Below are 57,671 nucleotides of genomic sequence, written 5' to 3'. Positions count from 1 at the left end.
TGTCACACCACCTTCCCATTTGTAAATACATGTTTGTTAATTAAATTTTATCGGGTTTAGGAGGGGCAAACAACTGCGCCAACTCTCAATTATGTGTGTAAATTACGGTTTTTTCTGACATTATGGCTTGCAGATTGGGAATTGACGCACTATTCTGGGAGGATTTGGATATATCGGATGAATTGTATAAGATAGGAACACAATTCATACGGTTTACTGACAACCTCTTTGGATTGTCTGAAATTGAACTATTATTGCTCCTGTTTTCTGATATTTGAGCCGTCTGGTAAAAATTGACACACTTTTGCTTCTATGATACGATGCTTTTACAAGGATCCAAGGGGGGATAGAGTGAACGAGATACTGCGCCTGGACCACGTCCAGTTTGGCGACGCTAACGGTAATATATTGAGTAATTTTAATTTCAGTGTGCAGGAGGGTGAAGTACACGGAATCATTGGTGATTACGGCGTTACGCATTCTACGCTGTGCAGCCTGTGCACAGGGACTCTGGCGCCGGACCGGGGTCAGATCTACTACTGCGATCAGCCCGTAGGCCGCCTGTCCTTCGCGGAATCCAGGCAAAAAGGGCTCTATGCCATTTCGGAAGGAAAGAACCTGCAGAGTCATATGACCGTGCTGGAGAACATCTATCTGATCGCCCGCAGGGAGTTCGGCTGGCAGTACCGGCGCAGGCAGATTGCGGAGCTGGCCCGGCAGTACCTGGATTTCTTTGATGTCTCCATCCCCCTTCAGGAGCACGCGGACAATCTCACGGATCTGCAGAGCTGCATTGTCTCCATGACAGGCGCCATCATCGCCGGGGCGAAGCTGTTCATCCTGGATGAGATCACTTCATCCTTAAATGAGCAGGACGCCATTATTTTCCAAAAAGTCCTGTCCTGTCTGAAGTACAAGGGGCTTTCCGTGGTCTGCATGGTGCACCGCATCGAAGAGCTGGTCCGCTACACGGACAGGGCCACCCTGGTCAAAAACGGCTCCACGGTCCGCTGTATGGAGAAGAATGATTATTCCTATGATAAAATGCTTGCCATGCTTTTGATCTGACAGGAGGTGCACAGGTTGAATAAGAAGATGTATAAAGTCCTGATCGCGGACGATGAAGTCTGGGTAACCGCCCTGGTACGCGGCAGCATCGACTGGACGGATATGAACCTGGAACTGGCCGGGGAGGCGGAAAACGGCGACGAGGCCTATGAGATGATTCTAAGCCTGCGGCCGGATATCGTCATCACCGACATCCGCATGCCGGGACTGAGCGGAATCGAGCTAATGGAGAAGGTCCGGCTGACCGATCTGAAGGTGGAATTCATTATTTTAAGCGGGTTTGACAGCTTTACCTATGCCCAGGCCGCCATGAAGTACAACGCCGTCAGCTTCGTACTGAAGCCTCTGGAGGAAGAGGAGCTTCGGCAGGCGCTGCAAAAGGCTGTGGAACGGCTCAGCAGCGAGCAGATCATCCGGCAGACGGTATCCCAGGCCCGAAGCCAGCAGGAGGAGCTGCGCAGGGAATTCCTTCTCAGGACGGTCCGGGCCGGGGAGGAGGAGAACTTTTCCCTGACCCTGGAGGGGATCAATCAAAAATATGACTGCCATTTCCGGGACGGCCATTTTTTTGTGATGATAATCCATATGGAGCGGATTCCGGAAGCAAATTTGCTGCAGCAGATGCTTGACGCTTCGCTCCGCCTGCCGGAGACCGGAGTATATGACCGCTATGCCCTGCGGGACGGCCGCCGCCTCATTCTTCTTATCAATACTCCCTTCTCGCCCACGGAGGACTATACCCGGCTGGCAAGCGGGCTGTTCCAATGTCTGGACGGTCTGTGCAGGCCTGCCGGTATCCAGATAACGGCTGCCCTGGGACCGGTATCTAACAGCTGGCCGTTGCTCCACCAATCCTACGAGGGGGCTTTCTGCCTTTTGCGCAATCGTTTGACTGACGGGGTGGGACGCCTGTACTTCTTCAGCAAACCGAAATCAGGAAATGAAAATCCGCACATCCGGCTGCCTATCCGAAGGGAACTGCAGCTTACGACGCTTATGGAAACCTTTGAGATTGAGGAGCTGGAACAGAACCTGAATGATATCACCGACCAGATGCTTCAGATCTCCGGGAAAAGCAGCGATCTTTTTTCCGTGCTGGAACAAATCGTCAAGCTTTACTGCCAGACGGCAGCGCAGATGTGCATTGCCTCCCAGATCGGCCTTCTGACCACCCGGGAATATATGGAGCGGATGGAGGAGTGCGATACTATAAAGCAGTTAAAGCAGGCCATGCGGGAGCTGTTTGTTCTTCCCCTTCGAACCTATTATCAGGAACAGGCCCGCAATGAGACAAACATATCAGCCCAGATGAAGCGGTATGTGTCCCGGCACTATCAGGAAAATATCCGTCTGATCGACGTGGCGAACCAGCTCTACCGGACCCCCTCCTATATCGGATACATTTTCAAGCGGGATACGGGGACCAGTTTCTCTGAATACCTGGCCGCATATCGGATCAATATTGCCAAGACCTATCTGACGGACACGCAGCAGACCATTGCCGGGGTGGCCGAGGCCGTAGGTTTTTGCGATATGCGTCATTTCAGCAAGACCTTTCAAAAACTGGTGGGCATGACACCCTCTGCTTACCGCAAGAAATCCGGCAGGTGACGCTATGAAAAAGAAACCCAGCGACCGGACTTATTCCAGAAAAAGAACGGTTCATCTGCATATCAACAGCGTCCTGCTGCTGGCCCTTATGCTGCTCCTGATCGTGGGAAACGCAGCCTTTATTCTGTACGCCGCATTTCGGCCGGCTTCCCTGCCGGCCCTTCCCCTGAAGCTGTTTGCGGTTCTGTCCTGCGGGATCTGCCTGCTGGTGCTGGGCCTTTATATTTTCACCATCTATCTGCCCGCCCGCCGCCTGAACACAGCGCTCCGGCAGATCGCGGAGGGGGATTTTGAACAGCTTCTCTCGGAAGAGGGCATCACGGAGCTGTCGGGCATGGCCGGAGAATTCAATACCTTTCTCCTATCCGTCCGGCAGATCATCAATAATGAGTATAACAGCCAGCTGTTAAAGAAGAGGGCGGAGCTAAACGCGCTCCAGAGCCAGATCAACCCGCATTTCCTCTATAACACCATCGACTCCATCCGGGGACAGGCCCTCATGTGCGGCTCCAAGCCCATTGCCGACACGGCGAAGGCCCTGGCCTCCATCTTCCGCTACTGCATTGATACGCCGGATAACCTAGTCCGGGTACAGGAGGAGCTGCAGCATGTGACCAACTATTTTTCCATCCAGCAGTTCCGGTTCCATAACCGTTTTACCCTGTCCACGGATTTTGAGGAACAGGAGGCGGTTCTGCGCTCCTGCTATCTGCCCAGGCTTACTCTGCAGCCCCTGGTGGAGAATGCCATCGCCCACGGGCTGGAACCCAAAACCGGCCCCGGTATGGTGCGGATCAAACTATGCGCCTCCCAAAGCCGTCTGATCATCACCGTGGAAGACGACGGGGTTGGCATAGAAGCCGCCCAGCTGGAACGGATCAATCACGCGCTGCTGCTGTCGGATAAAAAGCTGCTGGACGTCTCCCCGAAGAAAAGGTCCGGAAACCGCTGCGCCCTCCTGAATGTGAATGAGCGGATCCGCATCACGTTCGGAGAAGCCTACGGCGTGCGGCTGTACAGCACTTACGGCGTGGGGACGCAATGCGAAATCGTGCTTCCGATTATTACGGTAAATCCGGAATATAATTCATAAAACGGTTTGAGACGATTTGGGACATGTCCAGAACGGTTTGGGACATGTCCATTTCAGTTTGGGACATGTCCGGGCCGAAATGGACATGTCCCAGACTGAAATAGACATGTCCCAAACCGTTCTGGACATGTCCCAAATTACGATGTATAATGTGGATAAGTTCCGGGAAGGGAGACCGCGTTGTGGATACGTACCAGACACTGAACGATGTCCTTGTGAATCTGTTTCGGGATATCATGGATTTGGAGCAGAAAGCGATCATCACGGATGAGTTCAAAGACATCAGCAACAATGACATGCATATTATCGATGCCATCGGCGAAGATGGCTGTAAAAGTATGTCCACAGTGGCCAAAGCACTGTCCGTTACGGTGGGCACGCTGACCATCGCGATCAACAGCCTTGTGAAAAAGGGGTATGTGAGCCGGGAGCGCAGCGAGGAGGACCGCAGGGTCGTGCTGCTTTCGCTTTCCGAAAAGGGAAAGAGAGCCTTCCTCCACCATAAGAAATTCCATGACGCCATGATACGGAAGGTTTTGGAAGGCCTCAATGAACAAGAGACGGAAGTGCTGGTAAAGGCGCTTCAGAATTTAAGAGGGTTTTTTTACGGACTCTAGCCAGAGGATCATATATTTTTCCACGATGTCAAACGGCGCGGGTCCGCATTTTAGTAGAAATTCATGAAAATCTTTCAGCTTAAACTGATCTCCCAGGTATTCCTGGGCCTGTTTCCTCAGATCCATAAATTCCAGACATCCCACATAATATTTCAAATAGTTGCCGGGAGCCTCCACGATGGCGTGGTAAATCTCGCTCACCACATCGGGGTTTGAGATGCCATAGTCATTCAGGTAGGCCGCGGCGTCATCCGGGGTCCAGCCGTCATAGTGGATGCCGATATCCAAATGGGCATAGAGATTCAGGGTCACCGACTGGTTCGACTGCAGCAGCTTCGCCAGCGCCCGGTCGATGTCCGCGAACCCATAGGAAATCATTTCCACATAGGTGGCCCAGCCCTCCACATAGCCCGGGAAATTTAACAGGCTGCGGACGCAGTCCGGGGAGGTGGAATTCGTATAGACCGTCTGGTATAAATGTCCCGGATATCCCTCGTGGGCCAAAGTGGTATACAGATCCAGCTGGTCCGGCTTGCTGCCCTGATTGATATAGATCACATTGGAGCTCATATCATCAATGGCCGGCGTCAGGTAAAACGCCGGGCTTAAGTGCTTCTCCAGGGACGGATGCACATACTTAACCGTACAGGATACCGAGGGCGGCGTGGGGAAAAACGGGGTCATTTTATTCTGGAGGTCGGAGAGGATCTCGTTGGGGTCCGTCTGAATGCCGTCATAGCTGTCCAGCTGATCCAGAATATCCGGGTGCTGTCCGATCACGGCCGCCATGGACTGGAAATCCGCCTTCATCTGTTCGTCCAGCATCTCCTGGATCTGCGGGATCGTCCGGGCAGAACCCGTGTCCGAACGGACGATATATTCATAGTATTTCCTGCCGTTTTTAAAATGGCAGAGCCCGTATTCGTTTTTGCTTTTTTTCTCCAGCGTCTCCAGGCCCCCGATGATCGCCTGATATGCGGGGATCACATCCTGCTCCACGATCGCCGCGTTCTGCTCTATGTAAGACTGTTTCATGTCATTATCCAGATCCGGGACAGTCTCCAGCTTTTCCGGGAATATGGTCAGCAGGAAATTGCCGTCTTCGCCGGAAATATATTCCCTGCACTGGGAAATCACGTCCTCCGCGGCATAAGAGGGCATAAACAGCCCTGCCTTAGCCTTTTCTTTTTCAAAATCCATCAGGCTTGCGTAATATTCATCTAACTGGGACAGAAGCATCAGATAGTTATCCACATCCTGCCTGCTTCGGAACTCATACTCCGCGAACAGAACAGGCAGCTGGGCCTGGGTGCCGATCGTGGGGCTTAAAGGCTCCCCGTACAGATACAGATCCGGGCAGGTTAGTTCCGTGGTAAAATAGCTGTCCAGTATATCGTACGTAAGCTGATCCTCCGGGGACAGGTCTTCATAGGAAAAGCTGTGCAGCACAGCCTGATAATTTTCCATACTCATGACTGCGGCCTGCATGGATTCCTTACTGAAATCACCAAGCGTTATTTTCGGGTCCGTAATCCCATAGGCGGCCGGGTCGGCCAGCGTATAGTGCAGATTCAGCGTATTGCTGGAAATCTCATTTACAAACACATCATGCGTATATTCCTGGAAAGACGTATAATTATTTTTAAGGGTATTTTCGGGAGAGGTAGAATGGCAGCCGGCAGCGGGAAGCAGAAGGGCTGCGGTTAGTAGGAGGGCCAGAACCCGTGTAAGATATTTTTTCATACTGTCGCCGTTCACATATGATTTCATAATATTCTATGAGGGAAATACGAAAGTATGCCGGTTCAAATGGAAAGGCGGATTGACTCCTTGACAACCGGATACCGGTGTGCTAGGCTGAACTATATGAATCATGTACGAAAACGCGATGATGAAGAGAGTAAGCCTGCGCGCCTGAATTACAGAGAATTCCCGTGAGCTGAGAGGGAAATTCGGGACCCGGTTGAAGATGGCTTCTGAGCAGCGCACCGAGCAGAGATGATCTGTAAGGCTGCGACAGGTCCGCCTGTTATAGCGGGAAGTATGGGAATGGTTACATTTTTGTACTCGCAGAGGCCTTGTTTCGTGAGAAACGGGTGAATGGAAGTGGTAACACGGGCAGATGCCTGTCTTCTTGAGAGAGAAGGCAGGTTTTTTTATTTTACTTTACAGGGAAAGGCTTCTGTGGAAATAAAACCCCGTAAGACCGCGCAGCGGCGGAAAGGAAGAGGCCGCGTTTTCGAAGAAAGAAAGCAAAAACGACAGGAGGAAATTACATTGGGTAATTCGAAAGAGAAATATTATATTACCACAGCAATCACGTACACATCAGGGAAGCCGCATATCGGCAATACGTACGAGATTATTTTGGCGGACAGCATCGCCCGCTTCAAAAGACAGCAGGGCTACGACGTGTTTTTCCAGACAGGGACCGATGAGCACGGTCAGAAAATTGAGCTAAAAGCGGAGGAGGCCGGCGTAACGCCGAAGGAATTCGTGGACGGCGTGGCCGGGGAGATCCGGCGGATCTGGGATCTGATGAATACCTCCTACGACAAATTCATCCGTACCACGGATGCGGAGCATGAAAAACAGGTGCAGAAGATATTTAAAAAATTATATGACCAGGGAGATATCTACAAGGGCTATTATGAGGGGCTTTACTGCACTCCCTGCGAGGCGTTTTTTACCGAATCCCAGCTGGTGGACGGAAAATGCCCCGACTGCGGCAGACCTGTGCAGCCGGCCAAAGAAGAGGCCTATTTCTTCCGTATGAGCAAATACGCCGACCGGCTGATCCGCCACATAAATGAGCACCCCGAATTCATCCAGCCGGTATCCAGGAAAAATGAAATGATGAACAACTTCCTTCTTCCCGGCCTGCAGGATTTGTGCGTATCCCGGACCTCCTTCAAATGGGGAATTCCCGTGGACTTTGATCCGAAGCATGTGATCTATGTGTGGCTGGACGCGCTGACCAACTACATCACGGGAATCGGCTATGACTGCGACGGCGGCTGTACCGAACAGTTCAAAAAAGACTGGCCCGCGGATCTGCATCTGATCGGCAAAGACATTATCCGTTTCCATACGATCTACTGGCCCATCTTCCTGATGGCGCTGGACCTGCCGCTGCCGAAGCAGATATTCGGCCATCCCTGGCTGCTGCAGGGCGACGGCAAGATGAGTAAATCCAAGGGAAATGTCCTGTATGCGGACGACCTGGCGGATTTCTTCGGCGTAGACGCGGTACGCTACTTCGTCCTCCACGAGATGCCTTTTGAAAATGACGGCGTCATCTCCTGGGAGCTGATGGTAGAGCGCCTGAATTCCGATCTGGCCAACACGCTGGGCAATCTGGTCAACCGGACGATCTCCATGTCAAACAAATACTTTGACGGAATCGTAAAGGACGCCGGAGCCTCCGAGCCGGTGGATGAAGAATTAAAATCCGTCATTCTGGAAGCGTCCAAAAAAGTGGCGGATAAAATGGATGGCCTGCGGGTGGCTGACGCCATCACCGAGATCTTCGCCATATTCAAGCGCTGCAATAAATACATCGATGAAACCGAGCCCTGGATACTGGCAAAGGATGAGGCTAAAAAGGACCGGCTTGCCACCGTACTTTATAATCTGGTGGAAGGCATCTGCATCGGGGCAACCTTGTTAGAGCCCTTCATGCCTGCCGCTTCAGGCAAGATCCTGTCCCAGCTGAACGCGCCGGCCAGAACCTTCGACGATCTGGATACATTCGGAACCTACCCTTCCGGAACCAAAGTCATCGAAAAACCGGAGATCCTCTTCGCCCGTCTGGACTTAAAAGAGGTTATGGAAAAAGTGGAGGCCATGCAGGCGGCGAACGCGGCCCCTCAGGAAGAAAAGCCTGAAGAACCGGGTATCGACATAGAGCCGAAGGAGGAGATCTCCTACGACGATTTCATGAAGATGCAGTTCCAGGTAGGCGAGATTATAGCCTGCGAGGAAGTGCCCAAGTCCAAAAAATTATTATGCTCCCAGGTTCGCATCGGCAGCCAGGTAAAGCAGATCGTGTCCGGAATCAAAGCCTATTATAAACCGGAGGAAATGGTAGGCAAAAAAGTCATGGTCCTCGTAAACCTGAAACCGGCCAAGTTAGCGGGAGTACTCTCCGAAGGCATGATCCTGTGCGCGGAAGACGCGGACGGAAAACTGGCCATAGTAGCCCCGGAAAAACCCATGCCCTCCGGAGCCAAGATCAGTTAAAGTTCTCAGGACTTTGTGACACCAACGATTCACGGCCCTTAAAAAGGAAGGATAGATTCATGATACAGCCAAAATTTGAACGCATATTAGAAGAACTGAAGATGACGCTGAGCGAGGTCAGCGAGGAGCAGGTTGCGGGTATGGTAGAGCGCATTGTGAAGGCGCCCCACATATATTTTGCAGGGGTCGGCCGTTCCGGCAACCTGATCCGGACCTTTGCCATGAGAATGATGCACGCGGGATTAAACGCCTATGTGGTGGGCGATACCGCGACGCCGGGAGCCCAGGCGGGGGATCTGCTGATCGTCGGCAGCGGCTCCGGGGAAACGGAGAGCCTGAAGGCCTATGTGGACAAAGCGAAGCGGCTGGGGCTTAGCGTGATTACGATCACCAGCTTCGCCGACTCCAGCCTGGCCAGGGCGGCGGACCATGTGCTTCAGATACCCGCGCCCACGCCGAAATCGGACAAAGCCAGTAAATTTACATCCTTCCAGCCCATGGCAAACCTGTATGAGCAGTCGTTTTTGATCTGCCTGGACGCCATCAGCATGGAAGTGATGGAAGCGCTGGGCCTTGATTCGGATACCATGTTTAAGCGGCATGCCAATCTGGAGTAGCGCGAGGGAGTTAGACCGTTAGACCGAATGGAAAGGCAGGATTCATGGAAACAACGAAGATATTTGAAAGCCACGCCCACTATGATGATGAGGCGTTTGACGAAGACCGGGAAGAACTGCTGGGAAATATGCAGCAGCAGGGAATCGAATACATTATTAATATCGGAGCCAACATAGACTCTTCCCAAAGGACCGTGGAACTGACGGAAAAATATCCGTTTGTATACGGCGCGGTGGGGGTTCATCCCAGCGACACGGCGGAACTGGACGAACAGAAGATCACTTGGCTGAAAGCCCAGTGCGAAAGGCCGAAAATCGTAGCCGTAGGAGAGATCGGCCTGGACTACTACTGGGATGAGCCTGAGCGGCCGGTGCAGCGCAAGTGGTTTTGCCGCCAGCTGGAACTGGCCCGGGAGGTAAAGCTTCCGGTGGTCATTCACAGCAGGGATGCGGCAAAGGACACGCTGACGATCATGAAGGAAATGCACGCGGAAGAGACCGGCGGCGTGGTTCACTGCTTCTCCTACTCCAAAGAGATGGCGGAAGAGTATCTGAAGATGGGCTTCTACATCGGGGTTGGCGGAGTGGTTACCTTTAACAACGCAAAAAAATTAAAAGAGGCGGTGGAATTCCTGCCTATGGATAAGATCCTGCTGGAGACCGACAGTCCGTACCTTTCCCCGGCGCCCAACCGGGGAAAGAGGAATTCCTCCCTGAACCTGCCGTACATAGCCCGGCAGATCGCTCAGCTCAAAGGAATCTCTTACGAACAGGTAGTAGAGATCACGAACCGGAACGCCCGAAACTTATTCTTCCGGAACTAAGGTACAAAAGGGGACATGTCCAAATCGGTTTGGGACATGTCCAGACTGAAATGGACATGTCCCAAACTGGAATGGACATGTCCCAAACTGATTTGGACATGTCCCCTTTTGCACCTTTGCATTTTATAGAAGTGAAGGAGGCTTTATGGCCACACTAGGAAATCCCAGGAATACCATTGAGATTCTGAATAAATATAAGTTTGTGTTCCAAAAGAAATTCGGACAGAACTTTCTGATCGATACGCATGTGCTGGAGAAGATCATCCGGGCCGCGGATATCACGAAGGATGACTTCGTGCTGGAGATCGGCCCGGGTATCGGAACTATGACTCAGTACCTGGCGGAGAACGCCCGGAAGGTTATGGCTGTGGAGATCGACCGGAATCTGATTCCGATTCTGGAGGATACGCTGGCCGGTTATGATAATGTGACGGTGGTAAATGAAGACGTCCTGAAACTGGATTTGCCGGAATTGGTTCAAAAGGAAAATGCGGGGAAGCCCGTCAAGGTGGTGGCGAATCTGCCCTATTACATTACGACCCCGATCATCATGGGCATTTTCGAGAGCCACATGCCGCTGCACAGCCTGACGATTATGGTGCAAAAAGAGGTGGCGGACCGGATGCAGGCGGGACCGGGTTCCAAGGACTACGGGGCACTGTCGCTGGCGGTGCAGTATTATGCCAAGCCTTATATCGCGGCCAATGTTCCTCCGAACTGCTTTATGCCAAGGCCCAATGTGGGTTCCGCGGTGATCCGGCTGACGAAGCACGAGCAGCCTCCGGTGGAGGCGGCGGATGAGAAGCTGCTGTTTGGCATGATCCGGGCTTCTTTTAACCAGAGGCGGAAAACGCTGGCCAATGGGTTGAATAATTCGCAGGAGCTTGGTTACTCCAAGGAGCAGATTGAAGCGGCAATCAAAAAAGCGGGCTTCCCGCCAGCGGTACGGGGAGAAGCCCTGACGCTTAAACAATTCGCTCAGTTATCAAATATTCTGAAAGAAATGGCTATCGGTTAAAATCGATGGTCATTTTTCCATTTTCAAAGGTAAAAAACCGATGGCCCATGGAGGACTGGGGCAGCCGGCCTGCGGGCAGGATCGTACGGGTCCGGTGAACCGACAGCAGCAGCCCGACAATACACAGGTTTAGTACCATCCACCGTCCGCCATAGGAGAAAAATGGCAGCGCAAGCGGGGCCATATAGAAAATGCCCAGATTAACGGTCAGATACAGCAGGATTTCAAAAGTTAAAGTGAAGCTGCAGGCCAGCGATACCAGAAAGCCCAGCGCGTTTGTCTGGCGTACACTTAAACGGAACAGATAGATCAGGAAAGCAGCCAGCAAAGCGATCAGAAGGACAGCAGGCACCCAGCCAAAGTGGAGGATGACATAGGAAAGCAGATAGTCGGTACTGATTTCCGGCAGGTTTTTTGCGATTTCTGTGTTGGACAGACCTCCCACCAAACTGGCCTGGCCCAGCAGACTGCGGAGCTTCATAATCATGTAACCTTCATTGTCCGCGTAGGCCGACGGGTGCAGCAACACCTGGATACGGCGGAGACGGTAGCCTCCGCTGTTGAACAGCAGCAGAACCAGCGGAGGAATCACGCTGATCCCCCAGGTACACAGGAGAGCCCATCCGTGCTTTACGCGAAACCAATTCTTACAGATGGCGACGCTCATCAACAGCAGGCAGCCGCCGAGTACCAGCATAAAGGTGGAGGCGCTTGGGATAGCGAGGCATAGGAGGCCCGGAAGCAGTAAAAATAATAAATTCTTCAATAGCCCCCTATAGCCGCAGCCCCGGGTGCTGTAGACAAGCCCTGCGTACAGGGGGATGAACAGCAGCATATAAGGCAGGAGTGTGACACATCTGCCGTTATACTTGGGTGCAAAATCGGTACAGATAAATAAACCTGCCCAATAAACGGTCCAGATAATATAGGGATGTTTGGCCAGCAGAGTAAAATCCAGGCGGCAGATCAGCGTCATGGCCGCTATTCCGATCAATATACCCGTGAGATGCCGGGAAAGGGGAGTGAACTGTTGGCCGGCGCCGCCCGAACGGATCACGAACTGGATCAGCAGGCCTGCCAGGCAGAACGCGATCACACCGAAATACAATACCCAATTCATGCGCGGACGGTGGATCCGGTCTAATTTTACTCCGATGTCCACCGGGTCCCCCATCTCTTCGATGGCGGTATCCGTGGCTTCCGGATCGGAAATACCGGCTTCCAGCAGAAAACTGCGCTCTTCCTCCAGATGAACCCGGATTTCCTCGGTTACATAAGAACGGATCTTGCCGCAGCGGATCTGGTCCTGGACTGTGGCTACATACGCGTCGATTTTGTTAAAGGATTCCATAGCTGACACCTCCCAGGACCTGATTGACCGCCGAAGTGTACAGTTTCCACTCCGCTTTCTTGTCTGACAGATAGCGGAGTCCTTTCTTCGTAATCGTATAATATTTCCGTTTTTTGGGAGCCTGGGTGTTTTCGTAGGAGGATAACAGGCATTTGTCTTCCAGGGAATGCAGCAATGGATAGAGCGTCCCGGCTTTGAAATCAAAAGTATGGTCCGAACGCCTGCGCAGTTCCTCAATCATTTCGTATCCGTACATATCTTTTTCTTCCAGCAGTTTCAAAATCAGCATACCGGTACTGCCGGCCAGCAGTGACTTGTCGATGTTCATCTAATGCGCCTCCTTTTAAAGACTGTATATGAAATATGTATCGATGATCTATATAAAATATATATCGATGGTCTATATATGTCAAGCAATTTTTCCCTCCCGTTCCAAAATTTTGCATATTTCTTTTGCATTTATGAGCTGTAAAAGGAATTCATTGTCATGGATTTGCATATTTCTGAATAGAATAGTTATAGAAACCAAGTACAAAAAGGAGAGACCGATTTGTCTGATTATAAGAGGCTGGTTGCATACATATATGCCTATGAAAAAGAGCAGAAGGGAAATAACGTGGGTTTTGCCAAGATAGAGGCCCGGAACGGAGAGTGCAGAATCGGCATTCATCTGAGAGGGATCTATACCGGGACGCAGACCCCGCTGAAGGCTTTTGCGTTTATCCGCCGGGGCAGCGGCATCTACGGAATTTTATTGGGAGAAATGCGGATAGTAAACGGCGTCGGGGACTTTAAGACGGTAACGGAAGCGGAGAATCTGATGGATACCGGAATCAACCTGGATGATATCGGAGGGCTCTATATCTGGTCGGAGGGAACGAAAAATTACGCGACGGAATGGGATGACCGGCCGATCCAACCGGCGCAGTTCTATCTATACAGTGAGCTGGAAAAAAGGGAGGCGTCTGCCCAACGGGAGGATGCCGATATTCTGTTAAAAGCCGCCCAGGCGGACCTGCCTTTGGAAGATGAGATGGACATATTGGCGACGGCGGAGTTTGAGCATAGCGGAGAACTATTCTCCGAGGAAGCGCTGCTTGAGGAGGAACAAATCCAGGGCCAGACAGGGGCGGAACATTCCCCGGAAGCGCTTCAAAGCGAAGCGGAAACAGTTTATCCCGACGTTTATTCCGACGCATATGAGATGGAAGAGTATGAAGAAAATATCTATGCGGAAGAAGAGCAAAAATATAAGACGGATACGCGGGTGGGAGATCAGGAAGAGAACTGCATGGACGATCGTGGGGGCCTGGCGGACGTTCAGGGAGCCCTGCCTGCGAACACGGAGATAGATATAGCGGGACAATGGTATCCGCCTGCAGATGACCAAGATGAAAATATAGGACCGTCAGCGCCCTGGGACCAGGAGGATGAACGGCTGCAGTGGAACGCACCGGAACATGCGGAACATCGGTTCCGGATGCCGGATCAGATGCAAGATCAGACGCAAGATCAGATGCCGGATTATATCCCTGAGTCCGAAGCGGACATACCGGACCGGATGCCTGACGATACGATCTCCGGCAGGGAAGAACCCTATATTCCGTTTGAGCAAAGAGGAGCAAGAGAAGCGCTTGGAGGACTGCCGGATGAGGCGGCCGCCGCATATCCAAATGGCGGTGAGACAAGGATGGACGAGAGCAGGCTAAAAGTAAATGGGACAGCGCCTCGATTCAATACGGAGACGCTAAACCCCGGAGCAGGGATACCAAGTTCTGGAGCAGGGATGCCGAATGCTGAATCAGGAATACCATACGCAGGAGTGGAAACACCAAGCCCTATAGCGGACATACAGAGTCCTGAAGCAGGAATGCCGAGTTCTAATCGGGAAATACCGAGTTTTGAAGCAGGAATGCCAAGCGCAGGAATGGAAAAGCCAAGCGCAGGAATAGAAATGCCGGGCCCAGGAGCTGAAATACCAAGCTCCGGCACAAATATTCCGACTGCCACTCCGGAAAGGCCGGCGGCAGCTCCGATGCTCACCTCCGCCCCATCGCCTTCCGAAGCCTCCCCGGATACGACGGAATCCGCCTCGGCGTCATACGAGACCCCAACAGCGGATACGGAACCTCCCCGCCCCGGCTGCGATATATCCGACCGCTATATCCAGCCCTCGCAAAAGTGGGAGAATCTAAAGAGCGCCTTCCCCGTCATAGTACCCTTCGAAGACAAAGAGACGATCGAGTGCATTCGCATAGAGCCAAAAGATCTGGTACAGCTGCCCAAAGAGGAATGGATTCTTGGCAACAACAGTTTTCTGCTGCACGGATATTACTATTACCGCTACCTGCTGCTGGGCAAAATGAAGAAAGACGGCGAGACGTTCTATGTGCTTGGGATTCCGGGTATCTACGATAACAGAGAAAAGATGATGGCGGTGATGTTCGGTTTCCCGAATTTCAAACCAGCAAAAAAAATAGAATCCAAAATAGGCCAATTTGGATTCTGGTACAAACGGGTGAGGCTGACCGATTAGTCCAGCCCCCGAATTTCAACGATACCGATCTTTTCCGCGCAGATACCGCGCCACCTTAGCAGCGTTTCCCGTGAGGGCGCGTGAAATCCTTCCTGAATCACGGAGTCGGAATCCTTATAGGGCTGCAGAAAATAAGCCCGGGAACCATCTAACCAGTCGCGGATGGAATACATATCCTCGTCGCTATGCAGTTCCTCCGCCACCGTAGTGCGGAATTCATAGGAAATCGGAGAATCTTTCAATAACCGGACGGATTCTTCGATTTTTTTTATGTCCAGTCCGGGTACCCCTGCAACCCTTGCATAGTTTTCCCGGGAGGACTTAATATCCATAGCGACACAATCCAGCAATTGTTCCTCCAGAAGATTTCGCAGGACCTCTGGCCTGGAGCCATTTGTATCCAGCTTAATCTTGTATCCCAGATCCCTGATGGTATGGATCAGATCCGGTAGCTCCTCCTGAAGAGTCGGCTCCCCCCCGGTGATACAGACCCCGTCCAGGATTCCCCGGCGTTTTTTCAGAAAACCGAAGACATCGATCAGCGGAATAACCGGTTCCGAAGCCGGATTCAGAACCAGACCGGCGTTATGGCAGAAAGGGCAGCGGAAGTTACAGCTTCCCAGAAAAAGCGTGGCAGCCACGTGGCCGGGATAATCCAATAAAGTTGTCTTGTTGAGTCCATGTATTTGCATATCAGCACCTGCCTGTGTTAAGATTAAAATTAATAATATTTCATACAAACGATATAAAAATCAAATTTTAATCATCATAACACAGAACTAAGAAAATAGGAAACGGGAACTAAAAAATGCTAACAACGGATGAAAAATATATGAAAGAGGCGCTGCGCCAGGCCAAAAAAGCTTATGACCTGGGCGAGGTCCCTATCGGCTGCGTGATTGTCTGCGAAGGAAAGGTGATCGGCAGGGGCTATAACCGGAGAAACACCGATAAAAATACGCTGAATCACGCGGAGATAACCGCAATCAGGAAAGCCAGTAAAAAATTAGGGGACTGGCGTCTGGAAGGCTGCACCATCTATATTACGCTGGAACCGTGTCAGATGTGTTCGGGAGCTATCGTGCAATCCCGAATGGACCGGGCGGTGATCGGATGTATGAATCCCAAAGCCGGGTGCGCGGGATCGATCCTGAATATATTACAGATGAAAGAATTCAATCATCAGGTAGAAATCACCTACGGAGTACTGGAAGAAGAGTGCAGCGGGCTGTTAAAGAGCTTTTTCAAGGAACTGCGTAAACGGGTGAAGCTTGAAAAGAAACAGCGAAAAGAGAAAGCCGAAGAGGGACCGGAAGCGTCTTCACCCGGCCGGACATGTTTCTAGATATCTCTTTGCGCTCCCCTCGGGCTGCCTTACGCCGGCGTCCCGGCCGTATTCCCCGGACTCGTTTATGAGGAGTGCTTCGTATTCCTCCTGCGGCATCGGCTTGTAATATACATAGCCCTGGATCAGATCGCAGCGGATGCCCCGCAAAAATTCCACCTGCTCCCAGGTCTCGATTCCCTCAGCCACCGTGGTGATGCCGAGCTGCCGGACCATGTGGATGATCCCGGCCACCAGCTGCCTGTCTTTTTCTAACGTGCCGGTGTCCTGGAAAAAGACCGCGTCCAGCTTCAGCACGTCGATGTCCAGGTTCTTCACTGTGCTGAGGGAAGAATATCCCTTTCCAAAATCATCTATGGAACAGATGAAACCGGCGTCCTTTAACTGCTTCACGGTCCGGTTCATCACATGCCAGTCGTCAAAGAGGATCGTCTCCGTGAACTCGATTTCCAGCAGCCCCCGGGGTATCCGGTAACGGTCCCGGATCTCACGGTAGGTCTTTACAAAGTCGCTGCTGTAAAACTGCAGGCAGGATACGTTCACCGACACGGGGAGCGCGGGCTTCCCCTCGTCCAGCATACGGCGCAGCCATATACAGACAGATTCGAATACATACCGGTCCAGCAGGGGAATGGAGTGGTTTTTTTCAAATACGGGAATAAACTGGCCCGGCTGAATCATCTGCCCGTCCGGCTTGCGCCAGCGTACCAGAGCCTCCGAGCAGGTGATCCGGTCCGACTCAGGACTGACCTTTGGCTGGTAATACACGATAAATTCATGCTTGCGCAGGGCGGCTTCCATGTCGTGCTCGATGGCCTTTTCCGCCCGCAATTGAAGGCGGATCCCCTCGTCATAGAAGCAGTATCCCTCGCGCGTTCCCGCCTTAACGCTCTTGCGTGCATAGTTGGCCCTGTCTATCAGACTATCGATGGTAAGCGGTTCGGTCACATCCTCCGCGCAGCAGATGCCGCAGCGGACTACCAGCGCATGCTTATCCCGGGAACTGAGCATAAACTCTGTGATTTTCCGGTCCACATCCGCCTGGCGCTCGTACAGTTCCTCTTTTGTATGATAACTTCGAAGCGCCACGAAGTTATCCGCATTGACGCGGCCAAAGGCCTCGTCCTCCGCCATATCTTCGGACAGAACGGACGCATATTGCGCCAAGATCTTGTCGCCCCAGGAATATCCAAACACGTCGTTGATATAGTTAAAGTCTGCAAAATCCATGTAAAATACCGCATACTGCCTGCCGCGTCGCTGCTCCAGCAGCTTTTGGGCAACGTCTTTGAAGCGGTCGAGCGTATAGGCGTGAGTGAGGCTGTCCCGCCCGGCCTTGTCGTTCAGGTCCCGGTTGAGACCCTCCAGATGGAGGACCCGTTTGAAATTCAGCATGAAAAGAAGCAGCCACACCAGGACGATCCCCGCGATCAAAACGCCCGTTACCACCAATAATCGGTGCAGCTCTCCGTGCATGTACGCCTCCGCCGTAAACACGGTTTCGTTGGAGGCGTCAAAATACGTCTCGCTGGAGGCCAGCAGGGCGTGTTCAAAAGACGGGTCCAGGCGATACGCACGGATATCCGCTTTCAGATCCTCCCATTGTTCCTGTAACGTGTACAGGCATTCCAGATAATCCTCGTCTTCTACAAGATCCAGGCCAAATTCACCTTCGCCGGACTCCAAATTGGAGAGGATGCTGTCCAGATATTCGATCAGTTCGTCATTGGGCGTCCCGCTTAATTCCAGTTTGACAAGGCGCTGCGTGGTGCCCCGGACAAGACCCAGATAGTTGATGAGCTGGCCGTATGACTGGGCGCTGTATACAGATTGAAAAACCAAACCGGATAAGATGGCGATGCCCAAAAGGAATCCCAATATGGTGTAAAGACCATACAATCTCTTTTTTGTTCGTGTGCGCATAGCTTTCTCCTTGCAGCAGGACATGAAGCGCCCCTCCATCTGTCCGGGCGGAGGCGCTTTCTTGTATTTTTAAACAAATACATATCTTGGGACCTAAACAGTATAATGTATTATTACTATAACACCGCGGCTGCGACAAATCAATCATTACAGCAGTAATTCCCGGGCTTTTACAAAACGAATGTGATGTTAGGATTGTTGCAAAGTAGGGAGATCTGGTGTATGATAATATGGGTGAGGGTCCAAGAATTTTGCGTTCGGATAAAGGAAAGACAATCAAAAACGGATCATGCCACTGTGCCAGGTGAACAACAACCTTATAATAAAGAAATTCGCGGGTGGAAAAATAGATATGAAATCGAAAAACGAAAAGCAAGCTGGAAAAACTACGGAAGCATTAGCCTTCGCCCATGTGCGCAGGGCTTTTGTCTGCTGCCTGATTTTAGGCATGTTGATTTTTGTGTTTCAAAATGCGTTCCTTGCTTATAAAAATATGAAACAGATAGCCTGGACGATCCAGCAGAGCGCCTCCGCACAGGTGTCTGAAAAGGTGAACGAGTCGCTCAAGCTGCTGAAATCCCTGGCGTCGCTTCCGATTTTTTACGATCCCGGCGTTGACTGGGAGGAAAAAGTTGAAAAACTGGATAAAATCAACGAATATTATGGATATATGTTTATTTGTTATGTGGATAAGGATATCGTTGTGTATACCCTGGGCGAAGAACCGGCCAGTCTGGCCAGCCGGGAGCATATGCAGAAGGTATACGCCTCCAAGCAGCCCTATGTAACGGACAGCTTTGTGGCCGGAGCCGACGGCAAGACATTGAACTATACCGTCATTGTTCCGCTGATGAAAGACGGAGTCATGACCGGCAGCCTGTTTGCCACAATTGTTTTGGACGATACCTCGGCCCTTTTAAAAGAGATTACCTCTACCACGACGGCGGATGCGGTGCTGGTCGGTTCGAAGGGACAGGTGATGTGCTCCACCAACGACACGGCGTATGGCGCTTCGATTCTGGATATCCTGGGCGGCTATACGCTCTACGGGGCGACCGACGACCAGGTCGAGGAGCAGATGCTGAACCGGAAGGCCGGCTCATTTCTGAGCAGAGCCGGCGCCGAACTTATGTACACGGATTACGGACCTGTAGAAAATGCCAACTGGGATGTGGTGGTCACCGTCGCGTTCTGGCCGGAGTTTCTCTCCATGCTGCCCTCCGCGGTCTTTGTCCTGTTCGGGATGGTCCTGCTGCTGCTGGGCGTATATTATTTTGTATACCGCCACGCCCGGCTCCAGGCCAAGAGCATGGAGCATATGGTCAAATCCGTGCAGGAGATCAAAAAGAAGGTCTATCAAGGCAGCGACCCATCGGAACTGTTCGATTATGAAAATATTATCCAGCTGTCCAGCAGGGGCTTGAACGACGACTTGACAGGAACCTTCACCAGGGTTATCTTCCTGGACAGGGCGGAGGCGATGCTGCGGGAGAAGCGGAAGAAACAGGACGATCAGCTCCTGGCCCTCTGTTTTATCGACCTGGATGATTTGAAGACGCTGAACGATCAGAACGGCCACCTGGCCGGCGATATGGTTCTGCAAAAGATCGGCGCCCTCCTGCGGGAATACGGCGCGAAGTATGACGGGCTTGTGGGACGGTACGGCGGTGATGAATTCATTCTGATCCTGCGGGACATCGACAGCCGCCAGGAGCTGGACGCCGTCTTAAAAGAGCTGGTCGGCAGACTGTCGTTTGACGTGTGCTGCGAGGATAAGAATATTGCGACCCACTGCAGTATCGGTGCCAGCATATGGCATCAGGAGCTTACGCTGGGTATGCTGATCTCAAATGCGGATAAAGCGCTTTATGATGTGAAATGCCATGGTAAGGCAAATTATTCCATTTTTATGTATGGTGAGCGCGATGAAATTTAGAAAAAGTCAGGTTCTGATATTTGGCGTTCTTGTGTTGGCGTTGGCGGGAGCGATGTTTGCGTTGGATACCTCTGTAAAATATGCGCTGCGCCAGGAGCGCGTGGCGGCGGCCCGGACGGTGGAGGTTGGTTTCCGCAGAGGCCTTGCCGAGACTTTTGGAAATTTGAATGACGCGGCAAAGCTGTCCTACACCATTGATCCGGATGATGCCGATAACTTGGAGCTGTTTCAGAAAAGCGTGAGAAAACTCATGGAAGACAACGAGCATGTTGCCTATGCCGCCTATTTTAAGGAAGATACGCTGAACTACATCTATCCGGAGGACCGCTTCGGCGCCTTGGCCGGAAAGAATATGGCGGATTTTGCCTACAGCGTCACTCTGGCAAAGTTTGCAAAAGTGCCCGTGGTGGAAGGACCGTCCAGCCTGTTTGGTGAAGAGATGGACGTGTTCTTATTTCTGCAGCCCATCTATCTGGGCGCGGACTATATCGGCGAGATCGTAGTCGCCATGGACAGCGGCTATGTACTCTCCGCGCTTGGGTTGAAGGAGCTGGAGGACGGAAATTACGACTATGAGCTCTGGCGGCTGGATTTTCTTGGGCAGACGAAGACGGTCATCTCGACTTCGGACCCCTCGGTTGACTATTCGGACGCTGTGAAGCATGAATTCAGCCTGCCTGCCACGTGGAATATCAGTATCATGCCCAAAGGAGGCTGGATCACGCAGGCGGAGCATGCTCTCATCGACGCTGCTTTCTTTACTCTCGGACTTGTTCTGTTTCTTTTAGGAATGCTGCTGTGCAGCACGATCCGTTTGCGGGGGAGGCTGCAAGTCGAAAAATATACGAATGCGGACAGCGGACTCGCAACCATGGAAGGCTTTTTCTACTTTGTGAATAAGCGTTTAACGAAAGAGCCGGATTCCAAACTTTGCGTTCTGGAACTGCAGTTAGGGAATTTCCGCAGATTTACAAAAAATATGGAGCGTGAGGAACTTGTAATGTTTTTGATGCGGTTCCGGCAAAGCGTTCTGGACTGTTTTCCGGAGGACACGGTCGCAACCCGGCTAAGCGATGACAGTTTCCTGCTCGCGATATTTACGGACGGCCAGGATCCCGGCCGTATGATCTCGGAGTTCGTCTTACAGCTGCATTGGAAAAGAAGGCTGGACGATCAAAAGATTTTCATTACTCCGCGTTATTGCACAGTTACATATCCGAAAGACGGCAGTGACGCAAGGTCTCTTGTAGAAGCGGCCGCGAAGGAATTCGGGAAGATATAAGGAAAAGATAGGATACGTTATTTCCACAATGCGCTTCCGTCATAGGCCCCCATGGCGGCCTCATAGTAGCCCAGCCGCTTGCACTCCCCGGTCACCAGGCGATAGATATTCTGAAATGCCTCCGCGGTCTTTTCGGCGAAGGCGGTGTGATTGCCCGCAGAGAGCAACTCAATGGCTTCTACGCATTGCTCATGAATTTCACAGTTTACAGCCGTTTTAGCCGTATTAAGCAAGGAAGGAATGCTGCGGCCGATCCGCAGATTCTTTTGCAGGAGTGTGTAAACACCGTTCAATGCGTCGATTCCGGTATGCTCGATAATAAAATCCAGAAGAACTGCGGGGGTACGCCCGTATAGGTACTCTTCATTCCAGAGGAGATCGATTCTGCTTTTTACTTCCTGAATATCTTCCCCCGTAATATGCGGCGCGGCGCAGCAGGCCGTCCCATTAATGGTTAAAGCCAGCAATTCCAAGCTGTCCAGATAGCGGCGGACCTGATTCGCGACTAAATGAACGGGAATTTGTATTTTTTTCAGTTCCTCCGGGTCCATATCCACAAAGATGCCGTTCCCGCGGACCGTTTTTACGACGCCCCACTCCTGCATCATTTGAATCGCTTTGATTGTCGTATCCACACAGACGCCATATATTTCCTGCAGCTCTTTGTGCGAGGGCAGCTTATCGCCCCGTTTATACCGCCCAACGGCGATAAGCCCCAAAAGATCCATATACACCGCCGCGTTTCTCACGTCGGAGCCGGATAAAAGTTTTTCCAGTTGTTTTCTTCCAAGAACCACCACCGAGTCGGGAGAAACATGGAATGCAGGATGGTTTCCGGAAGTAAAGCCATATAGTACGGACATGTCGTCAAAATGCGCGCTTTCCGGTGCCCCGCCGCTTTCTATAATCTGCATAAATCCCTGCAGCTGCCCGCTATATCTGGCCCGGCTGGTCGCGTCATCCTGCAATGGCTTTAGGTCGGAAAGCCCCAGGCTGTCTACTACACGAAGAATCAGATCATTCTCATTTCTGGCAACAAAAAATCTCCAGAAACATTTGGATAGTCTCCAAAACTCCCCCGGATTCTCAATTGACATGTTTTTTAAAATCGTGCGCGGTATTTGAAGATCCTCCTGTTTACAGAGAGTAATCCCGTTTTTAATCACGGGATAGCACAACAGCACGCCCGTTTGAAGTACGTCGTCTGTGACCATGGCGTCTATTTTCTCCAGCGCCAGCCTGGTGGTGCGGTGAACGGAATTGTGATTATAGCACACGACGGGACGCTTTCTCTGCTGGGTATCGATCAGGCCTTTTTCCTTCAGCATCTTCAATGCGCGCCGAATTGTCTTATCCGAGGTTCCAAATTCTTCACACAAGTTGCTGCGGGAGGGGAGACTGGAACCTATTGGCAGCAGGCCGCTTTCAATCCTGTTCTTGAGAATTTGGAAAACCCGTTCGTACATCATAATATCATAGCTCAAAATTATCTTCGCCTTTCGTCCCTTGTTTTGATCATTATAAGGCGGGGCTCCTTATTTTGCAACTGTATCGGATGAGGATTGTTGACCGTCCCGAATTTTCTATATTAGCATGTTCATTAAGTTTATATGCTTTCCATCTTATAACGCCGACGGATGGAATATACATGATAAGAGTCCCGGACATGGATATTGATACACAAGGAAATGATCTTACAGATGCGATAGAAATGGCTAGAGATGCGATTGGACTTAAGGGTATTACATTGGAAGATATGGGAAAAATGCTACCTGAGCCTTCGGATTTATCAGAAGTTGAACATGGTGACAGAGATATTGTAACATTGGTGGATGTTGATTTTATGTCATATCGATCAGAACTTGATAACAAAATGGTAAGAAAAAATTTGACAATACCCAGTTGGCTTAACAAAAAGGCAGAAAGGGCAGGGGTGAATTTTTCTAAAGTTTTACAGGAAGCTTTGATAAAGGCGCTTGACGCTTAAAAAACTGCTTCCGCCAACGCAGGTTCTTAGAAATAAACTTAGAAAAAAATAAATGCGGAATTCGTATGAAACGACTTCCGCATTATCTCTGAAAACAGTATCGAAGCGACAGGATTTGAACCTGCGACCTCTGCGTCCCGAACGCAGCGCTCTACCAAGCTGAGCCACGCTTCGATATTAAATTTATATGAAAGGGGATAAACCCCTGAGTCGAAGCGACAGGATTTGAACCTGCGACCTCTACGTCCCTAACGTAGCGCTCTACCAAGCTGAGCCACGCTTCGATACTGAACCCCATCGGGTCAGCATAAGTTATTATACAGATAAGCCCCTGATTTGTCAACACGTTTTTAGAAAATTCTCGTCAAAATTCTCGCCAAAATTCAGCTCAAAATTCATCCCCTAACCGGCAGCCTCCTGCCCCCTCTTCATCATTTTGCGATAAGAACCGGCCGTGACGCCGCATGCTTTTTTAAAACTTTGGGCAAAATAACTCTGCGAAGAAAATCCGGACAGCTGGGCGATCTCGGCGATGCTGTGATCCGTAGACTGTAACAATTCTTTGCTGCAGCGGATCCGTTTGTCGTTCAGATAATTGATCGGAGACAGTCCGTAACAATTTGTAAAGGCGTGAACAAAATAAAATTTGTTCAGGTGAGCGATTTCAGCCAGTGTGTCCAGAGTGATGTCTTCCATATAATTCGAATCGATATACCGCTTGGCGCGGCCGCATTCCCTGGTAGTCTTCTGGGCCGGGACTACTTCAAAGGTAAAGCCTGCGTGGCGGACCACATTTACCAGAAGGACTTCCAGCAGATCCTGGCAGACCAGCTCATAATTTTTCTCTTTCTGTTCCATTTCCGCCACCATGGAGTTAAAATAGAACATAAGGTTCTCCCGGCGGTTCCGGTAATTAAAAACGGTATAATCCGCGTTTTCATTAAAGGAGAAGCACAACCCCTCCACCCCCAGCACCACATATTCCAAGGGGACAGTGCCAAGAGAGACTTCCGTGTGCTCCACATTGGGGTTTATGATCACCAGGTCGTCCTGGGTTACGGAAAATGTCTTGTCTTCAACGATAAATTTGCCGCTGCCGCCCCGTACGTAGAATAGCTCCGTGAAGTAATGGGTATGCTGAATACTGGGCCAGTCCCCTTCATATACGGAAGAACTGACGAACAGAAGCTTTGCCGCTATTTTATCATGATTTGTGTCGGTCAGCTGATATCTGGTATTGCCCATGAGATCCCTCCGTTTACAAAATGTTCATGAATTAGTCAAATAATATTATGATTCTTGCGCTTTATTGATCTACAATTATTTATATTCTGATTATAACAAACAAACGAAAATAAGACAATAAAACGAGAAAAAATGGAAGAAATAGTTATAATATATACAAAATCCCAAATGCTGATTCTCCAATACAGTGTTTTAGCGTGTGAAACTATATAAATATAATCGGATCTTGATTTTGAGGAAAACAGCAAGATATATAAAATTAAGCGCAATATCTGTGTTGAATTCACTGACAATTCAGACTATCCTTTAATTACAGACCTGTGATACACAGGAACGAGGATCTCTAAGCTGATAGACAGCCATAGAGAAAGATTAAGGAGGAAATACTATGAAAGCGAAGAAAGTTCTAAGCCTGGTCCTGGCAGCAGCCATGACACTGAGCCTCGTAGCATGCGGCAACAGTAAGGAAGAAGAGAACAACACTCCGGCGCCTGAAAGCTCCGCACCGGCAGACAATGGTTCTGAAGAAGCAAAAGAGCCCGCAGCAGGAGAACAGACGCTGAAAGTAGCAGCAGTTGAGACCGCTTATGGCGCCCAGATGTGGCAGGATGTATGCGCCGCATTTGAGAAAGCAAACCCTGGCGTGAAAGTGGAACTGACCATTGATAAAAAACTGGAAGACATCATCACCCCCGCCATGAAAGCCGGAGATTACCCGGATGTGATCATGCGTGCGGTAGGCGCGGAATCCGCCCTGACCGAAACCTTCATCAAAGATAACAACGTGGTGGAAATGACAGACGTACTGGCCATGACCGTTCCCGGCGAGGACGTTACGGTAGGCGAAAAGATCCTGCCCGGTTTCGTTGACAACTCCATCACAAACCCCTACGGCGATGGAAAAACCTACCTGATGCCCATGTTCTACGGACCCTGCGGCCTGTTCTACGACGCCGGACTCTTTGAAGCAAAAGGCTGGACCGTACCGACGACCTGGGATGAGATGTGGGAATTAGGCGACAAAGCCAAAGCGGAAGGAATCGCATTGTTTACCTATCCGACAGCCGGATACTTTGACGCATTCTTCTACGCCCTGCTTCGTGAGACGGCAGGAAACGACAAATTCCAGGAAGCGCTGCGCTACGGCGAGGGCGCCTGGGATACCCCGGAAGCACAGCAGACCTTCGATATCATCGCGAAACTTGCTTCCTATACAGAGAAAACCACTCCGGCCAACGCCAACGACAATGATTTCCGTAAGAACCAGCAGTTAGTTCTGGACGACAAAGCACTGTTTATGCCGAACGGCAACTGGGTCATCGGTGAAATGGCAGACGCGCCCCGCGCGGAAGGCTTCAAATGGGGCTTCACGGCTCTTCCCGCAGTAACCGAAGGCGGAGACCGCGCTTCCTATACCTTCTTCGAGCAGATCTGGATGCCCAAGGGCGCTGTGAACCAGGATCTTGGAAAACAGTTTATCGCTTATCTGTACAGCGATGAAGCGGCTGAAATCTTCGCATCCGGCGAGACCCCTGCCGTACAGCCCATCAAAGGCATGGCAGACAAACTGGAAGGCGACAATAAGATCTACTACTCCATCTATGATACCGGCGCAATCGCGGTTATGGACGCGTTCGCAACTACAGATCCGGTAGAGGGAGTTACCGTCCGTACGACCTTCTTCGATCCGATCAACTCTCTGGTAAGCGGTGACAAGACCGAAGAACAGTGGGTGGAACAGGTGAAGAAAGACAGCGATGCACTCCGTGCAGCCCTGAAATAATAACCCTGTAAACAATCGTGGGGCTGCCGTACTAAGAATATTCAAGCCTGCCGGATCAGGAGGCAGAAAAAATCTTAGTGCGGCGGCCCTTATTTATTCGGCAGGAATAAAGTTCCTGCGCGCAGAGCCCAAAGATTAGGAGATGAAGCAATGAATAAACAAAAAGGGAGAGGCAGGTTCATTTTTTTCTGCCTTGCTCCGGCCGTCATCCTGTTTTTTATCTTTATGATAATTCCCACGATCGACGTTTTCCGCATGTCCATGTTCAAATGGGGCGGGTATACGGATGATAAAACCTTTGTAGGATTACAGAACTTTCAGAAGCTTTTCCAAAGTGACAAATTTTATCAGGCATTCCAGAATTCCATACTGCTCATCGTAATCGTGACCATCGTGACCTTCGGGCTGGCCCTTCTCTTCGCGGCGATGCTGACCCGTGAAAAAATCAAAGGCCAGAATTTTTTCAGAGTTATATTTTATATCCCCAACATACTGTCCGTAGTTGTCATCAGCGCCATCTTCTCGGCAATCTACGATCCGAACCAGGGGCTTCTCAATTCGTTTTTGAACCTGTTCCGGGGGCAGAACGGCGTGGATAACCCGATCCTGTGGCTGGGAAGCCAGAAGATCGTCATCTACAGTATCGTAATCGCCATGATATGGCAGGCTATCGGCTACTATATGGTCATGTATATGGCCAGCATGGCGAATATACCGGAAAGCCTCTATGAAGCGGCCAGCATGGAAGGGGCCGGAAGAATCAAGCAGTTCTTTACCATCACCATTCCGCTGATCTGGACCAATATACGGACCACCTTGACGTTCTTCATCATCAGTACGATCAACATGAGCTTCCTGTTCGTCAAAGCTATGACCAACGGCGGGCCGGACGGAGCTTCCAGCGTATTCTTAAGTTATATGTACCAGGAGGCTTATACGAACTCCTCCTACGGATACGGTATGGCCATCGGCGTTATGGTGTTCCTGTTCTCATTCGCGCTGGCGGGCATTCTGAATGCGGTAACCAAGCGTGAAGAGCTTGAATTCTAAGGGAGGTGAATCGGAGTGAAAGAAAATAAAAATGCTTTAAAGAATGGCAGTCCGAAAGCGTATAAAGCTGTGATCTATATCGTGTTAAGCCTTCTGGCCGTCATGATTATCGTACCGGTCGCCTGGGTTTTCATTGCTTCCATCAAACAAAATTCCGAGTTCTACGGAAATCCATGGGCGCTTCCCCAGGGGATTCACCTGGCCAACTTTGCCGACGCCTGGCAGAAGGCCAACATGGGTTCCTATATGTTAAACTCTGTGATCGTCGTGGCTATCGGTATCGCGCTGCTGATCGTGATCGCGCTGCCGGCCGCCTATGTACTGGCCCGGTTTAAGTTTAAAAGCAGCGGCCTGTGGAACGTGCTGTTCATGGCCGGTCTGTTCATTAACGTAAACTACATCGTGGTACCCATTTTCCTGATGTTAAATAACGGGGATAAAGTGCTGCGGCAGTGGACGGGGCATCCGTTTTTCCTGAACAACCTGTTCATACTGGCGCTGGTGTACGCGTCGACGGCCCTGCCGTTTACCATATATCTGCTGTCCGGCTATTTTAAATCGCTGGCCAAGGATTATGAGGAAGCGGCCTATGTGGACGGCGCAGGTTACGCCAGAACGATGATACAGGTGATCATGCCCATGGCCAAACCCAGCGTGGTAACCGTCATTTTGTTCAACTTCCTGGCGTTCTGGAATGAATATATCATTTCCATGACCCTGCTGACGAAACCGGAGCTGAAGACCCTGCCGGTGGGCCTGATGAATCTGATGGCGGCGCAGAAGTCCGCGGTGCAGTACGGACAGCTGTATGCCGGCCTGGTTATCGTTATGGTACCCACCCTGATACTCTATATCTGTGTTCAGAAGAAGCTGACCCAGGGTATGACCCTCGGCGGTTTGAAAGGATAAGGGGGTTGACATTATGAGTGAAACCGCAAAGAAAATCGTAACTGCACTGGTGGTACTGGTTGTATTTATCATCAGCCTTTCCCTGGTGGTGATCGGACAAAAGAACGTGGGCGCAGCCGGACTGGGAGTTATGTTTTTGGGCCTGGCCGGCCTGGTAGCGCTGCTGTGGTTCTACAACCGCAAATATAAATAACCCGGAATTATAAGATCCGGAATGATCAGGAGGACTTTTCATATGGAACATACGAAAGGCCGTGTCACCATACCGACCGACATTGACGTTATCCCGGAAACACTGACGTTGATGGAGCGCTGGGGGGCAGATGCAGTCAGAGACTGTGACGGTACTGACTTTCCCAAAGAGCTTCGGGAAGTGGACGCTAAAATATATTCGACTTATTATACTACACGAAAAGATAACGCATGGGCGATGGCCAATCCGGATGAAATACAGCAGATGTATGTAATGACGCCTTTTTACACAGCCACGGGCAGAAGCCTTAAGATCCATCTGATGAAAGGGCTTTACCCTGATATGCTGACCCCGAACAGCAGGGATGACATCAAACGCTGGTGGGAAGTGACAGACCGGACAACCGGCGAGGTGGTTTCCACAGACAAATGGAGCTACGACGAAAAGGACGGCGACGTGACGGTACAGACAGAGCCGTTCCACGATTATACCGTAAGCTTCCTGGCTTACATCATGTGGGACCCGGTTCACATGTACAACGCGGTTACCAACAGCTGGGAAAATGTGGAACATCAGATTACCTTTGACGTCCGCCAGCCTAAGACCCACGCATATACCATGAAGCGGCTCAGGAAATTTATCGAGGAGCATCCTTATGTCAATGTGCTGCGGTTTACCACGTTTTTCCACCAGTTTACGCTGATTTTCGACGAGCTGGCGCGGGAGAAATACGTGGACTGGTACGGTTACTCCGCATCGGTGAGCCCGTATATCCTGGAACAGTTTGAAAGAGAAGCGGGTTATCCCTTCCGGCCGGAATACATCATCGACCAGGGCTATTATAACAATAACTACCGGATTCCCACGAAGGAATTCCGGGATTTCCAGGCGTTCCAGCGCCGGGAGGTGGCGAAGATCGTGCGGGAGATGGTGGACATCACCCATGAGTGCGGGCGGGAAGCCATGATGTTCCTTGGGGACCACTGGATCGGAACCGAACCGTTTATGGACGAATTCAAAACACTGGGCCTGGACGCTGTGGTGGGGAGTGTCGGAAACGGCGCGACGCTGCGGCTGATCAGCGATATCCAGGGCGTAAAATATACGGAAGGCCGCCTTCTGCCCTATTTCTTCCCGGACACCTTCCACGAGGGGGGCAATCCGGTTAAACTGGCCAAGGAAGGCTGGGTCACCGCCAGGCGGGCGATCCTCAGAAAACCGGTGGACCGGATCGGCTACGGCGGATACCTGAAATTAGCGACCCAGTTCCCCGACTTTGTGGATTACGTGGAATCCGTATGCGACGAATTCCGGGAACTGTATAAAAACATCAAAGGCACGACGCCCTACTGTATCAAAACCGTGGCGGTCTTAAACTGCTGGGGCAGGATGAGGGCCTGGGGCAATCACATGGTTCATCACGCCATTTACCACAAGCAGAACTATTCCTATGCGGGAGTCATAGAAGCGCTGTCGGGCGCGCCCTTTGATGTGCGTTTTATCAGCTTCGAGGATATTAAGGAGGACCCGTCGGTTCTGAAGGATATCGATGTCCTGTTAAATGTGGGAGACGCTGACACCGCTTATACCGGCGGGGAATGGTGGTGCGATCCTGTGATCGTCCAGGCGGTAAAAGAATTCGTCCATCAGGGCGGCGGACTGATCGGCGTCGGAGAGCCTACCGGCCATCAGGCCAACGGCAGGTTCATCCAGCTGGCCAACGTGTTTGGTGTGGAGGAAGAGCGAGGCTTTACGCTTGGGTATGACAAATACAACTGGGAAGAGCACAGCCACTTTATTTTAGAGGACTGCACAGGACCGGTAGATTTCGGAGAGGGCAAGAAAAACATTTTCGCCCTGGAAGGCGCGGCTGTCCTGGTGCAGCGGGATCAGGAAGTCCAGATGGCCGTAAATGATTTTGGCCGGGGAAGGGCCGTGTACTTAAGCGGGCTGCCCTACAGCTTTGAGAACAACCGTCTTTTGTACCGCTCCATTCTGTGGAGCACCCATGATGAGGAGAATCTGTATAAATGGTTCAGCAGTAACTTTAATGTGGAGGTTCACGCTTACGTGGACAGCGGGAAATACTGCGTGGTGAATAATACTTATGAGCCTCAGAGCACTACAATTTATACAGGAGATAAGAACAGCTTCCAGCTGGATCTGGAAGCCAACGAGATTCGGTGGTATGAAATTTAGAGGGGGCCGGAGCAGAGACACCGGAACCGGGGTTCGTGGGACAGGGTCTGCAGCCGTCCTTTGGCTGCCGCCGAAACCGGGGCCCCGCCCCATGGCAGCGCCGCTTTGTGTCCGCTTCCGGCGGGCTGAGGGCTTGCGCTGGTAACAGCTAAGTGAAATCCAAAAGCCGGATTCAGGAACCGGGCCTATTCACCAGGAACACGTGATGTGTTCCCGGTTCAGAGGCCCTTGCCCGTCGGACGTGAAGTCCGCCGGGCATCCTGAATCCGGCTTTTGGATTTCACTAAGCTGTTACTCAGCCGCCCTATGCCCGCCGGAAGCGGACACAAAGCGGCGCTGCCATGGGGCGGGGCCCCGGTTTCAGCGGCAGCCAAAAGACGGCGGCATACCCTGTCCCACGAACCCCGGTTCCGGCGTCTCTGCTCCTACTCTAAATTGGGCTTAGTGTTTATGGATTTTTGGAGCTGGGATTTTTGGAGCTGGGTTTTTTGGCGTTGGCATGTTGCGTCTTGGTATGAAGTGTTTTTCTGTGTCTGGGAGGCGGTACGCTTTGAGGTTTGGGATGTTATTCGTTTATTTCTTAAGGCTTAGGTTGTAATGGATGAAGATCTCACGGACGATTTCTCCGATCAGGAGCAGGGAGATGGGGCCCAGGAAGACGCCGGTGATGCCGAAGAGCTTCAGGCCGATGTAAATGGTTATGATGATGACGATGGGGGGGAAGCCCAGTTTGTCGCCGATTAGTTTGGGTTCCAGGAATTCCCGGGTGCAGCTGCATATGATGTAGATGGTGAAGAGGATGGCTGCCTGGAAGAAGTTGCCCCGCAGAAGCTCTATGATGACCCAGGGGATGAGTACGGAGCCGGTGCCGAAGACGGGCAGGGCGTCCAGAAGGCCGATGCCGATGCCGGCTAACAGGGCGTAGGGGTTCCTGAGGAGCAAAAGGCCCAGGGTACAGATGACGGCGATGATGGTCATGATCAGAAGCTGGGCTTTCAGGTAGGAGCCGCCGGCGGCCATGAGGTGGTGCCCCAGGTTCTGGATGTATCGGTAATAGATGTATTTGCTGTTGCATTCTTTTAGTTTATCGAAGTCTTTGGCGATCAATATGGTGGAAATGACCGTGATCAGGACTACACCCAGTATTTCTACGAATATGCGGATGTAATTTACCGACTGATTCATAATTCTGGGGATCAGGTTTACTTGTAGGTTTTCGATGAAGACCGTGATGTTTTCCAGTATGATGTTTTGGAGCTGTTCCGCCGGTATCTTGATCCAGTCTTCCAGGCTGCAGCAGCAGCCGTAGAGGATGTTCCGCAGACGGCTTTCGTATAGGCTCAGGTGGTTCAGCAGGTAGACGATCTGGGATATCAGCTTTTCTGTAAGGAGGAACAGCAAAAAGAAGAGAAGGCCGCCGGCGATCAGCAGGAAGATTCCGGCCAGGAGGCCGCTGTTGATTTTTATCTTTTTTCTTATTTTCCGGATGAGGGGCTGCATGAACCGCGCCAGAAAAAGTGCGGCCAAAAAGGGGATAACCAGGGGGAGCAGGTATTTCATACCCAGATAGACCGCGATGGTTACCGCGATCATGACTAGGGTTGCTTTTTTTCTATTCGTCAGTTTCCAATTCATGTGTTCACCCGGTTCCTCTGCGGCAGTTTCGTTTTCTTGACTTTCCTGATTAGTATATCTGTATTCCGTTTTTTTATAACCCTTATTTGGGACGGGTTTCTTAGATGAATCACGATGAAAACCGGAAGAAAAGTCAATATAAAAAGAGAAAAGACAGTTTCTTTTTGACGCGAAATGGGATAATTTGAATGGGAAATATGGAAACTACGCAAAGTTTGATGTGAATAAGGAGGATGGGTTTTCAGTATGAAAAAATCAGTATTACACGTGGACCGTTATATGAAAGTGGGAGAGGTGGACGAAAGAATTTACGGTTCCTTCATCGAACATCTGGGACGCGCCGTCTATGAAGGGATCTACCAGCCGGACAGCCCGCTCTCGGATGAAAATGGCTTTCGGCGGGATGTCATGGGTCTGGTCCGGGAACTGGGGGTGCCTGTGGTCCGTTATCCGGGAGGGAACTTTGTGTCCGGCTATCACTGGGAGGATGGGACCGGGCCGAAAGAGCTGCGCCCTCAAAGAATCGAACCGGCCTGGAATGTGATCGAGACCAATCAGTTCGGGTTGAATGAATTCATGGACTGGACATCGCTTGCGGGTACCGCGCCGATGATGGCTGTCAATCTGGGAACCCGCGGTCCCGAAGACGCCAAGAATATTCTGGAATATTGTAATCTGAAAGGCGGCAGCTATTACAGCGACCTGCGAATCGCGCACGGTTATCAGAAGCCCCATGATATTAAGCTGTGGTGTCTTGGAAACGAGATGGACGGCCCCTGGCAGATGGGACATAAAACGGCGTATGAATACGGCAGAATCGCTGCGGAGACCGGCCGCGTGATGAAAATGATAGACCCGGACGTAGAACTGGTAGCCTGCGGAAGTTCTTCTCTTTATATGGATACGTTTGGGGACTGGGAGGACACGGTTCTGTCCGAATGCTATGACCAGGCAGACTACATTTCGCTGCACCAATATTACGATAATTGCGCGGACGATACCCCCGGTTTCCTGGCCAATACGGTGGCTATGGATCAGTTCATAAGTTCCGTAATTTCAATTTGCGACGCGGTAAAAGCCAAGAAGCGCAAAAAAAAGTCTATTCATCTCTCTTTTGACGAATGGAACGTATGGTATCATTCCAAAGAGCAGGACAAAAAGCTGGAGCCCTGGTGTAAAGCGCCCCATCAGTTAGAGGACATCTATAATTTTGAGGACGCTTTGCTGGTAGCCGGCATGCTGATTACCATGCTGCGCCATGCCGACCGGGTACGAATCGCGTGCCTGGCGCAATTGGTAAATGTAATCGCGCCGATCATGACTTCCGATACCGGGGCATGGAAACAGACCATCTATTATCCGTTTGCCCTGATCAGCAAATACGGCCGGGGCACGGTACTGCACACGGTGGCAGATACCCCGGTGTACGAATGCCGGTACGGCGACGCCCCCTACCTGGACAGCGTATGTGTCCTGAATGAAAATGAGGCGTCGGAGACGGCGGAGCTGACCATATTCGCGGTAAATAAGGACCTGAAAGAATCTATGGAATTGAGCTGTGATCTGCGCCAGTTCGAGGGGTATCAGGTAAAAGAACATATCGTCCTGACCCACCCGGACCTAAAAGCCGCCAACACCCAGTCCGCCCCCGACCTGGTTAAACCGTCAGCCGGCGGAAACGCAAAGATAGAAGGCGGAATACTGAGCGCCATCCTCTGTGATAAAAGCTTCCATGTCATCCGCCTGGCTAAGAGTTGATTCTATCGATTCTATTTTTATAGCTATGAGCCGCCCTAAAAGCTAACATTTCGACGTGGATTTTGCTACTTGCCGGGAGGCCCAGCGGCAGATGCGGGAGCTGGTGGCCGTCAAAGGCAACGTGAATCACCTGCTCGGCCTGACGGACGGGCGGGAAAATAAGGCCCAGGAGCGATAGCGTCGGGCCGTCGACAAGGGGCGCGATGCGCCTCAGACTTTTGGAAAAGGGGGCCCGCAAAACTTGTTTTGTGGGGAGAGGAGGCGCAACGAAGCGGACGGACTTCTAACCAGTATGGCCAGATGTAGCCAACGCAGTGTAAGCGTCAAATTTGACGCTTACTTTTTTTCTGCGCCCTTTGCTCTAAACTTACGAACTTTCATTAAACTAGCACACCTATTGTCACACCACTTCCTCGTGTGACTTTTACTGTCATCATAAAAAATCCAATCGCAATCAGGATTTCCACATTTTTTTAAGTTGTCGATAGGATATTCAGTTATCAATTCCGAAAAGGATAATGCGATTTGATACATTACCCAGGTCAAATCATCACAATGATGTTGCACCTGTAGACAATAGCCGCCACCCTTGGGAATAAGGACTGATTGAACATGACCATTTGCTAATATATCATTTACCTTTTGAATGTAAATCCCTTGTATTTTGCATTCAATACAAAGCTCCAAAAGTGCATGAAACAACAATTCACGGAAGGTCTTGAGTTCACCAATATTTTTGACTAAACATATTTCAGGCAAGCTATAACGTGTGCTTATTTTCTCCAGCCAATCACGACTGTCCAATGGATCATGAAAAGGCTTGTGGGTAATATACCAACGACTATTTATAAAGTCCAGACATAAAAAATCCATTTCAGACCCTCCGATGGTTTGTTGTTACAATGTAACGTTCAATAATGATATTGACAGTTACATATTACGGGCGTATTATATGGTTATAAGTAACTCTCATTTCAGAAAATGAAGGTTACAAAAGGGGGGCGCCATTTTTGAAAACGAAAGTATATGGTGGAATATTGCTGCTTTTTGCAACGCTAATATGGGGAACATCGCTGGTCGCTCAAAGTTTGGGAACAAATCATGTGGGGCCATTTACTTTTAATGCCGCACGGTTTTTTATTGGAGCAATCATATTGCTGCCTTTTATCCTTTTTACAAGTTACCACAAAAGTCGGCAACAAACAAGCACTGCTTGCCATAAAACCAAAGATAACAAATTTTTTCAAGGTGGAATAATTTGCGGCTGTATTGTGTTTGTTACTGCCTCATTACAGCAAATTGGTATTGCATACACAACCGTTGGAAAGGCCGGATTTATCACAGCCCTATATATTGTAATTGTTCCGATCTTGGGGCTGTTTTTCGGCAAACGTGTGCCTTTACATATTTGTTTTTGCATACTTCTTGGAATTGTTGGCATGTATCTGCTTTGTATGAACGAAAAATTCAACTTGGGGGTCGGGGATACCTTTGTTCTATTCTGCGCGCTTTCCACCGCCATTCATATTCTCACGGTAGACTACTACGCGTCGCGTGTAGATTGTGTAAGACTTTCGTGTTTACAATTTTTCGTGTGTGGAGTATTAAGCGCAATCGCGGCGGCGTTGATTGAACGGCCCAGTCTGCAATCAATTATTGAAGCTGGTGCACCTATCCTATACACCGGAATTTTCTCCTGTGGAATTGCTTATACCTTGCAAGCGTTGGGACAAAAAGAGGTTTCACCCGTGGCAACATCGCTAATTTTGAGTTTAGAATCAGTCTTTTCTGTCCTGTCCGGTTGGCTTATTTTGGGCGAGTCATTAAAGTTCAAAGAGGCGTTTGGCTGTGTACTTATGTTCATTGCCATTGTTTTGTCTCAAATGCCAACACCAAGGTCGATAAAATCCGCAAAAACCTCGGGCCAAATTGAGCCGAAGCTCTGAGACAGGAGAGCATTACGATGAAAGGATTACAATTACAGTTTTTGAAATAAAGACATAATTACATCGTGCCCTATCCCCCGCCCCCTACACCCCCGAACAGGTACGGGCCCTTATGGAGCGCGTGGCCGGGACGGAGTGGGAAACTCCTGGCCGGGAATTAACCCTTTGACGGCGTTTCTTCTCGCAACATTTCAAGACCCCGTATGGAGCGGCATAAAAAGTGGGCACCATTTCAAGAAAAAGCACCTGCGGAGGCGAAAGCTGAAAAGCCGGAAAACCCTGTAATATCAAGGCTTTCCGGCTTTTCAGCGGCCCTGCAGGCTGTTCCGGTACTCTCCCGGCGTACAGCCGCAGTGTAGCTTAAACTGCCGGTTAAAATGACAGATATTCTGGAATCCCGAATCGAAGGCGGCCTGCTGGATCGTCACGTTGCTGTTGGTCATCAGATAGCGGGCCTTCTGCAGCCTGGCCTGTATCAGATCCTCCTTGGGAGAGCTGTGGAAGAAACGCCGGTAATACTGATAAAGCTGGCTTTTGCCGATGTTTAAGATATCACAGAGCTGTTCCACCGCCCAGGGCCGCTCACAGGAACTGAGCATCTGCTCCCTTAAGGCCAGCAGCTCCGGATAGATGCCGGACCGCTGTTCGGCCGGGATGCTTTCCCTTCGCTGGTCGCGCTGCAGCAGGATCAGCAGCTGGCGCAGGTACAGATCGGTCATTTCCTCCGAATCCGCCGTGTGATTCAGGTATTCATGATAAATCTGCTTGATCAGCCAGTTCAGCCGGTCGGCGCTGTCGGGGTAAAACAGCCGGTTGATGCGCAGTGTTTTGCCGGAAAGAATATTTTCGTTGGAAGAAACGGCTTCGTTGGAAAGATTCGTACCGTTCGAAAAAAAATGGACGTAACTGTTGAAAAATTCTTTTTCGGCCTGATAATGCTGGTATACCCCCGGAGCGTATAAAATGCAGGCGCCCGGCCGGGCGGCCTGACAGGTCCCGTCCGGGAAATAAAAGGTCATGGGGGAGAGCACCAGCAAAAACAGGTAACTGAGTGTTCCGGAAGGCCGGTATATCAGGTCGTGATCCGGATTGTGCGTGTGATAGCCGCAGTATTCGATGGTAAGCATAGTTTTCACCTCATATGGTATGCCGAACCTGGAACAGCCGGAACACTTCATTGTCCGGTGTGATTTTAAAAGCCATATCCTTACCGGTGTCCGGATGCCGGAACTCCAGCCGATAGGCGCACAGCGCGATTTGCAGCCATTCGCCGGCGGCCTCGGCCATTGGATTATATTTCGTATCGCCCCAGAGAGGAAAGCCCGCGTGGGAGAGCTGCACCCGGATCTGGTGATGACGGCCGGTTTTCAGCTGGATTTCCAGCAGGGCGTTGGAATCCTGTACCGCCAGGACCTGATAGGAAAGGATTGATTTTTTTGCGCCCTTTGCGGTGGGAGATACTACGGCCGAGAGATTCTTTCGGCCGTCTTTTATCAGATAATCGGTCAGCGTGCCCGCAGGATGCGCGGGTACGGCCGTGGTTACGGCTAGATAGTATTTCCGCATGGTTCCGTCTGTGAGCTGCCCGCTAAGGAAGGCCGCCGCGGACGGCGTTCTGGCAAAACACAGGATACCTTCCACCGGCTGGTCCAGGCGGTGGATCAGACCCAGATAGGGAGCCTGCCCCGATTTTTCCTTTAACGCCAGATAATTCTTCAGGGAACTCTCCAGATCCATCACGCCGATCTGCCTGCTCTGAACCGGAACGCCGGCCGGTTTCCTGCAGACCAGGAGCTGGTCATCTTCATACAAAATATTCGGGTTCATGGGAACCTCCTGCAAAATGTTTTCATTTATTGTATCACAATATAATGGAAAAGGAAGATAAAATCTATGAGAACCAGGGTTCCCGGCTTATACGGGAAACCTGTGTGCCGGCCTGGTTCTGAGAATTTAGAAAACAGAATTTATGAACGGAAACGATAGTAAGGGCCAATCGCCCGGAAGGATCTATACTTCAGCCGGATCCGGGTACTAGCGGGATTTTTTCCAACTGTTGCGAAGAACGGGATAAGCCTCCGCTGCCAACAATGAAAATACTAAAATATAAGCGACAAGGAACATATAAAACACCTCTCTTTCCTTTGATAGTTTTATTATAGCAAAATATATAAAAATGGCTATTCGCAGATTGACGATAATCGGAGGGAGCAGATAAGATTATTTGTTGATAAATACAAAAACTTTTAGTATAGCTAAAAAATATTTAGGCAATAAATCTTATATCTTCTCTTGTTTTTGCTATCCGTGCTTGACAAGGCCCTTTTGCATTGTTTATACTTAGCAAAGATAAAGGGGAGTAGCTGGCATTAGCAATAATGTTATGCGGATCCGTCATCACGATTATGGGAATAATCCGGGCCGCATACTTCTTATCGTTGTGGCGAGACTTTTATTGCAGCTTTGTGGTGCAATAAACAGTCTTTTTTTTGTTGGTAAAAGCAAAGCGGGAAAAGGAAGCGTTTGTGCAGGCACAAAAGCGCGCATACTATTAGAAAAAGCTGGAGGAATGGTAAATGTTAAAGTATCTGTTATTGGCGGTTGGCTTTGTTTTGCTGGTTAAGGGCGCGGATTATTTCGTGGAAGGAAGCTCTAATATAGCGAAACTGCTGAAAGTCCCAAGCATTATCATCGGGCTTACGATCGTGGCGATGGGAACCAGTCTGCCGGAAGCTTCCGTAAGCATCAACGCGGCGCTGACAGGAGCCAACGAGCTGGCGGTCAGCAATGTAATCGGCTCCAACATTTTTAACCTGCTGGTGGTGGCGGGGCTCAGCGCGGTTATGACGCCCATTGCCGTAAAACGGTCGGTGATCCGCAGGGAATTTCCTTATTCCATTCTGATTACCATCGTTCTTCTGGTGATGTGTCTGGATAAAGTGCTGTTCGGGCAGGCGGCGGCTTTTGTGTCCAGATATGACGGAATGGTGCTGCTGGTGCTGTTCGCCGTATTCCTGGCCTATACGCTGAAGGATGCGCTGAAGGCCAGAAAAGAATTCCAGGATTTTCCCGAGGATCACAAACCGCTTAAGTCTCCCGCAGTCAGCATTGTCTATATTATCGCCGGCATGCTGGGAATCGTCATCGGCGGGAATCTGGTTGTCAACGCCGCGACGCAGATCGCCACGGCGTTCGGACTGAGCCAGACCCTGATCGGACTGACGATCGTAGCGATCGGCACATCCCTTCCCGAGCTGGCGACTTCGGTGGTGGCCGCCAGGAAGGGCGAGAGCGACATCGCTATGGGAAATGTGGTAGGCTCCAATATATTTAACATCCTCCTTGTACTGGGAGCTTCCTCCGCTATCCACCCGGTAATGGTAAGCCAGGAATCCCTGTATGACATGGTGTTCTTAATCGTGGTCAGCATCATGTCCTATTTCTTTGTGGCGTCGAACCGGAAGGTGAACCGCATGGAAGGCGTCATCATGGTGGCCTGTTACGCGGGCTATATGATCTATATTATCCTGCGGTGAATCGGATATTTAATATAATTTTCAGATTTTATTAAAACATATTTGGGAAGAGTGTGCTATAATGGTCAGGTATTTAACTGCGGCGGATAGCCGCAGCCAATCATTCTGAACCTGATTATAGGAGGAAAGAACATGAAAAAGAAAAGGATGCTGGCCATATTTTTAGCGGTGGTCACGCTTATGATGTCAACTATGACGGCTTTTGCAACGGAACAGCCTGCGGATGGCGCGCAGCAGGGCGCGGAAGCTGCGTCGGCGGAAGGCGGAGCGCAGACAACTCCCACGCCCACCCCGGAAGCGACTCCCACACCTACCCCGGATGAGGCTCCGGCTGCGACCCCTACCCCCACCCCGGAACCGACTCCGACGCCTGCGCAGAATGGGGCTTCCAATGAGATTAATAATCCGACCCCGACTCCCGAGGTGACGCCGTCCCAGACGCCCGTCCCGACGGAAACCCCGACCCAGGCGCCGGCGCCCACGTCCAAACCTTATCTGGCATTGGGAGCCGATCTGGATGACAGCCAGAAGGCTACGGTTCTCAGACTTCTGGGCCTGGAAGGCCGCGATCTGAGTGAATTTGATGTGGTTCAGGTCACCAACGCGGAAGAGCATGCATATCTGGATGAATTTGTAGATTCCAAGCTGATCGGCTCCAAGTCCTGGTCCTCCGTACTGATTAATAAACTGGACAAAGGCTCCGGAATCAACGTCAGCTGCTTCAACATTAATTACTGTACGGAAAATATGTACCGGAATGCTCTGGTTACCGCGGGCATCGAAGACGCCAACGTAGTTGTGGCGGGCCCCAAGCCCATCGCCGGAACAGCGGCGCTGGTAGGCGTGGCAAAAGCCTATGAGCAGATGACCGGAAAAGAACTACCCAAAGACTCTCTGGCCGTGGCCAATAATGAGCTGGCCCTGACCGGTGAACTGGCCAAGACCATCGGAGATCCCCAAAAGGTGGAAGAGCTGATCGCCCTCATCAAGCAGTATGTAGCCGAGAACGGCCTGGACAGCGACGAGGACATTATGGAGGTTATCGACAAAGCCTCCGATAAACTGGAAATCACCCTTTCCGATCATGACAAAGAGCAGCTGCTGGCTCTGATGAAGAAGTTCAGCGAACTGGATATTGATGTGGATACCCTGCTGAATCAGGCAAAGGATATCTATGACAAATTAAGCGGATTGGATCTGGATCTGCATTTTGACAACTCCGGTATCGGCGCTTTCTTCTCAAACATCTGGAATGCGATCAAGAACTTTTTCGCATCCCTGTTCGGCAAATAAAGAGATAAATAACAGAATATAAAAGAACAAAACGACAAAACGGGACATGTCCAAATTGATTTGGGACATGTCCCGTTTGCTCGTTTGCTTGCTCCGTTTGCAAGATCCGTTTGTTATCCTTCATTTTCATATATTAAGAAATTCTTCATAATTCCTTTGAACTGGACTTAATATTCAAATGTTATAACTTAAAATATAAGAATCCGGTAATGATATGACATGAGAACCGGTATCTGTCTGGAAAACAGAATATACAAAAGAAGGAAAAAAGATGACCGGCGAAAGGGGTTGAGGTATAATAGAGGACAGGGTGATTCCGTTTTTTCACCCATACTAATTGGTGCGAAAAAAATACGCACAATGGAGGAACGGTTGAACCAAAAGATGTTCACCCACACCTGTATGTGCGAAAAAACGCACGATGGAGGAAAAAATGCAGAATATATTAGTGTGTGACGATGATAAAGAAATAGTAGAAGCGATCGACATTTACCTGACCCAGGAAGGCTATCACATATTAAAAGCGTATGACGGCCAGCAGGCCTTGGATATGCTGAAGGAGAACGACGTCCATCTGCTGGTGATCGATGTCATGATGCCGAAGCTGGACGGTATCCGTGCGACCTTAAAGATCCGGGAAAATAACAGCCTTCCGATCATCATCTTATCCGCCAAATCCGAGGACGCGGATAAGATCCTGGGCCTGAACATCGGGGCGGACGATTATGTGACGAAGCCGTTTAACCCGCTGGAACTCATAGCCAGGGTAAAATCACAGTTAAGGCGGTATACCCAGTTGGGAAATATACAGGAATCCGGCAGCCAGGTCTTTCAGACCGGAGGGCTTAAGGTAAATGACGAGCTGAAGGAAGTGACGGTGGACGGCGAACAGGTGAAGCTGACGCCCATCGAGTATAAGATTTTGCTGCTGCTGGTTAAGAATCAGGGGAAAGTATTTTCGATCGACCAGATCTATGAAAATATCTGGAATGAGGAGGCCATCGCGGCGGATAATACGGTGGCGGTCCATATCCGGCATATCCGGGAAAAGATCGAGATTAATCCGAAGGAACCCCGCTATCTGAAGGTGGTGTGGGGGATCGGATACAAGGTCGAAAAGCTGTCCTGAACTTATAAGTGCAAAAAAGCGCACGTGTGGAGGAAACTATGAAAAGATTTTTATATTCCCCGGGGGGAAAAGCGGCCCTGTTGGTCCTGCAGCAGGTGCTGGTGGGCATCATGGTGCTCTCCGTCTGCTTTGGCACGCTGATGCTGATGAAGGGCGGAGACAGCCTGTTTGCCGGACAGGGCAAATATGAGCAGTCGGCGCAATTTGACGACGCCTTTATGAGTGGTGTCTATGATACGATCTGGCTGACCGATTACAAATATAATTTTGAAACCGACGGGGTGTATAACCCGAAAAAAATCGTGGATATCGAAGACTACGCGCTGAATGGACGGATTACAGGGGAAGTCACGCGCAGCATCGGCTATTATCTGGAGGACCTGGTAAATTGGGGCAGGCAGGGAAAAGAAAATGAAAGCTATTCCGTAAAGGAAGTGGCAACCGATGACTGGGCCGGTGATTCCGGTGTGACGGCGTCTGTAACGGCAGATGATAGTTCCGTGTCTGTGCAGGCAGGGCAGGAGAATTATAGATTTGATGAAAGCTACGCCCCGGTAGGAGACGTCAGCCTGGAAGAATACCTGGAACAGCATCCGGACGTGAATCCGTCTAAAATGTACGGCTATCTGTCCAATGCCATCGACAACGCGTATAACGGAGTAGAGCAGTACAAATGGAATCTGGCAAAATACCAGGAGGATAAAAGCAATTTCCGCTATGCCATAGTAAACCGGACCACCGGAAAAGCTTACAGTAACCTGGACGGTATCCAAAGCGCCGCCGACGCGGAGGAGGCGATAAAAAGCATCCGGGGGCTGGGAGCTTACATCTATCTGGACTCCGCTTCTTTAAATTTTGAAAAAAGTCCGAAGTCCAGTATCGATTCGTTTAATAAAGCGATCAATCAGGCGGTAAATGGCTGGAGCTATATGGATTCCAAAGTGACTATGGAAAATATTTACCGGAACCTGAATCAGCTGTCGGCGCTTGCGGGCGGAGATTATACGATTGCGGCGGGCATAGACACTACCTATCCGATACACGATGGATTCTATGATGCCAAAATAGAATATGAACAGACCAGGCCCTGGTTCCAGGCGTTGATGTACGGTGGATTGATCTCCCTTTTCCTTTACATCGTCGTGCTGGTGGCCCTGACCGTCGTGTCCGGCAGGCGGACGGATGATGAGGAAATCCATCTGTCTTCCGTAGATAACATACCGACAGAATTTGTCCTGGCCTGTATCGTGGCCCTGGGAATCTTAGTGGTTTTTTCCGCGGTTATGGTGTTAAATACCCTGTACAGCGTAAAATCTCTGGTTATTATATCGGCCATAGTCGTATCTATTCTGGCAGATCTTCTGCTGATGGCCGGATATCTGTGCCTGGCCAGAAAAATCAAAGGGGGAATCTTCTGGAAAAAAAGTATTCTCGGCTGGTTTTTTGGGACGCTGTACGGCGGAGCGAAAGGGATTCGTTCCAATGTCAAGGTGCTGGTCAGCTTTCTGGGCTTCCTGCTGATTGACTTTTTGCTGGCGTTATTTATGATTCAGGCCAGATCGAGACTCACGCTGCTGTTATTCGGCCTGCTGGCCCTGGGCTTCAACGCCTTTGTCGGAGCCCTGCTTTTACGGGAAGAGGGGCAGCGCAGCGAGATTATGGAAGGCATTCAGAAGATCAGGGACGGCGATCTGGAATATAAGTTAAAAACAGAATCATTAAAGGATGATAACCTTAAAATCGCCCAGGCGGTGAACAACATCGGGGAAGGGCTGCAGAACGCGGTGGCAGACAGCATGAAAAATGAGAGGCTGAAAACCGACCTGATCACGAATGTGTCCCACGATATCAAAACGCCCCTGACATCCATCATTAACTATGTGGACCTGTTAAAAAGAGAGCATATCCAGGATGAGAAGATCAGCGGTTATATCCGTATCCTGGATGAAAAATCCCAGAGATTAAAACAGCTGACGGAAGATCTGGTGGAGGCTTCCAAGGTAAGCTCAGGGAACATTACATTAAACTTCGAGCACTTGAACTTCGTGGAACTGATCAATCAGACGACTGCTGAATTTACCGAGAAATTCGAGGCCAAGGACCTGGAACTGATCGAGAATGTGCCAAACGCTGCGGCGGTGGTGCGGGCCGACGGCCGCCGGTTGTACCGGGTGCTGGATAACCTGTTCAACAATGTGGCGAAATATGCGCTGCCCCATACCCGGGTGTATGTGGATCTGGCGGAGGAAGACGGATATATCCGTTTCTCGATCAAAAATATATCCGAGCACCCACTAAACATCCGGGCTGACGAGCTGACCGAACGGTTCATCCGCGGAGACGTGTCCAGGAGCACGGAAGGCAGCGGGCTGGGACTGTCTATTGCCAAAAACCTGACTGAGCTTCAGAACGGACATTTTGAGATTTATTTGGATGGGGACCTTTTCCGCGTGACCATATCCTTTGTAAAAACGGAGGAGAGCCACCAAGAGCAGAGGCAAGAGGCAAAGCATGAGGAAGAATAGGGCGGTAATTCCGGCGCTGCTTATTATATGCGGACTGCTGCTGCTTCTGATTACCGTACAGATGATGGGCAGTCACTGGTTTTAGGCTGTCTATATAATAAACGGTTAAAGGGACCGGAGCACAATTTGAGCCATATGGCATATTGTGCTCCGGTCCCTTTGAGATTAAGAGGAGTTTCGCTCTCCTGCTGTATAATGCGTACTTCCTTAGGGTTTCTTACCGCTTATTCGCTATCTGCTTCAGAAGCCTCATCGGCGCTCGGCACATGGAACTCCGTCTCTTCCACTTCGGTCTCTTCCGGCATGTAGTGCTTAAATACCCGGACGAAAATATAAGAGCTGACAAAAGCCTGCACTCCGAAACCTGCGATAATCCAGAATGGAAGAATGACGAAGAAAATCTGTGTCAAAAAGAAGAAAATAATCAGCGGGAGATACGTGATCAGCACAAGCAATATGGTCCAGGGCAAATGCCGCAGACTCATCAGAAACGCGTTCTTCACCGTATTCTTCGTGGTATTATAGAATCTGGATAATACCGGAAATACGTAAGCCAGAGTAAATGCGTACATCAGCGCCACAACGCCCAGCGCGTAGAGGAAAATTTTGCCCCAGGATGCGGTTACGCCGGTCATGACCCAGAAGTCCACGCCCAGGATAATTCCCGCGATCAGGAAGATCACCCAGATGATGGTGGCCTGCTTGAAGTTTTCCTTGAAGGATTTTAAAAAGCTCCGGATAATATAGGATTCCTCATTTTTTACCATCTTAAGGGCTACGTAATACATGGCGGTCCAGGCGGCCCCGATGGTGACGATGGGAATGCAGCAGATTACAAAGATGACGTTCAGGATGATCATGTCCGCGATACGTCCCAGCGCTGTGAAGAACTTATTGTCCATGTTAAAAAAGTTACTCATAGAATCGACCTTTCTCTCGTGATATGAATTAGGAAATCAGGAAGCGGCGAGATACGCCCCTGATTCGGCAATTTTACGTTTGCATTTATAATAGATTATAGCGAATGAGCAGTCATAAATCAATCGAAAAGGAAGATTCGTCAACTTGTCTATGAAATCATAAAAATCTTCGGCAGATTGACGGCGGCCCCATTTTCTTTAAAATCCCTTTGTCGAATGTGCCAAAGGATTTCTGGAATCTTTGGTGGATAGTGGCATGGTCGGAAATGGCAGATTACGTTATACTAAATGCAGTAATTGAGACGCCATCTCAGAACATAAAACAGAAAATAGTTTAGGAGGAATTCACACATGGCAAGTTTATCATTAAAAGACATTTGTAAAGTGTATCCCAACGGTTTCGAGGCCGTTAAGAATTTCAATCTGGAGATCGAAGACAAAGAGTTCATCATCTTCGTAGGTCCCTCCGGATGTGGTAAATCTACAACCCTTCGTATGATCGCAGGTCTGGAAGAGATCTCTTCCGGTGAATTAAAGATTGGTGACAGAGTAGTAAACGATGTGGAACCCAAAGACAGAGATATCGCTATGGTATTCCAGAACTACGCTCTGTATCCTCATATGACCGTATACGATAACATGGCATTCGGTCTTAAATTAAGAAAAGTTCCCAAAGATCAGATAGATAAAATGGTAAAAGAGGCAGCCAGAATCCTGGATCTGGAACCCCTGTTAGACCGTAAACCGAAGGCTCTGTCCGGCGGCCAGAGACAGCGTGTTGCTATGGGACGTGCCATCGTTCGTGATCCCAAAGTATTCCTGATGGACGAACCTCTGTCCAACCTGGATGCCAAGTTAAGAGTTCAGATGCGTATTGAGATCTCCAAACTGCATCAGAGACTGGGAACCACCATCATCTATGTAACTCATGACCAGACAGAGGCTATGACGCTGGGTACCAGAATCGTCGTTATGAAAGACGGTATCATCCAGCAGGTAGATACTCCTCAGAACTTATATGCAGCTCCCTGCAATCTGTTCGTTGCCGGATTCATCGGATCTCCTCAGATGAACTTCCTGGATGCAGTCTGCAAGGTAAATGGAGATAAAGTTACCCTTCAGATCGGACCGCACGCGATTCAGCTTCCTCCTGCAAAGGCGAAGAAATTAATCTCCGGCGGATATGACGGAAAGACCGTTGTACTCGGAATCCGTCCGGAAGATGTAAACGACAGCCAGATGTTCATCGAAGCATCTCCGAACAGCGTTGTGGAATCCACCATCAAAGTGTATGAGCTGCTCGGCGCGGAAGTTTACTTATACTTCGATGTAGAAGGCTTCCCGATGACCGCCAGAGTGGATCCCCGTACCACAGCAAGAACCGGCGATACCGTGAAATTTGCTCTGGATGTAGAGAGAATCCACGTATTCGACAAAGAAACCGAGCTGACGATCACCAACTAAGATCAGAATATTGCCCCGGCAGGGCTTGCCTGCCGGGGCTTTTTAGTCCATGGGAAAGTGCTCCTATGGACTAAAAAGCCCTCCGGGGGATCGCCCTGCGGCGGAATATTGGAATCGGATAACAATGTAACAGCAATGCCAAAACAGGATCAAGTTTTTGTAAAATTGGTGACTTTTTCAGAGGGGGGACTTGCGTTTTTGGAAAAGAACATTTAGAATGGGGCTAGCAACGGTATTGCGAAATACTCTCCGAAAGCAGTCCCAGGGCGGGAGAGCCGGGTAATCGCAGGGAAAGGAGCTAACTATGATATCGAATCAAATAGTACAATCGGCGATAGACGAATTGAAGGCAATAACAAGAGTTGATTTATGTGTGATGGATCTGGACGGCCTGCCGGTGGCAGCCACTTGTGAATTAGAGGACTTTTTAAAAGAGGCGGCTGAAAGCTTTGCGGAGTCGCAGGCGGACAGTCAGGAGATTCAGGGGTATCATTTCTTTAAAGTAATGGATGACAGACAGGCCAGCTATACCCTGATCGCCAGAGGAGCCGGCGAGGATGTGTATATGATCGGAAAGATCGCGGTCAGCGAGATTCAGAATCTGATCGTGGCATATAAAGAGCGTTTTGACAAAAATAATTTTATTCAGAATCTGCTGCTGGATAATCTTTTGCTGGTGGATATCTATAACCGCGCCAAAAAGCTTCATATTGCTATAGAAGCCCGCCGGGTGGTGTTTATGATTGAGACCAAATACGAGAAGGATAACAACGCATTGGAGACGGTCAAAAACCTGTTCGCGGTCAATACAAAGGATTTTATAACGGCCGTGGATGAGAAGAATATCATTCTGGTCAAAGAATTAAAAGAAAATGACGGCGCGGATGAGTTGAACAATACCGCGAAAATCCTGGTGGATATGCTGAATACGGAGGCTATGACCCAGGTGCGGGTTTCCTACGGAACGATCGTCACGGATATCAAAGAATTATCCAAGTCTTATAAAGAAGCGAAAATGGCGCTGGACGTGGGACGCATCTTTTATGCGGAACGCAGCATCGTCGCGTACAGCACGCTGGGAATCGGCCGGTTGATCTATCAGCTGCCGCTGCCGCTGTGTGAGATGTTTATGAAAGAGGTGTTCGGCGACGAGCTGCCGGATACATTTGATGATGAAACTTTGTTCACCATTTACAAATTCTTTGAGAATAATCTGAATGTGTCTGAGACGGCGCGCCAGCTCTATGTTCACCGGAATACGCTGGTCTACAGGCTGGAGAAGCTTCAGAAGAGCACCGGATTGGATATCAGGGTGTTCGATGACGCGCTGACGTTCAAGATCGCCCTGATGGTGGTCAGCTATATGAATTATATGGACAGCCTGGATTATTAATGAAGAAAAGATGGGCATGAAAATAAGATGACACATTTAGAAGATATAAGTCATCTTCATTTGTTCTAAGCAACGGCCGGGCGCGTATTCAGCAATTTGGATGCGCGCCCGGCCGTTTTTGCTTTTTTTTGCTAACGGTGCTTGAGTATCCGCAAAGGTTCACCGCAAAATCAAATGAAGGGCCCCGCGTTTGAGACAGAATTAGCGAAAGCCTATCCGGAGTGCGTCTGGTTGTGACCAAGGAGACGATGGCGGTCGAGGGGATGATTAAGATAGTCTATGATTTACTGAAAAGATATACTTGAAATTATTATACTTTAAAATTAATATAAGACGAGGAAATCCTATTGAGATGAGATAGGAAGCGAGGGCGAATCGGATGCAAAAATTTGTTGACCGCGAAGATGAATTGCGGACATTGGAAAAGCAGTATGAAAAAAAGGAATCCAGCCTGGTCGTGCTTTATGGACGGCGCAGAGTAGGGAAAACCTCCCTTTGCATCGAATTTATGAAAGGCAAGAACGCGCTGTATTTTCTGGCAACGGAGGAAAGCGAGGTACAGAACCGCAACCAATTCAAAAATTTGGTTGCGGATTATCTGGAGGATGCGCTTTTGAAAAATGCGGTTGTGGACGAGTGGGAGATTATCTTTCAAACCATTGTCAAAACCAAGACCGAGCGGAAAAAAGTGCTGATCCTGGACGAGTTTCAATACTTGGGGAAAGCCAACCCAGCGTTCCCGTCTATCTTTCAAAAGATTTGGGAGAAGGTATTGAAGCAGGAAAACGTCATGGTGATTTTGTGCGGCTCTCTGATTCATATGATGGAGGAGCAAACCCTAAACTATGGCAGTCCACTGTATGGACGTCGCACCGCGCAGATTAAATTAAAACAGATTCCGTTCCGGTATTATGGAGAATTTTATCCGGAGCGGGGAGAAAAGGAACTGATCCCCCTTTACAGCATCACGGGCGGGGTGCCAAAGTATGTGGAAGTGTTCGAGAGCAACGACAATATTTATGAAGCGATCCGGGAACATATCGTAAACACTTCCAGTTTCCTGTATGACGAGCCGAACTTTCTTTTGCAAAAGGAAGTGTCCGAGGTGGGGAGTTACTTTTCCATCATCAAAACCATCGCTGCAGGCAATCAGAAGCTGTCAAAAATCGCGGGTTCTCTGGAGATTGCGCAGTCAAAGATTACACGTTACTTGAAAACGCTCATGGATTTGGATATTCTGTATCGGGATGTGCCGGTGACGGAGAAATCACCGGACAAGAGCAAAAAAGGGTTATACCGGTTGCGGGATAACTTTCTGTTGTTTTGGTTCAAATTTATTTTCCCAAACATGGGATATATAGAATCCGGGCACAGCGAGCTGGTGATGAATAAGATCGAGCAGAATTTTATCGACAGTCATGTGAGCTTTGTTTACGAGGATATCTGTCGGGAAAAAATATGGCAGTTGAGCGCAGGGGGGTGCTGGCCGTTCCAGGCTCAGAACGTCGGGCGCTGGTGGAATAACAAAGACGCAAAGATCGACGTAGTAGCGACTGACGAGGAAGGCGGCAACATCATCTTCGGCGAGTGCAAATACTGGAAAGGCCCGGTGGGAGTCAACGTGTTGGAAATGCTGATGCAAAAGGCGAAAATGGTGGAGTGGAAAGGCCCGGAGCGCAAAGAATATTATGTTTTGTTCAGCGTTAACGGGTTTACGCCAGAACTAGAGGCACAGGCCGCCCGGCAGAAGAATGTAATGCTGCTATCATAGAAGGGTTTTATGACAAGGGGAAAGATTATTGGGGAATTTTTCAAAAAGACGGTATTGCCGGTGCGAGTTCTTTCGTCAAGTAAGGGGCGGAAATTCTTGACTTTTATAGTAAAAAAGTATATATTTAAGATATGAAAACGTTTTAACTCGGGATGAACGGATGACGCGCAGAGGATACGGGAAAGATGGCTAAGACAGGGAGACGGACTACAATTAAAGAAGTGGCTGAAAGAGCGGGAGTTACGATCGGTACGGTATCCCATGTGATTAATGGCACGGCGCCCATATCGCCGGAGACGACGCAGCGGGTGCGGGAGGCTGTACGGGAGCTTGATTATAAACCGAATCCTATGGCCAGGTATATGAGATCTAAGAAGAGCCGGATGATTGGGCTGATGATACCGAACCTGAATAACAGTTTCCATTCTCAGGTGGCCAGTACATTTATGGAGAGCGCGGACGCGGACGGCTATACGGTTCTTATTCTGGGTTATGAATATTCGACGGAACGGGAGAAGAAGGAACTGGAGAGCCTGGTGCAGAATAATGTGGATGCCGTAGTGGTTGTGAATGGCCATGATGATGAGGCGGCGATCGGCATGCTGGGCCGGCAGGGGGTATCGGTGATATTGGCGGACCGGCGGATAGAAGGCTGTCATATTCCTTATATTCAGTATGATAATAGAAGGATTATGAATCAGGTGGTATCCATGCTGAAGGAGAAAGGTTACCGGTCCATTGGTTTTATTTCGGAAAAGCTGGATCTGACGAATTTGCAGGACCGTTTTGAGGGTTACAAGGAAGCGCTTGATACTTATGGATATGAATTCCGGCAGGAGCATGTGTTTATCTCGGAAAAGCTTTGTCTGGATAATATGCGGGCCGGATATCAGTTTACGATAGATTTACTGCGGAATTATAAGAAAGAAGAACTGCCGGAGGCTTTCCTGGCCTCCTCTGATCTGCTGGCGATCGGAATGCTGCGGGCGTTTTCGGAAGCCGGTTATCAGGTGCCGGGAGACTTTGGCGTGGTGGGCTATGATAATCTGCCCATTGCAGGGTTTGTGCAACCCAGGCTGACTACTGTGAATCAGGACAGAGAGCTGCTGGGTAAAGAGCTGTGGCGGATGACCAGAGCTAAAATCGAGGACGGTACTGTGGTGAATGTCACTCTGCAGCAGGAGCTGATCATCAGGGAATCCTGCTAAAGTTTATTATGGTAATTGTTAAAACGTTTTAACGAAAAAATGATGGAAAGAAAAGGAGGGAAAAAGAGAAGAGAAGGTATTCGGGTCGTTAAAACGTTTGAATGAAAGCTAAATAAAATAAAAAAGGAGAGATTGAGTATGAAAACAGTAAAAGATAAGTATGTATTGGTAGGAGCGGATTTTGCAGGATTTCCTTTGAAGGAAGCGGTTGTGGAGTATTTAAAAAGCAAGGGTTGGAAAGTCACCGACATCGGCGTAAAATCGGCGGACGAAGAGGATCCGGAAATGTTCCACCGGATCGGCCTCAAAGTCGGAGCAAAGATTACGGAAGGCGAATTTGAGCGCGCGCTGCTCTTCTGCGGGACCGGCATGGGTATCCATATCGCCGCCAGCAAATGCCCGGGCGTGTTCTCGGGGGTTGTGGAGAGCGTACCGGCCGCATTGCGGGCGATCACCGGCAACGGCGTCAACGTGCTGGCTATGGGAGCGTTTTATGTGGCTCCGCAGATGGGGAAAGAGATCGCGGAGGCGTTTTTGACCCATAATTTGGGGGATGGCTATGAGTGGTGGCCGAATTTCTATGAATTCCACAAACTGGCCTGTGACGAGTTGGATGCCTTCGACTATGAAGAGTTTAAGAAAAATGGATTTGAAGTGAAGCGGATGGGAGATGTGGAACTCTCCCTGATGGATAAACCGGAATAAGATTTGGCCTTAACCGGGGGCGGCTGGGAACCGTGGGCGGTATCTGCTAAGTGGAATCGAAAAGCCGGGTTCAGGAACCGAGCCTATTCACCGGGAACACCTGATGTGTTCCCGGTGAATAGGCTCTTGCCCGTCGGACGTGAAGTCCGCCGTGCATCCTGAACCCGGCTTTTTGATTCCGCTAAGCGGATACCCAGCCGGAAGCAGCAGGCATACCCAAACCTGAGGAAAAACCCTCTAGTTATCGAAGCCCCTTTTCTTGTAAATAAAGCTGAATAATAAGGAGGCCCCTACGATCCAGACCACAATGATACAGAACCGAAGCGCTGATTTTCCCGTAAAAAGCTCGCCGTTCACCGTATTATAGTAGAGATGCAACGAGGCGTCGATAGGCGAAAGGTAAGAGATATAGCGAAACAGTTTGACTGCCCCGGAGAACATGGAAGGAATCAGCAGCAACAGCATGATAGGAACCTGCAGAATACTGGTGCTCATCTGGTCTCTGCAGACAGCGCCTATGACCGCGCTTACCATGACCAGGCAAATGGTTCCCAGGAGGGTAAACAACAGATAAGCTGGCAGATTGGCAAGCGCTGTTTTGGTAAGCAGGAATACCAAGAGGTTGCCCACCATAGTGATAACGATACCCGTGCTGATCTTGGACAAAAAGAATTCGGCCGCGCTGACATTGGATAAAATCAAGGTGCGCAGGGTGAACTTTTCCTTTTCCTCCGCGATTGACGTGGATGGAACCAGGATGGCGCACATACAGGAGTTTAAGAGCATACCGACGGTCAGGATAAACAGGGACTTGTCCCCGCCTACATCGAGAGGCAGTATGTTATACAATACGACGAACATTAACGGTATCAGATTGCTTATAAACATCGCCGGGTTTTTCAGATAGTCAGAGAGATCTTTTTTAAATAAAGCTTTCCATTTGCGTAGTGAGATATTCATCAGAGTCCCCTCCCCGTCAATTGTAAAAATATTTCTTCCAGGTTCGGCTCCTGGGAATGGATCGTCAGGCATTGGCCGGACGCAATGAGTTCCATAATTTTTTCCGCTCCCTCGCGGTCCTTGGAAAAGGTCAGAAGTTCTTTGGCTTTCGTGAGAACCTGGATCTGATCCTTAGCGAACGCAAGCTTCAACTCTTCGGGTGATCCGGTGATGATCAGTTTCCCTTCGTTCAGAATCCCGATCCGATTACAGAGTTTGTCGGCTTCTTCCATATTATGGGTGGTTAAAAAGACCGTGGTACCGCTTTGGTTTAACTCCTGAAGCATCATGTGGACCTCGTGGATGTTGGCCGGGTCCAGGCCGCTGGTAGGCTCATCCAGGAATAAAAGCTCCGGTTTATGTAAGATCGCGGCAGCCAGTACGGTGCGCTGACGCATTCCCCTGGAACATTTCTTGATCAGGGTCTTGCGGGAAGCCGACAGATTCATCCTTTTTAATATGGTATCTACTTCCTGTCTGGATACATTCCGGATTCTGGCGAAAAACAACAGGTTTTCTTCAATGGACATCCGCTCGTAGAGTCCGTTCGTATCGGACAGTATGCCGATCCGGTCATAATCCTCCCGGGTGACCGAACCGATGTCTTTTCCCAGTACGCGGATTGTCCCTTCCTCTTTTTGCAGCTGTCTTGTCAATAATTTGATGGTGGTAGTTTTTCCGGCTCCGCTTGGCCCAAGGAATCCAAATACTTCGCCGGGCTTTACACAGAAACTGATATGATCCAGAGAAAATGCGGGGCCAAAACGAAGGCAGACATTTTCTAAAAAAATCATTTCGTCCATATAGCAGGTCTCCTTTTCTAAGTTTTTCACCATTATGCCATATCGGGAAATGATTTCAAGCGTTTCCGAACAGACGGCGGTTTTCAAAGACCGAAAGAGCCTGTTTTCCGACGAATGGAGCATGCGGCCGGACGGATTGAGAAGAAATATGAGACCCAAAACTACCATTGGAAGGTTTCTTTTAACTCCGCCAGCCGTCCCTTGGACAGTGGAATCTGGCTGTTGTCCTGATTATTCAGAACCAGGACATAACTGTTCTTTGTCCATTTTTCAAACCGCTCCACCTTCTGCAGATTTACCAGATAAGAACGGTGGCAGCGGAAAAATCCGGATTTTTTCAGATTTTCTTCCAGCTGGTCCATGGTGCGCTGCACCAGAAAAAGTTCTCCCCGGACAGATATGTAATTATTTTTGTTGGAGCTTTCCACATAATCAATGTCTTTTGGGTCAAACAACAGGACACGGCTGCCGGACTTGGCCGGAATCTTTAATACTTCGAAGGTGCCTTCCTCAAGGCTTTCAGAATCCTCCTCCTCGTGCTCTGCCTGGTGAAAAGCGCCGTTTTCATAGTAAAAGGCGGTTCCGGGCATCAGCAGGGTGTGGCGTAGGGAGGAATGGGCGGTAATAAAGCGGACGCCATTGCCGCATTGTTCTTCCATCCAGTGCAGAACCCTCCTGGTTCCGTCCTCGTCCAGATTCAGCAGCGGCTCTTCCAGAAAACAAAACTCCGCCTGCTGCATACTGATGCGGGCCAGCTGAGTCTTCATGCATTCCCCTGGTTTTAAGTCCCTCATCCGCCGCCGGGATAAAGGCAGCAGGCCGAAGGCGTCCATCACGGTATCCAGGTCCCGGGTCTCCCCGAACAGCTCGTGGAAAAAGCGCAGATAATGGCGGACCGTATCCCGCTCATAGCCCTTCTCCTGAAGGGTAATGTACGCCGCGTTTCTGCCCCGCATATATTCCTTTATATATAGAAATAATTCTTCCATAATCTCCTGGTTGCATTCGATATGCAGACAGCCGCAGGTGTCCAGATTATTCATAAGATTTTCGATAGATTCCTGTATGATTGAAGCCATTCTGTTTCCTTCTTTATCATTTGATTAAGAGAAGCATACTATAAGACGGAGGGCTTGTACAGTGCGAAACTGCGATTTTATCTGACAGTAAGTGGAAAAATTCAGGAATTTATGCGCGGGAAAGGTTGACAAATAAATAGTTCGGGCGTAGAATTAAATTAGTTCGAATGATGAAGTAAATGGTGGGGCAGATGAAGAATAATCAGATAGGACTGGAAATAGAACAGAATATCGCGGCATATGTGGATGAGGTGAAGGAGCTGCTGGCTCCGGAGATCTGGCAGAATATCCTGCTGGACTGTTCCAAGAATGAGCTGTTTTTGTTGTGGCTTTTGTATCGGGAGAAGGAAGTGAACATGACGAGGGCGGCGGAATATATGAATGTGCCGCTGAACACGGCAACGGGTATCGTCGGAAGGATGGAGAAACGGGACCTCGTTCTGAGAGTCCGCAGCGCGGAAGACAAACGAGTCGTGACGATCCGGCTCAGCGAAAAAGGAACGGAACAGATTCAGTCCATCATAAGCGAGATGGTGTATTATGGCAGGAAAGTCCTGGAAAACTTCAGCCGGGAAGAGATGGAACTCTTCTTCCGCATGATGGATAAGTTAAAGGTGGTCATGAAGGAAGAAAAAGAGAAGAAGACGCAAAGGCGCAAAGTGAGGAAAATACCGATCAGTTAAAAGGGGCTGCGTATATGGCCCTTTTGCCGGGACATATACTTCGAGAATCGAAATATTCAGCTATTGAATTAATGGAATGAAAAAGATCTGAGAACCGAAAATGTTTGGTATAAGAGCAGGAGGTACAGGATGAGCAGAATTTATATTTTTACAGGAAAAGGCGGCGTGGGGAAAACCAGTGTGGCGGCCGCCCACGCGGTATTAAGCTCCGGGGAGGGAAAGCGTACGCTGCTGGTCAGTACGGACATGGCGCATAATCTGGGAGACGTATTTGAGCGGAAGCTGGGAAAAGAACCTGTGCGTCAGCAGGAGAACCTGGATCTCTATGAGATCGACCCCAATTATGTGATGGAACAGGATTTCCGGGATATTCTTTCATGTATCGGTAAAATGCTGCCGGACAGCAGCGGTAAGAATATGGAGGATTTCGGTATGGTTCCCGGAATGGAAGAATTGTTTTCCCTGTTGAAGATCGCGGATATCTGGGACAGCGGCGTTTATGAGAGGATTATTGTAGACTGCGCGCCGACGGGAGAGACCCTGTCGCTGCTAAAATTTCCAGAGCTGCTTTCCTGGTACATGGAGAAGCTGTTTCCGCTAGGAAAGGTGGCAATGCGGGTACTGTCGCCGGTCTCAAAGCGGCTGTTTCAACTGGAGCTTCCGAACCGGCAGGCCATGAGCGATATCGAGCGGATGTATCTGAAGCTGATCCGGCTCCAGGAACTTTTAAAAGACCGGAATACGACCAGCATACGGCTGGTGGCGATGCCTGAAAAAATGGTGGTGGAGGAGACAAAGCGAAATTATATGTACATGAACCTGTATAATTTTAACGTAGACGGACTGTATATCAACCGGGTGATTCCGGAGAACATCGGCAACCCCTTCTTTGACGAGTGGCTGAACATCCAGAAAAAATATATTGCCCAGCTGAAAGAGAGCTTCGCGGAGCTGCCCGTATGCTGCATTCCCTGGTATGAGGAAGAAGTCAGGGGTGTGAAGGCGGTGGAGCGGATCTGTGAAGACGCGCTGTCAGGGAAAGAAGTGTTTCGATCCGCGATACAGGGCGGAAGGGAACAGTTTGAGCAGGTGGAGGACGGATATATCCTGACCGTATTCATGCCGAATGCCCAAAAGGAGGACCTGGAAGTCTATCAGACCGAGACAGACGTGGCAATCCGTCTGGGAAACTATAAGAGGAATATTCCGCTGCCCAATACGCTGAAAAGCTATCTGATCACTTCGGCCAGATTAGAAGAAGGAAAGCTCCGCCTTAGCTTCCGGCAGGAATCAGATGCCGGTACGCAATGATGGAAATAATCACCCGCAGCTTTACGTGTAAAATAACGCGCCATGGAGGTAAACGATGAATAAAAGCAATGCAGACCGTATAAAAGAAGCAAAACACTATGAATGGCTGGCAATAAAGGCTCTCTTTCCGGAACAGGCGGTTCCCCATCTGGAAATCATCGGCAGGGAGTTTCAAGCACTGGCGGCGGAGAGCCTGGCTTCATGGGGGGCGCAGCTGATTCATTCCTTCCGGCAGGAAGAACCTGACGGAAAGGGAGAGGCGGGAGATGTGTCCGGCGGTGCGAGAAAGATTCATATAGACGAAAATTGAAATAGAAGGAGGTTCCGAAGATGAGGATTATCATTTATACGGGAAAAGGCGGAGTGGGAAAGACCACGGCGGCGGCGGCCACCGCCCTGAGGCTTTCGGAATCAGGAAAAAAGGTACTGATCATGAGTACGGACCAGGCGCATAGTCTGGGAGACGCGTTTGATAAAAAAATAGGCGGAGAAATAACCAAGATACAGGAAAATCTGGACGCCCTGGAAATCGATACGCTGTCCGAAAACGAAAAAAGCTGGGGACATCTGAAAAGCTATCTGAAGGAAATGCTTACCATAAAGGGAAATGGCGGGATCGAGGTAGAAGAATTGTTGGTATTCCCGGGGCTGGAAGAACTATTTGCCATGTTCAAAATCCTGGAT

48 protein-coding genes, 2 tRNA genes and 1 pseudogene (1 of these 51 only partly in view) are annotated in these 57,671 nt (G+C 49.9%); 34 read left to right on the top strand and 17 right to left on the bottom strand.

Going from position 1 to position 57,671, the window contains the following annotated elements; all coding sequences use genetic code 11:
• Positions 1-351: 351 nt before the first annotated feature.
• From KTH89_RS09355 to KTH89_RS09340, 4 genes are all read left to right on the top strand, one after another.
• Positions 352-1,068 carry an ATP-binding cassette domain-containing protein gene (locus tag KTH89_RS09355; RefSeq protein WP_238721450.1) on the top strand — a complete coding sequence of 239 codons (717 nt, stop codon included), beginning with the start codon at positions 352-354 and terminating at the stop codon, positions 1,066-1,068.
• 15 nt (positions 1,069-1,083) lie between these two features.
• Positions 1,084-2,679, top strand: coding sequence for a response regulator transcription factor (locus KTH89_RS09350; RefSeq protein ID WP_158347346.1), 1,596 nt, complete (start codon positions 1,084-1,086; stop codon positions 2,677-2,679).
• 4 nt (positions 2,680-2,683) lie between these two features.
• On the top strand, positions 2,684-3,772 hold the full coding sequence (locus KTH89_RS09345) for a sensor histidine kinase (protein ID WP_158347347.1): 1,089 nt from the start codon (positions 2,684-2,686) through the stop codon (positions 3,770-3,772).
• 182 nt (positions 3,773-3,954) lie between these two features.
• Positions 3,955-4,389, top strand: coding sequence for a MarR family winged helix-turn-helix transcriptional regulator (locus tag KTH89_RS09340; RefSeq protein ID WP_330654893.1), 435 nt, complete (start codon positions 3,955-3,957; stop codon positions 4,387-4,389).
• Here the strand turns inward: KTH89_RS09340 and KTH89_RS09335 are convergent.
• Positions 4,363-6,132 (bottom strand): DUF885 domain-containing protein, encoded by a 1,770-nt coding sequence (locus KTH89_RS09335; protein WP_238721449.1) that lies wholly within the window; start codon positions 6,130-6,132, stop codon positions 4,363-4,365. The two genes, KTH89_RS09340 and KTH89_RS09335, sit on opposite strands and share 27 nt — an antisense overlap.
• Positions 6,133-6,666: 534 nt before the next feature.
• Here KTH89_RS09335 and metG point away from each other — a divergent pair.
• From metG to rsmA, 4 genes are all read left to right on the top strand, one after another.
• Positions 6,667-8,631 (top strand): methionine--tRNA ligase, encoded by a 1,965-nt coding sequence (metG, locus tag KTH89_RS09330; RefSeq protein WP_158347350.1) that lies wholly within the window; start codon positions 6,667-6,669, stop codon positions 8,629-8,631.
• A 59-nt stretch (positions 8,632-8,690) separates the two neighbouring features.
• Positions 8,691-9,248, top strand: coding sequence for a 6-phospho-3-hexuloisomerase (gene hxlB, locus KTH89_RS09325; protein ID WP_158347351.1), 558 nt, complete (start codon positions 8,691-8,693; stop codon positions 9,246-9,248).
• A gap of 44 nt (positions 9,249-9,292) precedes the next feature.
• The gene (locus KTH89_RS09320; RefSeq protein WP_158347352.1) at positions 9,293-10,072 is read left to right on the top strand and encodes a TatD family hydrolase; all 780 of its coding nucleotides are present in this window, start codon (positions 9,293-9,295) and stop codon (positions 10,070-10,072) included.
• A gap of 145 nt (positions 10,073-10,217) precedes the next feature.
• The gene (gene rsmA, locus KTH89_RS09315; protein ID WP_158347353.1) at positions 10,218-11,090 is read left to right on the top strand and encodes a 16S rRNA (adenine(1518)-N(6)/adenine(1519)-N(6))-dimethyltransferase RsmA; all 873 of its coding nucleotides are present in this window, start codon (positions 10,218-10,220) and stop codon (positions 11,088-11,090) included.
• Here rsmA and KTH89_RS09310 read toward each other — a convergent pair.
• Together KTH89_RS09310 and KTH89_RS09305 are read right to left on the bottom strand one after the other, a co-directional pair.
• On the bottom strand, positions 11,080-12,441 hold the full coding sequence (locus KTH89_RS09310) for an FtsW/RodA/SpoVE family cell cycle protein (protein ID WP_158347354.1): 1,362 nt from the start codon (positions 12,439-12,441) through the stop codon (positions 11,080-11,082). The genes rsmA and KTH89_RS09310 overlap by 11 nt on opposite strands.
• Positions 12,428-12,769: a PadR family transcriptional regulator gene (locus KTH89_RS09305; protein ID WP_158347355.1), complete on the bottom strand. Its 342-nt coding sequence runs from the start codon at positions 12,767-12,769 to the stop codon at positions 12,428-12,430. Before KTH89_RS09305 ends, KTH89_RS09310 begins: the two co-directional genes overlap by 14 nt.
• Before the next feature lie 222 nt (positions 12,770-12,991).
• Between KTH89_RS09305 and KTH89_RS09300 the strand changes: the two genes are divergently transcribed.
• On the top strand, positions 12,992-14,977 hold the full coding sequence (locus tag KTH89_RS09300; protein ID WP_158347356.1) for a DUF6128 domain-containing protein: 1,986 nt from the start codon (positions 12,992-12,994) through the stop codon (positions 14,975-14,977).
• Here the strand turns inward: KTH89_RS09300 and KTH89_RS09295 are convergent.
• On the bottom strand, positions 14,974-15,669 hold the full coding sequence (locus KTH89_RS09295; protein ID WP_158347357.1) for an anaerobic ribonucleoside-triphosphate reductase activating protein: 696 nt from the start codon (positions 15,667-15,669) through the stop codon (positions 14,974-14,976). The genes KTH89_RS09300 and KTH89_RS09295 overlap by 4 nt on opposite strands.
• 116 nt (positions 15,670-15,785) lie before the next feature.
• Here KTH89_RS09295 and tadA point away from each other — a divergent pair, with 116 nt between their 5' ends.
• Positions 15,786-16,322, top strand: coding sequence for a tRNA adenosine(34) deaminase TadA (gene tadA, locus KTH89_RS09290; protein ID WP_158347358.1), 537 nt, complete (start codon positions 15,786-15,788; stop codon positions 16,320-16,322).
• Here tadA and KTH89_RS09285 read toward each other — a convergent pair.
• Positions 16,299-18,245, bottom strand: coding sequence for a putative bifunctional diguanylate cyclase/phosphodiesterase (locus KTH89_RS09285; protein ID WP_158347359.1), 1,947 nt, complete (start codon positions 18,243-18,245; stop codon positions 16,299-16,301). The genes tadA and KTH89_RS09285 overlap by 24 nt on opposite strands.
• A gap of 352 nt (positions 18,246-18,597) precedes the next feature.
• Here KTH89_RS09285 and KTH89_RS09280 point away from each other — a divergent pair, with 352 nt between their 5' ends.
• Together KTH89_RS09280 and KTH89_RS09275 are read left to right on the top strand one after the other, a co-directional pair.
• On the top strand, positions 18,598-20,181 hold the full coding sequence (locus tag KTH89_RS09280; protein WP_158347360.1) for a GGDEF domain-containing protein: 1,584 nt from the start codon (positions 18,598-18,600) through the stop codon (positions 20,179-20,181).
• Entirely contained in the window at positions 20,171-21,463 is a 1,293-nt protein-coding gene (locus KTH89_RS09275; RefSeq protein WP_158347361.1) for a hypothetical protein, read from the top strand. The genes KTH89_RS09280 and KTH89_RS09275 overlap by 11 nt, the downstream gene beginning before the upstream one ends.
• Positions 21,464-21,480: 17 nt before the next feature.
• On the opposite strand, the gene KTH89_RS09270 is transcribed toward KTH89_RS09275, so the two are convergent.
• Complete coding sequence (locus KTH89_RS09270; protein ID WP_158347362.1) at positions 21,481-22,953, bottom strand: GntR family transcriptional regulator; 1,473 nt, start codon at positions 22,951-22,953, stop codon at positions 21,481-21,483.
• 65 nt (positions 22,954-23,018) lie between these two features.
• Between KTH89_RS09270 and KTH89_RS09265 the strand changes: the two genes are divergently transcribed.
• A complete protein-coding gene (locus KTH89_RS09265) occupies positions 23,019-23,450 on the top strand; it encodes a type II toxin-antitoxin system HicB family antitoxin (RefSeq protein WP_158347363.1) in 432 nt (143 codons plus the stop codon).
• Positions 23,451-23,550: 100 nt separating this feature from the next.
• On the opposite strand, the gene KTH89_RS09260 is transcribed toward KTH89_RS09265, so the two are convergent.
• The 3 genes from KTH89_RS09260 to KTH89_RS09250 form a co-directional block, all read right to left on the bottom strand.
• A tRNA-Pro gene (locus KTH89_RS09260) sits at positions 23,551-23,624 on the bottom strand.
• A 36-nt stretch (positions 23,625-23,660) separates the two neighbouring features.
• Positions 23,661-23,734: transfer RNA gene (locus KTH89_RS09255), tRNA-Pro, on the bottom strand.
• Between the two features lie 118 nt (positions 23,735-23,852).
• Positions 23,853-24,695, bottom strand: a complete 843-nt coding sequence (locus KTH89_RS09250) for an AraC family transcriptional regulator (protein ID WP_158347364.1) — start codon at positions 24,693-24,695, stop codon at positions 23,853-23,855.
• Positions 24,696-25,083: 388 nt separating this feature from the next.
• Here KTH89_RS09250 and KTH89_RS09245 point away from each other — a divergent pair, with 388 nt between their 5' ends.
• The 5 genes from KTH89_RS09245 to gnpA all read left to right on the top strand — a co-directional run bounded on the left by KTH89_RS09245 (position 25,084) and on the right by gnpA (position 30,829).
• Positions 25,084-26,478 (top strand): carbohydrate ABC transporter substrate-binding protein, encoded by a 1,395-nt coding sequence (locus tag KTH89_RS09245; protein WP_238721447.1) that lies wholly within the window; start codon positions 25,084-25,086, stop codon positions 26,476-26,478.
• 150 nt (positions 26,479-26,628) lie between these two features.
• A complete protein-coding gene (locus KTH89_RS09240) occupies positions 26,629-27,528 on the top strand; it encodes a carbohydrate ABC transporter permease (protein WP_158347366.1) in 900 nt (299 codons plus the stop codon).
• Between the two features lie 15 nt (positions 27,529-27,543).
• Complete coding sequence (locus tag KTH89_RS09235) at positions 27,544-28,437, top strand: carbohydrate ABC transporter permease (protein ID WP_330654890.1); 894 nt, start codon at positions 27,544-27,546, stop codon at positions 28,435-28,437.
• Between the two features lie 13 nt (positions 28,438-28,450).
• On the top strand, positions 28,451-28,630 hold the full coding sequence (locus tag KTH89_RS09230) for a DUF6903 family protein (RefSeq protein ID WP_158347367.1): 180 nt from the start codon (positions 28,451-28,453) through the stop codon (positions 28,628-28,630).
• A gap of 42 nt (positions 28,631-28,672) precedes the next feature.
• The gene (gnpA, locus tag KTH89_RS09225) at positions 28,673-30,829 is read left to right on the top strand and encodes a 1,3-beta-galactosyl-N-acetylhexosamine phosphorylase (protein WP_158347368.1); all 2,157 of its coding nucleotides are present in this window, start codon (positions 28,673-28,675) and stop codon (positions 30,827-30,829) included.
• 573 nt (positions 30,830-31,402) lie between these two features.
• On the opposite strand, the gene KTH89_RS09220 is transcribed toward gnpA, so the two are convergent.
• Positions 31,403-32,464 (bottom strand): AI-2E family transporter, encoded by a 1,062-nt coding sequence (locus KTH89_RS09220; RefSeq protein ID WP_158347369.1) that lies wholly within the window; start codon positions 32,462-32,464, stop codon positions 31,403-31,405.
• 246 nt (positions 32,465-32,710) lie between these two features.
• On the opposite strand from KTH89_RS09220, the gene arfA reads away from it, so the two are divergent.
• On the top strand, positions 32,711-34,222 hold the full coding sequence (gene arfA, locus KTH89_RS09215; RefSeq protein ID WP_238721446.1) for an arabinosylfuranosidase ArfA: 1,512 nt from the start codon (positions 32,711-32,713) through the stop codon (positions 34,220-34,222).
• A 336-nt stretch (positions 34,223-34,558) separates the two neighbouring features.
• On the opposite strand, the gene KTH89_RS09210 is transcribed toward arfA, so the two are convergent.
• A complete protein-coding gene (locus KTH89_RS09210; RefSeq protein WP_238721445.1) occupies positions 34,559-35,095 on the bottom strand; it encodes a CGNR zinc finger domain-containing protein in 537 nt (178 codons plus the stop codon).
• Positions 35,096-35,232: 137 nt separating this feature from the next.
• On the opposite strand from KTH89_RS09210, the gene KTH89_RS09205 reads away from it, so the two are divergent.
• The gene (locus tag KTH89_RS09205) at positions 35,233-36,168 is read left to right on the top strand and encodes a DMT family transporter (protein ID WP_238721444.1); all 936 of its coding nucleotides are present in this window, start codon (positions 35,233-35,235) and stop codon (positions 36,166-36,168) included.
• 305 nt (positions 36,169-36,473) lie between these two features.
• Here the strand turns inward: KTH89_RS09205 and KTH89_RS09200 are convergent, their stop codons facing one another.
• On the bottom strand, positions 36,474-37,295 hold the full coding sequence (locus KTH89_RS09200) for a helix-turn-helix domain-containing protein (RefSeq protein WP_238721443.1): 822 nt from the start codon (positions 37,293-37,295) through the stop codon (positions 36,474-36,476).
• Between the two features lie 10 nt (positions 37,296-37,305).
• On the bottom strand, positions 37,306-37,995 hold the full coding sequence (locus KTH89_RS09195; RefSeq protein ID WP_158345670.1) for an RluA family pseudouridine synthase: 690 nt from the start codon (positions 37,993-37,995) through the stop codon (positions 37,306-37,308).
• 749 nt (positions 37,996-38,744) lie between these two features.
• Between KTH89_RS09195 and KTH89_RS09190 the strand changes: the two genes are divergently transcribed.
• The 4 genes from KTH89_RS09190 to KTH89_RS09175 all read left to right on the top strand — a co-directional run bounded on the left by KTH89_RS09190 (position 38,745) and on the right by KTH89_RS09175 (position 44,651).
• Positions 38,745-39,704, top strand: coding sequence for a calcium/sodium antiporter (locus KTH89_RS09190; RefSeq protein WP_158345669.1), 960 nt, complete (start codon positions 38,745-38,747; stop codon positions 39,702-39,704).
• A gap of 132 nt (positions 39,705-39,836) precedes the next feature.
• Positions 39,837-40,997, top strand: a complete 1,161-nt coding sequence (locus KTH89_RS09185; RefSeq protein ID WP_158345668.1) for a DUF1002 domain-containing protein — start codon at positions 39,837-39,839, stop codon at positions 40,995-40,997.
• 433 nt (positions 40,998-41,430) lie between these two features.
• A complete protein-coding gene (locus KTH89_RS09180) occupies positions 41,431-42,126 on the top strand; it encodes a response regulator transcription factor (protein WP_158345667.1) in 696 nt (231 codons plus the stop codon).
• Between the two features lie 38 nt (positions 42,127-42,164).
• Positions 42,165-44,651 carry a sensor histidine kinase gene (locus tag KTH89_RS09175; RefSeq protein ID WP_158345666.1) on the top strand — a complete coding sequence of 829 codons (2,487 nt, stop codon included), beginning with the start codon at positions 42,165-42,167 and terminating at the stop codon, positions 44,649-44,651.
• 224 nt (positions 44,652-44,875) lie between these two features.
• Here the strand turns inward: KTH89_RS09175 and KTH89_RS09170 are convergent, their stop codons facing one another.
• Positions 44,876-45,571: a YesL family protein gene (locus tag KTH89_RS09170; protein ID WP_158345665.1), complete on the bottom strand. Its 696-nt coding sequence runs from the start codon at positions 45,569-45,571 to the stop codon at positions 44,876-44,878.
• 351 nt (positions 45,572-45,922) lie between these two features.
• Here KTH89_RS09170 and KTH89_RS09165 point away from each other — a divergent pair, with 351 nt between their 5' ends.
• The 6 genes and pseudogenes from KTH89_RS09165 to KTH89_RS09140 all read left to right on the top strand — a co-directional run bounded on the left by KTH89_RS09165 (position 45,923) and on the right by KTH89_RS09140 (position 52,112).
• On the top strand, positions 45,923-47,035 hold the full coding sequence (locus KTH89_RS09165) for an ABC transporter ATP-binding protein (RefSeq protein ID WP_158345664.1): 1,113 nt from the start codon (positions 45,923-45,925) through the stop codon (positions 47,033-47,035).
• A gap of 304 nt (positions 47,036-47,339) precedes the next feature.
• Positions 47,340-48,428: a PucR family transcriptional regulator gene (locus KTH89_RS09160; RefSeq protein WP_158345663.1), complete on the top strand. Its 1,089-nt coding sequence runs from the start codon at positions 47,340-47,342 to the stop codon at positions 48,426-48,428.
• Between the two features lie 147 nt (positions 48,429-48,575).
• Positions 48,576-48,721 (top strand): annotated as a pseudogene (locus KTH89_RS25095) (rubredoxin); the annotation flags it as partial.
• Positions 48,722-48,807: 86 nt separating this feature from the next.
• Positions 48,808-50,199, top strand: coding sequence for a DUF234 domain-containing protein (locus KTH89_RS09150; protein ID WP_158345662.1), 1,392 nt, complete (start codon positions 48,808-48,810; stop codon positions 50,197-50,199).
• A gap of 185 nt (positions 50,200-50,384) precedes the next feature.
• Positions 50,385-51,407, top strand: coding sequence for a LacI family DNA-binding transcriptional regulator (locus tag KTH89_RS09145; protein WP_158345661.1), 1,023 nt, complete (start codon positions 50,385-50,387; stop codon positions 51,405-51,407).
• Positions 51,408-51,545: 138 nt separating this feature from the next.
• Positions 51,546-52,112 carry an RpiB/LacA/LacB family sugar-phosphate isomerase gene (locus KTH89_RS09140; protein ID WP_158345660.1) on the top strand — a complete coding sequence of 189 codons (567 nt, stop codon included), beginning with the start codon at positions 51,546-51,548 and terminating at the stop codon, positions 52,110-52,112.
• A gap of 237 nt (positions 52,113-52,349) precedes the next feature.
• Here KTH89_RS09140 and KTH89_RS09135 read toward each other — a convergent pair whose 3' ends face one another.
• The 3 genes from KTH89_RS09135 to KTH89_RS09125 form a co-directional block, all read right to left on the bottom strand.
• A complete protein-coding gene (locus KTH89_RS09135; RefSeq protein ID WP_238721442.1) occupies positions 52,350-53,072 on the bottom strand; it encodes an ABC transporter permease in 723 nt (240 codons plus the stop codon).
• Positions 53,072-53,914, bottom strand: a complete 843-nt coding sequence (locus KTH89_RS09130; protein ID WP_158345658.1) for an ABC transporter ATP-binding protein — start codon at positions 53,912-53,914, stop codon at positions 53,072-53,074. The genes KTH89_RS09135 and KTH89_RS09130 overlap by 1 nt, the downstream gene beginning before the upstream one ends.
• A 161-nt stretch (positions 53,915-54,075) precedes the next feature.
• Positions 54,076-54,993 carry a LytTR family transcriptional regulator DNA-binding domain-containing protein gene (locus tag KTH89_RS09125; protein WP_158345657.1) on the bottom strand — a complete coding sequence of 306 codons (918 nt, stop codon included), beginning with the start codon at positions 54,991-54,993 and terminating at the stop codon, positions 54,076-54,078.
• Positions 54,994-55,184: 191 nt separating this feature from the next.
• Here KTH89_RS09125 and KTH89_RS09120 point away from each other — a divergent pair, with 191 nt between their 5' ends.
• The 4 genes from KTH89_RS09120 to KTH89_RS09105 all read left to right on the top strand — a co-directional run.
• Positions 55,185-55,676, top strand: coding sequence for a MarR family winged helix-turn-helix transcriptional regulator (locus KTH89_RS09120; RefSeq protein ID WP_238721441.1), 492 nt, complete (start codon positions 55,185-55,187; stop codon positions 55,674-55,676).
• Between the two features lie 129 nt (positions 55,677-55,805).
• Complete coding sequence (locus tag KTH89_RS09115) at positions 55,806-56,987, top strand: ArsA family ATPase (protein WP_158345655.1); 1,182 nt, start codon at positions 55,806-55,808, stop codon at positions 56,985-56,987.
• Positions 56,988-57,042: 55 nt separating this feature from the next.
• Positions 57,043-57,297 carry a hypothetical protein gene (locus KTH89_RS09110; RefSeq protein WP_158345654.1) on the top strand — a complete coding sequence of 85 codons (255 nt, stop codon included), beginning with the start codon at positions 57,043-57,045 and terminating at the stop codon, positions 57,295-57,297.
• A 20-nt stretch (positions 57,298-57,317) separates the two neighbouring features.
• Positions 57,318-57,671: the 5' end (the start) of an ArsA family ATPase gene (locus tag KTH89_RS09105; RefSeq protein ID WP_158345653.1), read on the top strand. Its footprint extends 810 nt past the window's final position; the window shows 354 of its 1,164 coding nt (coding positions 1-354); the start codon lies at positions 57,318-57,320; its stop codon lies beyond the right edge, outside the window.

Source organism: Diplocloster agilis (assembly GCF_019042275.1).
In the GTDB taxonomy this organism is placed as follows: Bacteria; Bacillota; Clostridia; order Lachnospirales; family Lachnospiraceae; genus Diplocloster; species Diplocloster agilis.
Note: the sequence above shows the minus strand (reverse complement) of the source record. Positions and strands in the feature narration are given on the sequence as shown.

Coding starts and splice junctions, on each gene's coding strand:
- KTH89_RS09345 (WP_158347347.1), top strand. CDS start 2,684: ATGAAAAAGAAACCCAGCGACCGGACTTATTCCAGAAAAAGAACGGTT.
- KTH89_RS09335 (WP_238721449.1), bottom strand. CDS start 6,132: ATGAAAAAATATCTTACACGGGTTCTGGCCCTCCTACTAACCGCAGCC.
- hxlB (WP_158347351.1), top strand. CDS start 8,691: ATGATACAGCCAAAATTTGAACGCATATTAGAAGAACTGAAGATGACG.
- KTH89_RS09320 (WP_158347352.1), top strand. CDS start 9,293: ATGGAAACAACGAAGATATTTGAAAGCCACGCCCACTATGATGATGAG.
- rsmA (WP_158347353.1), top strand. CDS start 10,218: ATGGCCACACTAGGAAATCCCAGGAATACCATTGAGATTCTGAATAAA.
- KTH89_RS09310 (WP_158347354.1), bottom strand. CDS start 12,441: ATGGAATCCTTTAACAAAATCGACGCGTATGTAGCCACAGTCCAGGAC.
- KTH89_RS09305 (WP_158347355.1), bottom strand. CDS start 12,769: ATGAACATCGACAAGTCACTGCTGGCCGGCAGTACCGGTATGCTGATT.
- KTH89_RS09295 (WP_158347357.1), bottom strand. CDS start 15,669: ATGCAAATACATGGACTCAACAAGACAACTTTATTGGATTATCCCGGC.
- tadA (WP_158347358.1), top strand. CDS start 15,786: ATGCTAACAACGGATGAAAAATATATGAAAGAGGCGCTGCGCCAGGCC.
- KTH89_RS09285 (WP_158347359.1), bottom strand. CDS start 18,245: ATGCGCACACGAACAAAAAAGAGATTGTATGGTCTTTACACCATATTG.
- KTH89_RS09280 (WP_158347360.1), top strand. CDS start 18,598: ATGAAATCGAAAAACGAAAAGCAAGCTGGAAAAACTACGGAAGCATTA.
- KTH89_RS09275 (WP_158347361.1), top strand. CDS start 20,171: ATGAAATTTAGAAAAAGTCAGGTTCTGATATTTGGCGTTCTTGTGTTG.
- KTH89_RS09265 (WP_158347363.1), top strand. CDS start 23,019: ATGAGGATTGTTGACCGTCCCGAATTTTCTATATTAGCATGTTCATTA.
- KTH89_RS09250 (WP_158347364.1), bottom strand. CDS start 24,695: ATGGGCAATACCAGATATCAGCTGACCGACACAAATCATGATAAAATA.
- KTH89_RS09245 (WP_238721447.1), top strand. CDS start 25,084: ATGAAAGCGAAGAAAGTTCTAAGCCTGGTCCTGGCAGCAGCCATGACA.
- KTH89_RS09240 (WP_158347366.1), top strand. CDS start 26,629: ATGAATAAACAAAAAGGGAGAGGCAGGTTCATTTTTTTCTGCCTTGCT.
- KTH89_RS09230 (WP_158347367.1), top strand. CDS start 28,451: ATGAGTGAAACCGCAAAGAAAATCGTAACTGCACTGGTGGTACTGGTT.
- gnpA (WP_158347368.1), top strand. CDS start 28,673: ATGGAACATACGAAAGGCCGTGTCACCATACCGACCGACATTGACGTT.
- KTH89_RS09220 (WP_158347369.1), bottom strand. CDS start 32,464: ATGAATTGGAAACTGACGAATAGAAAAAAAGCAACCCTAGTCATGATC.
- arfA (WP_238721446.1), top strand. CDS start 32,711: ATGAAAAAATCAGTATTACACGTGGACCGTTATATGAAAGTGGGAGAG.
- KTH89_RS09210 (WP_238721445.1), bottom strand. CDS start 35,095: ATGGATTTTTTATGTCTGGACTTTATAAATAGTCGTTGGTATATTACC.
- KTH89_RS09200 (WP_238721443.1), bottom strand. CDS start 37,295: ATGCTTACCATCGAATACTGCGGCTATCACACGCACAATCCGGATCAC.
- KTH89_RS09195 (WP_158345670.1), bottom strand. CDS start 37,995: ATGAACCCGAATATTTTGTATGAAGATGACCAGCTCCTGGTCTGCAGG.
- KTH89_RS09190 (WP_158345669.1), top strand. CDS start 38,745: ATGTTAAAGTATCTGTTATTGGCGGTTGGCTTTGTTTTGCTGGTTAAG.
- KTH89_RS09185 (WP_158345668.1), top strand. CDS start 39,837: ATGAAAAAGAAAAGGATGCTGGCCATATTTTTAGCGGTGGTCACGCTT.
- KTH89_RS09180 (WP_158345667.1), top strand. CDS start 41,431: ATGCAGAATATATTAGTGTGTGACGATGATAAAGAAATAGTAGAAGCG.
- KTH89_RS09175 (WP_158345666.1), top strand. CDS start 42,165: ATGAAAAGATTTTTATATTCCCCGGGGGGAAAAGCGGCCCTGTTGGTC.
- KTH89_RS09170 (WP_158345665.1), bottom strand. CDS start 45,571: ATGAGTAACTTTTTTAACATGGACAATAAGTTCTTCACAGCGCTGGGA.
- KTH89_RS09165 (WP_158345664.1), top strand. CDS start 45,923: ATGGCAAGTTTATCATTAAAAGACATTTGTAAAGTGTATCCCAACGGT.
- KTH89_RS09160 (WP_158345663.1), top strand. CDS start 47,340: ATGATATCGAATCAAATAGTACAATCGGCGATAGACGAATTGAAGGCA.
- KTH89_RS09150 (WP_158345662.1), top strand. CDS start 48,808: ATGCAAAAATTTGTTGACCGCGAAGATGAATTGCGGACATTGGAAAAG.
- KTH89_RS09145 (WP_158345661.1), top strand. CDS start 50,385: ATGGCTAAGACAGGGAGACGGACTACAATTAAAGAAGTGGCTGAAAGA.
- KTH89_RS09140 (WP_158345660.1), top strand. CDS start 51,546: ATGAAAACAGTAAAAGATAAGTATGTATTGGTAGGAGCGGATTTTGCA.
- KTH89_RS09135 (WP_238721442.1), bottom strand. CDS start 53,072: ATGAATATCTCACTACGCAAATGGAAAGCTTTATTTAAAAAAGATCTC.
- KTH89_RS09130 (WP_158345658.1), bottom strand. CDS start 53,914: ATGGACGAAATGATTTTTTTAGAAAATGTCTGCCTTCGTTTTGGCCCC.
- KTH89_RS09125 (WP_158345657.1), bottom strand. CDS start 54,993: ATGGCTTCAATCATACAGGAATCTATCGAAAATCTTATGAATAATCTG.
- KTH89_RS09120 (WP_238721441.1), top strand. CDS start 55,185: ATGAAGAATAATCAGATAGGACTGGAAATAGAACAGAATATCGCGGCA.
- KTH89_RS09115 (WP_158345655.1), top strand. CDS start 55,806: ATGAGCAGAATTTATATTTTTACAGGAAAAGGCGGCGTGGGGAAAACC.
- KTH89_RS09110 (WP_158345654.1), top strand. CDS start 57,043: ATGAATAAAAGCAATGCAGACCGTATAAAAGAAGCAAAACACTATGAA.